Genomic DNA, 45744 nt, shown 5'->3' with positions numbered 1-45744 from the left:
CCCCCCCCGCCCCCCCCCCCGCCCCCCCCCCCCCCCCCCCCCCCCCCCCCCCCCCCCCCCCCCCCCCCCCCCCCCCCCCCCCCCCCTCCCGCCCTCAGTACCCGCGGGTGCGATCGACCAGATGCAGCGGCGCCTCGCCTGCCTCAAACCGGCGGATGTTCTCCGCAATCACCCGCGCGGCCGAGGCCGGGCGGGTCTCGGCCGCGATATGCGGGGTGACGGTGACCTTCGGATGCGCCCAATAGGGATGCTCGGGCGGCAGCGGTTCCACCCGGAACACATCGAGCGTCGCATGGCCGATCTGCCCGGCTTCCAGCGCCGCCAGCAGCGCCGCATCGTCAATCAGCGTGCCGCGGCCGGGGTTCAGGATCGCCGCACCGCGGGGCAGCAGCGCCAGCGTTTCGGCGTTCAGAAGATCGGTCGTCTCGGGCGTGTTCGGCAGCACGGTGACCAGAATCTCGGCGCGTGACAGCGCCGCGCGCAGCCCCTCGGCGCCCGCAAGACAGGTGATCCCGGTCAGGGTCTTCGGCGTCCGGCTCCAGCCGGTCACCTTGAAGCCAAGCGCCGCAAGCGTCGTCGCACAGGCGCCGCCGAGCGCGCCAAGGCCCAGCACCACCACCGAACGATCTTGCGCAAGCGGCGGCACATGGCCCGCCTGCCGCCAGACACCATCTTGATGCGACAGGAAAAAGTCGATGTTCAGATGGGCGCGCAGCACATGGCCCGTCACCCATTCGACCATGCCGCGCTCCAGCCCCTGATCGACCATCCGGCACAAGGGCTGCGTCAGCGTCGGATTGCCCACCACCCGTTCCACCCCGGCCCAAAGGCTCAGCACCGCCTTCGTGCGGGTATAGGCGGTGAAATCCTGCACCGGGCCGCGCGGGCTGTAGACGATGTAATCGACCAAAGCCGGATCGACCGGCGGCAGCACGAGGCGCGCGGCGATGCCCGCCTCGGCCAAGGCCGCGGTCAACGCCACTTCATAGGCGGGCCAGTTTTCGATCCGGTCGGCGAAAAGGACGGTCAGCATGATTTACCTCGGTCGGTGGACATGGGCGCTTTGGACAAGGCCGAAGGCGGCCAGAAGGATCATCATCGCCGTGCCGCCATAGCTGACCATCGGCAGCGGCACCCCCACCACCGGCATCAGCCCCATCACCATCCCCATGTTGATGGCGAAGAAGAAGAAGAACGTCCCCGCCACCCCCAGCGAGACGAGCGAGGCATAGCGGTCCTTGGTCGAGAGCGCGGTATAGGTCGCAAAAGCGATGATGCCGACATAAAGCGCCAAAAGGCCAAAGGCGCCGATGAAGCCGAATTCCTCGGCCAGCGTGGTGAAGATGAAGTCGGTGTGTTTTTCCGGCAGGAAGTTCAGATGGCTTTGCGTGCCCTGCATGTAGCCCCGCCCCGACCAGCCGCCCGAGCCCAGCGCGATTTGCGCCTGCATGATGTTGTAGCCCGCGCCCAAAGGATCGGCGGAAGGGTCCAGGAAAGTGTCGATGCGCTTGAACTGGTAGTCGTGCAACAGCTGCCACGAGGTGCCGCGGCTTTCCAGCACCGCCGCCACCAGCCCCACGACAAGGGCGATGATCGTGCCGAAATACCAAAGGCTGACCCCGGCCGCGAACATCACGAAACCGCCGCCCAAGGTCAGCATCACCGCCGTGCCAAGGTCGGGCTGGGTCAGCACGAGGAATGTCGGCATCAGGATCAGCGCCACCGGCAGCGCCACCCAGATCGGGCTGGAGACCTTTTCGGCGGGCAGCCAGTCGTAATAGGCGGCCAGAAGCATCACCAGACCGATCTTCATGATTTCCGAGGGTTGCAGCCGCAAGGGGCCAAGATCGAGCCAGCGCTGCGCGCCCATCCCGATATCGCCGACGAATTCCACCGCCAGCAGCAGCAACAGCGCGATGGTGTAGATCACCCCCGAGACGTTGCGCCAGAACCAGATCGGCGTCAGCCCGACCGCGATCATCGCCACCAGCCCGACGCCGAAACGCTTCATCTGCGGCTCGGCCCAGGTTTCAAGGTTCCCCCCGGCGACCGAATAGAGCATCAGAAAGCCGGTCCCCGCCACCGCGGTCAAAAGGAAGATCAGCGGCCAGTTCAGGAACAGGATCTTCGTCGGCCCGGAGGGGATCGTCTTGAGGTTGTTTTCAAGGTAACTCATCGCGCCCCCTCAGGCCCGGCCACGGGTCGGCGCGGCGAATTGCGCCGGATCGATCAGATCAAGCCCCTCGAAGCGGGTTTTCACCGTCTCGCGCTGCGCCGCCGGATAGGCGGCCAGCGGCGGCAGCCCGCCCGCCAGCGCAAACAGCAGGATATCGCGCGCGATCGGCGCCGCCGCCGCCGAGCCGCCGCCGCCATGTTCGACGATCAGCGCCACCGCATATTTCGGATCGGCCACCGGGGCGAAACAGACGAACAGCGCATGGTCGCGCTGCTCCCAGGGCACGGCCTTGTTGTTGACCACGGCCGAGCGCACCTGCGAGGTGCCGGTCTTGCCCGCCATCAACCATTCCTGCGTGACGACCTTGGATCCGCCCGCGGTCCCGTGCGGGCCGTTCACCACCGCCCACATGCCGCGCCGCGCCACGGCCAGATGCGCCGGATCGATGTCGAGCTTGGGCGCCTCGGGGGCGGGCACCTCGACCCCGTTGCGCGCCCGCACCAGCCGCGGCACCACCGCCCGGCCCGAGGCGACGCGCGACACCATCACGGCGAGCTGCAGCGGCGAGGCGAGCACATAGCCCTGCCCGATCGAGGCGTTGATCGTGTCGCCGATCAGCCAGTCCTTGCCGTGCCGCTTCAGCTTCCAGTCCTTCGTCGGCGCATTGCCCTCGGCCACCGCCGACATCGGCAGGTCATGCTTGACGCCGATGCCCAGCCGCTTCGCCATCGCCGCGATCGCCTCGATGCCGACGCGCTGCGAGACCTCGTAGTAATAGGTGTCGCAGCTTTGCTCGAGACTGTAGACCGCATTCACCCGGCCATGGCCCGAGTGCTTCCAGCAGCCGAAGCGCCGCCCGCCCACGGTCATGTAGCCCGGGCAATAGACGGTCTCCTCGGGGCTGACGACCCCGGCTTCCAGCGCGGCGAGCAGCGTCACCAGCTTGAAGGTCGAGCCGGGCGGATAGACGCCCTGCACCGTCTTGTCGGCCAGCGGCCGGTGGTCGTTTTCCATCAGCGCGCCATAATCGGCGCCGGAAATGCCGCGCACGAACAGGTTCGGGTCAAAGGACGGCGCCGAGGCGATGGCCATGATGTCGCCGTTCGTCACATCCATCACCACCGCGGCGGCGCTTTCGCCCGCCAGCCGCTGCAGCGCGAAATTCTGCAGCCGCGCATCCAGCGTCAGCTGCAGCGCCACGCCCGGATCGCCCTCGCGGCGGCTGAGTTCGCGCATCTCGCGCCCGGCCGAATTCACCTCGACCCGGCGCTGCCCGGCGGTGCCGCGCAGCTCGTCTTCCAGTTTCGCCTCGATCCCCGACTTGCCCAGCTGGAAGCGCGGAATCCGCAGCAGCGGATCGGGGTTTTCCAGCTTCGACAGGTCGTAATCCGACACCGGCCCGACATAGCCCAGCACATGCGCGAAATCCGGCCCATGCGGGTAATGCCGCGACAGGCCGACCTCGGGCGAGACGCCGGGCAGGGCGGGGGTGTTGATCGAGACCGAGCAGAATTCCTCCCAGCTCAGCCGGTCGGCGATGGTGATCGGCGCATTCGGCGGACGGCGGGCGATTTCCGCCAGCAGCTCGGCGGCTTCCGCATCGCTCATCGGGATCAGCTGGCGCAGCGCCGCCAGCTCGCCCGGCACGTCCTCGGCATCCTCGCGGGTCAGGGTGACGCGGTAATTCTGCTCGTTGCCCGCCACAAGCAGGCCGTTGCGGTCATAGATCAGCCCGCGCGCGGGCGGGATCAGCCGGATCTTGATCGAATTGCCATCCGCCAGCATGCGGAATTCATCGGCGCGTTCCAGCTGCATGTGCCGCATCCGCAGCCCCAGCGCCGCCACCACCGCCGCCTGCGCGCCGCCCAGCAGCAACGCGCGGCGGGTGATCGTGGTGCGGCTGGCCTGGGCATTGGCCTGACTGCGCCGTCTGAGCCCCTTCAGCATCCTGTCGCTCCCCCGTTCACAGCGGCCGCCCAAGGTCGTCGACCTCGCCCGGCGCGGCGCGGCGCAGCCCGAAGGCCAGCGCCGACAGCGCCACGACGAAAGGATAGGCGACAAAGGTCGCCAGCATGCGCAAAAGTTCGCGACCAAGCGGCGGTTGCTCGACCATCACCAGCCCAAGGATGAAGCGGTTCGCCAGCAGCATGCCGATCATCACCGAGCCGATCAGCACCGCTTCCAGCACGAAGGGCAGATCGCGCGAGCTTTCCTCGCGCGCGCGCAGGAATTCGGTGCCGCCCAGCACGATCAGCGCCCAAAGCCCGATCGGGCGCCAATACATGAAATCTTCCAGCAGGAAGGCGGCGACGATCAGCGCCGCGGGCAGGTAATCGGGGCGGCGCATCACCCAGGCCAGCGTCAGCGCCAGCGTCAGGTCCGGGCCCGGAAACCCGTCCGAGACCGGGTTGATCGGCAGCATCCGCAGAAACAGGATGATCAGCACCAGGCCAAGATAAAGCGCCGCATGCGCCAGCCGGCGCGAGGTGACGGGGTCAACCATCCTCGCCCCCGGCGGCGGCGGGGGGCAGGGGCTCGATGGCGGGCGGCGGCACGAGCGGGCCGACGTCCTTGATCCGCTCGGCCGGATGCGAGCGCAGGACGCGCAAGAAATCAAGGCGCTGGTAATCGGCGGCCAGCAGCACGCGCAAGCGGCGGTCCTGCCCCTGCACGACCTGACCCACCAGCAGCCCGGCCGGGAACACCCCGCCGTCGCCCGAGGTCACGACCCGGTCGCCCGGCCGCACCAGATCGGGGTTTTCGAGGAAGTCGAGCGGCGGCAGGGTCGAATTGTCCCCCGCCAGCAGCGCGCGTTGCCCGGCGGGCTGGATCGTCACCGGCACGCGGGACGCGGTGTCGGTCAACAGAACCACCCGGCTTGTCGTTTTGCCGACGCCGGAAATGCGCCCGACAAGCCCCAGCCCGTCCATCGTCGCCCAGCCATCGACGATGCCATCGCGCGAGCCCACGTTGAGCAGCACCGATTGCCGGAACGGGCTGCCGCTGTCGGCCAGCACGACGCCGGAAACCGAGGTCAGCTTCGGATCCAGCCGCACCTGATTTTGCGAAAGCAGCTTGGCGTTTTGCTGCTCCAGCTGCACCGCCGCTTCCTTCCACGCCTTCATCTGCTGAAGTTCGCGGCGAAGTTCCTGGTTCTGTTCATAAATGCGGGCGTAGCTTTGAAAGCCCTCGACCATGCCAAGGGCCTTCGTCACCGGCACCATCGCCCAGTCGAAGGTCGGCACGAAACGGTCGACAAAGGCCGAGCGCAGCCGCTCGACCCGCGGGCCGTCGATGCGCCACAAAAGGAAGGAAAGCGCAAGCCCGATCGCCAGCACCGCAATCAGGATGCGGCGCAGCGGTCCGGCATAGTCCTCGTCGCGGTCTCGTGCCACGCAAGCCTCCGGTCACGACTGAAACTGGGCGGGGCCTCAGCTGTCGTAGTCGATCACATGCCGCAGTTGCTTTTCGTATTCCAGCGCCTTGCCGGTGCCCAGCGCCACGCAATTGAGCGGCTGGTCGGCGATGGAAATCGAGAGCCCGGTCTGTTCGCGAAGCGACAGGTCCAGCTCGCCCAGAAGCGCGCCGCCGCCGGTCAGCATCACGCCACGGTCGACGATGTCGGCGGCCAGATCGGGGGGCGTGGTTTCCAGCGCCTGCATCACCGCATCGCAGATCTGCTGCACGGGTTCCGCCAGCGCCTCGGCGACCTGCGCCTGATTGATTTCCATTTCCTTCGGCACGCCGTTCAGCAGGTCACGGCCCCGCACCAGAAGGCTGGTGCCGCGGCCGTCATCGGGCATGCGCGCGGTGCCGATCGTGGTCTTGATCCGTTCGGCGGTGGATTCGCCGATCAAAAGGTTCAGATTACGGCGCAGATAGGAGATGATCGCCTCGTCCATGCGGTCGCCGCCGACGCGGACCGAGCGCGCGTAAACGATGTCGCCGAGCGAGAGCACCGCGACTTCGGTGGTGCCTCCCCCTATATCGACGACCATGTTCCCCGTGGGATCGGTGATCGGCATGCCCGCGCCGATCGCCGCCGCGATCGGTTCGGCCACCAGACCGGCGCGCCGCGCCCCCGCCGACAGCACCGATTGCCGGATCGCGCGTTTTTCAACGGGCGTCGCGCCATGCGGCACGCAAACGAGGATCTTCGGCTTCGAGAAGGTGGAATGCTTGTGGACCTTGCGGATGAAGGTCTTGATCATTTCCTCGGCACTGTCGAAATCGGCGATCACGCCGTCGCGCATCGGCCGGATCGCCTCGATCGAGCCGGGCGTGCGGCCGAGCATCAGCTTGGCATCCTCGCCCACGGCCAGAACCTGTTTCTTGCCGTCCTTGACGTGATAGGCCACCACCGAGGGCTCGTTCAGCACGATGCCCTTGCCCTTGACATAGACCAGCGTATTCGCCGTCCCAAGGTCGATTGCCATGTCGGAAGAGAAGATTCCGCCCCACCCGCTCATATCGCCGTTCCCATGATGATGCTGCCGCGACTCGGCTCCGAGCCCGGTTTCAGCCCATATAGGCAAAGCCCCCGCGCGGGGAAAGCCGCTATCGCCGAAATCGGCGGATTGACGGCGGCGGCGGGGCCGCTTGCGCCGCGCCCGCTCATCGGGCGGGCTCCGCGCGCAGCGGCGCAAGGCGCAGCACGGCAAAGCCCACCAGCGCCGAAACCAGCGAGCCCGCCAGAACCCCCAGTCGCACCGCGTTCATCTCGGCATCGGTTTCAAAATTCAGCGAGCCGATGAAGAGCGACATGGTGAAGCCGATCCCGGCCAGCGCCGAAATGCCGTAAAGCTGCAGCCAGCTGGTGCCCTCGGGCAGGCGGGCAAAGCCCAGTTTCACCAGCGCGAAGGTGGCGCCAAAGACGCCAAGCTGCTTGCCCAGCACCAGGCCCAGCGCGATGGCAAGCGGCAGCGGCGCGGCCAGATCGGCCAGCGTCAGCCCGCTCAGGCTGACGCCCGCATTGGCCAGCGCGAAGATCGGCACGATCAGGAAGGCGACATAGGGCGCCAGCCCGTGTTCCAGCGCATGCAGCGGCGATTTGCCGAAACGGTCGCGGATCGGCAGGAAAAACGCCGTGATCACCCCCGCCAGCGTCGCATGCACCCCCGATTTCAGCACCAGCACCCACAGCACCGCGCCAAGGATCAGCGTCGGCGCGATCCGATGCGCGCCCAGCCACAGCCGCAGCGCCATCAGCGCGATCGGGATCAGCGCCAGCGCCAGATAGATCGGCTTCAGCGTCGCGGTGTAAAACAGCGCGATCACCAGAATGGCGCCCAGATCGTCGAGGATCGCCAGCGTCAGCAAGAACAGCTTCAGCGCCGGCGGCACCCGCGGCCCCAAAAGCGCCACCACCCCCACCGCAAAGGCGATGTCGGTCGCCGTCGGGATCGCCCAGCCGGTGCGGTAAAGCGGATCGGAGCCGGTGAAGGCCAGATAGATCAGCGCGGGCGCGATCATCCCGCCCAGCGCCGCCACCCCGGGCAGCACCACATTCGACGGCGTCTTCAGCCGCCCCGCGCGCAGCTCGTGTTTCAGCTCCAGCCCGACGAGCAGGAAAAAGACCGCCATCAGCCCGTCGTTGATCCACAGGATCAAGGGCTTCGACAGCCCGGTCTCGCCCAGGGCGATGGTGAATTTCAGGTGCAGAACCTGCGTGTAAAGCGCCGCAAGCTCGGAATTTGCCAGGATCAGCGCCACCGCCGTCGCCAAGATCAGCATGATGCCGCCCGCGGCCTCATGCGCGAAAAGTTTCTCGATCCGTCCCAGCACTGGCGCTCCTGTCCCTGTTGTTTGTTCGAAAATGGGGGTTGAGGCCCCGGGTGCAAGAAAAATCGACCCTTGGCGCGTCGTTTTCGTCTGCTGCGCCGCCGATTGCATCCGCGGCCACCCCGGGCCATGGTGCGCGAAAGGAGATGTCCGATGATCCGCCCCGCCACGCCTGCCGATGTTCCGGCCATTCTCGGGTTCTGGAATCCGCTGATCGAAACCGCCACGGTGGGCTTCTCGCCGACGCCGCACACGGTCGACAGCCTGACCGCGCAGATCGCCGCGCGGCAGGCCGAGGGCCGGGCGTTTTTCGTCGCCGCGCGCGACGGCGCGGTGCTGGGCTTTGCCAGCTACGACCAGTTCCGCAAGGGGCTTGGCTATGCGCGTTCGATGGAACACACGATCATCCTGTCCGAGGCGGCGCGGGGGCAGGGCGTCGGCCGGGCGCTGATGGCGGCGATCGAGGATCACGCCCGCACCCGCGGCGTGCATCTGATGGTGGCGGGGGTTTCGGCGGAAAATCCCGCGGGTCTCGCGTTTCATGCCGCGGTGGGCTATGTCGAGGCCGGGCGGATCGCCCAGGCCGGGCACAAATTCGGCCGTTTTATCGACCTTGTGCTGATGCAAAAGCTGTTGTGACCGTTTAGACTGGCGCCATGGACAAGCCGCTTTCCCTGTGGGCCCGCATTGGCGAGGCGCTTTCGGCTCTCGCCCGGGGCGAGGGGCTTTCGGCGGTCTTCGACCATCTGAAAGCCCCGCCCGAACGCACCGTGGCCTTCACCATCGCGGTGATCGCGCTGGGCGCCAAGATGGCCAAGGCCGATGGTCTGGTGACGCGCGACGAGGTGACGGCGTTCCGGCGCATCTTCCAGATCCCCCCCGACGAGGAACAGAACGCCGCCCGCGTCTTCGACATGGCCCGCACCGATGTGGCGGGCTTTGATGCCTATGCGCGCAAGATCGCGGCGATGTTCGGCCCCGGGGCGCCGGTGCTGCAGGATCTGCTGGAAGGTCTTTTCACCATCGCGATGGCGGATGGCGAATATCACGACAACGAGGATGCTTTCCTGCAGGATGTCGCGGCGATCTTCGGGCTTGATGCGGCCTGTTTCCGCTCGATCCGCGCGACCTATGTGCCCGATGCGGCGCCTGACCCGTGGTCGGTGCTGGAACTGGCGCCGGGCTCCGATCTGGCGGCGGCGCGGGCGCGCTGGAAGGCGATGGTGCGCGAGGCCCATCCCGACCGCGCGATGGCGCGCGGCCTGCCGCCCGAGGCGGTGAAACTGGCCGAGGAGCGGGTGATCGCGCTCAACCGGGCCTGGCACGAAATCTCGGCCGGGGCGAAACAGGCGGCGCTCTGATGCGGATCGCCTGTTACAATGTCGAATGGTTCACCGCGCTGTTCGACCGCCGCGGCCGGATTTTGGAAGATGACGCAGAGTCGGGGCGTTACGGGGTGACGCGGGGCGCGCAGCTGGGCGCCTTGGGGATCGTCTTCACCGCGCTCGATGCCGATTGCATCGTCATCGTCGAGGCCCCCGACAACAACACCCGGCGCAAGACCGTGCTGATGCTGGAAGCCTTTGCGGCGACATGCGGGCTGCGGCAGCGGCGCGCGGTGATCGGTTTTGCAAACGACACGCAGCAGGAGATCGCGGCGCTTTACGACCCCGAGGTGCTGCGCCTTTGGCATGATCCCTGCGAGGGCAGCGCCACCGCGCCGCGGTTTGATCGGTCGCTGAAGATCGATCTCGATGTCGATGACCGGCTGGATACGGTGCGGTTTTCGAAACCGCCGCTGGAGGTGCAGCTGGAGGCGCTGACCGGCCCCGCGGCGGGCAGGCGGCTGCGGCTGATCGGGGTGCATCTGAAATCGAAGGCGCCGCACGGGGCGAATGATCCGGCCTCCGAGGTGCGGCTGGCGATCGAGAACCGGCGCAAGCAGCTCGCCCAATGTCTGTGGCTGCGACGTCGGGTCGACGACGTTCTGGACGCGGGCGAAAGCCTGATCGTGCTGGGCGATTTCAACGACGGGCCGGGGCTGGACGAATACGAGGCGCTGTTCGGCCGCTCCGGTCTTGAAATCGTGCTGGGCACCGGCGGGCCGCCCGCGCGGCAGCTGCACGACCCGCATGCACGGCTGCCGCGCGGCAAGACGACGGCGCTGCCCGCCTCGGCGCGGTTCTTCATCCCCGAGCCGCCGCCGGGGCGGTTCTTGTCGGCGATGCTGGATTATATCGCGCTCTCGCCCGATCTGTGCGCGCATGCACCGAAATGGCGGATCTGGCATCCGTTCGACGATCCGGGCTGTTATCAGGTGGCGGACCTGCGCGAGGCCTTGCTGCAGGCCTCGGATCATTTTCCGGTCTCGGTGGATTTGGCGCTTTAGGGTGCTTATATTGGCGGCATGAAACCGCAACCGCTTCTTTTGGGATCTGCCGCGCTCGCCCTTGCTTTGGGCGGCTGGTTCGTCTGGGCCGAGGAGGCGCCGCAACCCGTGCCGGCCCCGGTGGCGCCCCCGGTGGCGGAAGTGCCCGCGCCCACCCCGCGCGATGACATGGCGGCGGGCAAGTCGCTGGTCGAGCGGGGCGCGGACATGTTCCTGCGCGGGCTGTTGCAGGAAATGGCCCCCGAGATCGACGACATGCAAAAGGGTCTGGGCGAGGCGGCGGACAAGCTTGGGCCGAAGCTGCGCGAGATCCTGGCGCTGATCGACGATGTGCGGAACTATCAGGCGCCCGAGCGGCTGCCGAACGGCGATATCGTGATCCGCCGCCTGCCGGATGCGCCGAAGCCGCCGCCCTTGCCCGCGCCGGACGACCGGGCGAAGCCGCGGATGCCGGGGCCGGTGACGGATCTGTAATTGCACCGCTGATCTGGCGAAGGCCATCGCCTTCGCCCCGGAGCGACGCCGCCTCCGCCCCGCCGGGGGCCCAAAGGCCCTCGGCCAGCGCCCGCCCCGCCCATGGCGGGCGCTTCTCGCCCGCCGGGGCAGGCGCTGGCCTCTGTTGCGCTTGGGGAAACGGTCTTGCACTGGCTGTTGCTCTGACGGGCGGGGAAAGGCGGTGCCTTTCCTGTTCCGCCCGAAACCGCGTCCTCAGCCCGGCAGCACCACCATCGGCACCGCCTTCATCGCCGCGGCGAGCGAGGCGAACCGGGCCTCGGCCACCTCGCCGAACAGGCCCGCGCCGCGTTTCGTCAGCCGCAGCTCGATCGCATTCGTCGTCGCGTTGTAGCCCAGCTCCCCGGCATCGCCCGGATCCTGGATCGAGAACATCGCGCCAAAGCGCATCGCCTTGCCGAGGATCTCGGCCTCGCGCAGCTGTTCGGGCGAGAGCAGCGAGAAGAGCGGCTCGAACCGGCTGCCCGCGCGCGAATTCTTGTAGCGATGCAGCAGCGACACCCCCAGAAACACCCGTTCGGGATGGCTCAGCGCCGCCATGTTGGCGCGGGTGACATTGTCGAAACAGGCCTCGGCGCGGTAATCGGGGTGGGTGCGCCAGGTGGTGTCGTGCAAAAGACACGCCGCCCGCATCAGCCGGTAGCGCTTCGGCGAGACCTCTCCGAACAGCGGCTCGATGAAGGCATGCAGCCGTTTGCCGAACCCCGGCAGCCGCGACATCGTGCGTTCGGCATGCCGACAGGCCTCGACCAACGGGTCGCGCGCGCGCAGCTTGTCGGGCATCTTTTCATACAGCAGCCCCTCGCGGATGCCATAGGAGGAGACGTCGATCTCCTTCGGCTGGAAGGTCTCGATCAGCTCGCGCAGCACCATCGCGGCCAAGGGCACCAGCTCCATCCGCGCTTCCGAGGTGCCGGTCTTCGCCCGCAGCGCCGCCATGTCCTGCTTGGCCACCCAGTCGAGCGTTTTCAACAGGTTCTCCGGGTCCATCCGGTATTCGTGCAGCACCAGCAGCGGATAGTTGCGCCGTTCCATGTCGAGCCGCGCAATCGCCCGCCACGAGCCGCCGACCAGATAAAGCCGCTCATGGCCCAGCCCCACCGCCGTGGCGAGCCGGGCGATATGCTCGCGGATATGCGCGGTCAGCTCCTTGCGGCCGCCTTTGACCTGCTGCAGCCGGAACGGACCCAAGGGCGAGGTCGCCCGCGCGCCGACCTGACCCCCGCCCAGAACCGCAAGTTCCATCGAGTTGCCGCCGATGTCGCAGATGATCCCCTGCGCCTCGGGCCAGCCGACCAGCACGCCCTGCGCCGAAAGCCGCGCCTCCTCGGCGCCGTCGATCACATGCAGCCGCAGGCCGGTTTCCTGCTCGACCTGCTTTTGAAACGCCGGGCCGTCCTTCGCCTCGCGCACCGCGGCGGTGGCGACGCAGGTCAGGGGCCCGATGTCCATGCCCTTCGCCAGCAGCGCAAAGCGCTTCAGCGCCGCCAGCGCCCGGGCGCGGCCCTTGGGAAACAGCATCCCGGTTTCGGCCAGACCCTGACCCAGCCCCGCCATCACCTTTTCGTTGTAGAAATAGGCGGGCGAGCGGGCGGCGCCGTCAAAGACCACCATCCGCACCGAGTTCGAGCCGACATCGACGACGCCGACGCGCGACAGCGCCCGCGCCGAGGGGTCATCGAACAGCTCGCGCCCGAAAGGATCCCAGTCCTCGTTGTCCGAGTGCGGGGCAACGGTCTTTGCGATCATCGGGCAGCCTGCTGAGTCGTTACGGTGTGAGCGATATCACGCTATCGTGTCTAAGGGGGAATGGGCAAGGGCAGGAACGTCCTTCGCCCCCGCAGAGCCGCGGCCAGACAGCGACGGATTTTCCATGAAGTAGCGATGACAGGAAAAAAGCTCTTTTCCTTCAGGCAGATGGCGGGTGTAGTGGCCATCGGGGCCCAACAGCCAGCTTTGCGCCGTATCGGCCATGTTCGCGGTCATGATCTGCCCCACGATCTGCGCCTTCACGGTTTCGTTCTTCGCCTCGACCAGGGTTTCGACCCGCCGCGTCAGGTTGCGGCCCATCCAGTCGGCGGAGGACATGAAGACCCGCGCCTGATCCGAGGGCAGGCCGTGACCATTGCCGAAACAGACGATCCGCGAATGTTCGAGGAAGCGCCCGACGATGGATTTGACCCGGATATTCTCGGACAGGCCCTTGATGCCGGGCCGCACGCCGCAGATGCCGCGGGTGACGATCGAGATCTTCACCCCGGCATTCGAGGCGGCATAGAGCGCGTCGATCACCTCGGGGTCGATCAGGCTGTTCATCTTCGCCCAGATCTCGGCCGGGCGCCCGGCTTTCGCATGCTCGATCTCGGCGCCGATCAGCTCCAAGAGCCGCGGTTTCAGCGTGATCGGCGAGATCGCGAGGTTTTCCAGCCCCGCGGGCTGCACATAGCCCGAGAGATAATTGAAGACCTTGGTCGCGTCACGGCCGAGCTGCGCATCGCAGGTGAAGAAGCTGAGGTCGGTATAGATCCGCGCAGTGATCGGGTGGTAGTTGCCGGTGCCATAATGGGTATAGGTGACGAGCGCGTCCCCCTCCCGCCGCACGACGGTCGAGATTTTCGCGTGCGTTTTCAAGTGCATGAAGCCATAGACCACATGCGCCCCGGCGCGTTCGAGCCGCCGCGACTGACGGATGTTCGCCGCCTCGTCGAAGCGCGCCTTCAGCTCCACCAGCGCGGTGACCGACTTGCCCGCCTCGGCCGCCTCGCACAGGGCATCCACCACGGGGCTGTCCTTCGAGGTGCGGTAAAGCGTCTGCTTGATCGCCAGCACGTTCGGGTCATGCGCCGCCTGATTGAGGAAGCGGATCACCAGATCGAAGGTCTCGTAGGGGTGATGCAGCAAGATATCCTTCTGCCGGATCGCCGCGAACATGTCGCCCGCGTGATCCTCGACCCGTTCGGGCACGCGCGGGGAAAACGGCGGCCAGAGCAGGTCGGTGCGGGTGTTCAGCACCAGCTGCGACAGATCGGCGATGCCCAGAAGGCCCTTGACCTCGACCACCGCATCGGGGGCGACCTGCAATTCGTCCATGATCAGCCGGCGCAGCGCCTCGGGGGCGCCCGCGGTGATCTTGAGCCGGATCACCTGGCCGCGGCGGCGCCGTTTCAGTGCGGTTTCGAATTCGCGCACCAGGTCTTCGGCCTCGTCCTCGACTTCAAGATCGCTGTCGCGCAGCACCCGGAAAGCGCAATGGCCGGTGTCGGCATAGCCGGGAAAGAGCATGCCCAGATGCAGCAAAAGCAGCTCTTCGAGCGGCAGGAAGCGGGCCTCGCCGGGCAGGCGCACGAAGCGGGCGATCTGCTGCGGGATCGGCAACAGCGCCTGCATCCGGCGCTTGTCGACCTCGCGTTCCAGTTCCAGCGCCAGACAGAAGCCGGTGTTCGGAATGAACGGGAAAGGGTGGGCCGGGTCGATCGCCAGGGGCGAGAGCACCGGGAAGACATTGGCCAGAAAATGCTCGGACAGGAAGGCGCGGTCGCGGGCGTTGATCTTCGTGCGGGTGAGCAGCTGGATGCCCTCGGTCTCCATCTCGCGGCGCAGCCGGTTGAAGGTGATCTGCTGGGTTTCCATCAGCTTGCGCGCATCGGCGTTGATCAGCACCAGCTGTTCGGCCGAGGTCAGCCCGTCATCCGAGGGCACGATGTTGCGTTCGCGCACCAGCTCCATCAGCCCGGCCACGCGGACGGTGTAGAATTCGTCCAGGTTGTTGGCCGAGATCGACAGGAAGCGCAGCCGTTCCAGAAGCGGCACGCGCGGATTTTCCGCCTCTTCCAGAACCCGCCAGTTGAAGGCGAGCCAGCTCAGTTCCCGGTTGAAGAACCGCTTCGGTCCGGTGCGTTCTTCGTCCGGAATGGTGACGGGGGCGGGGTAGGGGGCGGAGAGGAAATCGGCGAGTGTCATGGGGCGCTTATGCTTTTCGATTGTGACGGCGCGATGACAGTTTGGCTTCAGCCTTGCAACCTGTCCAGCACTTCGGCGGCCATTGCACGGGTAATTGCGCGTCCTTCGGCCAAAGCCCGTGTGTCAAGCGCCGCCACCACGGCCCGCGCCGTGCCCAGCGCGCGTTCCATCCGCAAGACCAGCCAGTCGATCAGGCTGTGCGGCACCGTCAGCTGCCGGTCGGCGAAAAGCTTGACCAGAACGGCGGCCAGCAGCGCCTCGTCGGGGGGGGCGATGCGGACCGATTGCGTGGCATCCAGACGGCTTTTCAGATCGGGCAGCGCCACGCCCCAGTCGCGCGGCGGGCAGGGGGCGGTGATCAGGCAGCGCCCGCCCTCGGCCGCGGTCAGGTTCAGCAGGTGAAACAGCGCCTGTTCCGCCGCGGCCTTCCCGGCCAGATGCTGCGCATCCTCGATCACCACGGCGCCGGTCGCGGCCAGATCGGCCACCGCCTCGGGCGTCAGCTCGGCGGCGGGGCGGATCGCGGCGCCCCGCTCGGTCGCCCAGATCGCGGCGAGATGGCTTTTGCCCGCGCCCTCGGGGCCCAGAAGCAGCATCCGCCCCTGCGGCCAGGTCTCGGGCGCATCGAGCAGGCTCAGCGCCAGCGCATTGGCGGGGGCGACGAAGAAATCCTCGCGTCCTTCGGCGACGCGCACCGGCAGCGGCAGGGGCAACTGGCGGGTCATGTCAGGCCTTGGTCTCGGTGGCGTCCGACAGCGTCGTCGGCGTGTCGTCCAGCCCGGCAAGGCCGCGGTAAAGCCGTCCCTGCCGGTAGTGTTCGATGGCAAAGCGGATCAGCACGCCGAACATCGCCGAGACCGGCACCGCGACCAGCATGCCGACAAAGCCGAAGAGCGTGCCAAAGGCGGAGAGCGCGAAGATCAGCCACAGGGGATGCAGGCCCACCGAATTGCCGACCAGCCGCGGGGTGATCACGTTGCCTTCCAGAAACTGGCCGATGGCGAAGATCCCGGCGACGATGCCGATCGACATCCAGTCGCCCCAGAACTGGAACAGCGCCAGCCCGATCGCCAGCGCGCCGCCGACCAGCGCGCCGACATAGGGAATGAAGGTCAGCGCCCCGGCGATGGCGCCTGCGAGCAGACCGAAGCTCAACCCGGCCGCCATCAGCGCGGCGGCATAGAACGCGCCCAGAATCAGGCAGACCGAGACCTGCCCGCGCACGAAGCCCGACAGCACCCGGTCGATGTCGTGGCCCAGACGGCGGATCGTCGGCGCATGGTCGAGCGGCAACAGCGCGTCGATCTGCGCCACCATCCGGTCCCAGTCGAGCAGCATGTAAAAGGTGACGACCGGCACGACGACGATGAAGACGACGGCATTCACCAGCGTCATCGCCGAGGACAAGAGCCCCTGTGCCAGTTCCCCGCCGCGCGCCTTGATCGCATTGCCAAGGCTGGTCAGCGATTCATTGATGATCGAGCCATGTTCCATCATCGAGGGGAAGGTGGAGGTCAGAAACCCCTGCAGCCTTGTGGCGATGGCGGGGGCGGTCTCGACCAGACCGACAAGCTGGCGCAGCAGCAGCGGTGCCACGGCCAGCGCCAGAATGACGATGCCCAGCGTGGCGATCAGCGCGATGGAGGTGGTGGCCAGCGCCCGGCTCAGGCCCAGCCGCTCCAGCCGGTCGGCCAGCGGGTCCAGGAAATAGGCGATGGCGCCGCCCACCAGAAAGGGCAAGAGCACGTCGCCCAGTTTCCAAAGCACCAGAACAAGCACCGCGGCACTGATGCCCCAGATGGTGATTTGGTTGCGAACCGGCAGGGCCATGCGCCTCTCCTTGCGAGTACCGGGGCAAAATCGGGGTTTTGCGGCCCGGTTGCAAGGGCCGATGCGGTGAAAACCTTGGCCGGATCCGCGACCGACCTCGGGGGTGCCCCGGCGCTTCAGGCGCCGACGTCGGGGGCAATCGTCATTTCGGCGGTGCCGGGGCCCGGATAGCGAAAGGCCATGCGCAGAAGCGGCGGCGGCGACATCCGTTCCAGCTTGCGGAACTTCACCGCAAAGCCGAGGCTTTCCAGATGCGCCATCATTTCGGCCCCGTGTTCGGGCGTGCCGCCGATCTGGCGCAGCTCGATGATGCGGATGCCGCGCAGGTGGTGGCGCAGCCGGGCGTGGTCGCTTTCGATCAAAAAGGGCACATGGGTCATGGCCGCAGCATGGCAAGGGACGTGCCCGGCGCCAAATGGTTTTTTCGTGACGGGGCAATCCCGCGCGGGCTGTTGCCGATCCGACGCGCGGGCGGGCGGCGGCGCGGGCGGCTAAAGGATCCCGGCATGGCGGATGTCCTCGACGGCGAAATCGATCAGCGCCCGCAGCTTGCGCGGCAGCACCCGGCCTTCCAGATAGACCGCGCTGACCGGGCTGGGCGGGCTGTCGAACCCGGTCAGGACCGGCACCAGCGCGCCGCTTTCCAGCGCACTGCAGACCGCGAACCGCGGCGCATGGGCGATGCCCAGACCCGCCATCGCCAGCTCTGCCGCCGCCCGCGCCGAATTGACGTGAAACCGCCCCTGCACCGTCACGTCCTGCACGGTCACGTCCTGCACCGCGCCACCCTGCACCGCGCCGCCCGGGTGGAACTGCCAGCGCCGCGGCACCTGCCGGTTGGTGTCGACGATGCAATCATGCCGCGCCAGATCCTCGGGGCGCTCGGGCGTGCCATGCGCGGCCAGATAGGCGGGGCTCGCCACCACGACGGTCCGGCTTTCGCCCATCCGCCGCGCCTTCAGCGACAGCATGTCCGACCGGCCGATGCGAAAGGCGACATCGATCCCGTCGCGCGCCAGATCGACGAAGCGGTCGCTCAGCCGCAGATCGAAATGCAGCCCCGGATGCGCCGCGGCGAACCGCGCCAGCATCCCGCCCACATAGATCTCGCCCAACGTCACCGGCGCCGACAGCCGGATCCCCCCGGAAAACCCGCGCGAGCCCTCGGCCACCCCGGCCAGAAGATCATCCAGATCATCGAGCAGCGCCGGCGCCCGCGCCAGCAGATCCGCCCCCGCAGGCGTCAGCCCGACCCGCCGCGTGGTGCGCTGCAACAGCCGCACACCGAGCCGCGCCTCGAGTTCCGCGACATATTTCGAGGTCAGCCGGTTCGACACCCCCAGCTGATCGGCGGCGGCGGTGAAAGAGCCGGTCTGCGCCGTGGCGACAAAGGCCCGCAGTTCTTCGGTGATGTCCATTCCGCCCTCATTCGGAACAAATCAAGGATAGTCATTCCGGATATTCGCTATTTTGTGGAGGGTGCGCAAGGCGTATCCCGGGGTCAGACAGGGCCGCGTCGGGCGGCCCCGACCAGGAGTTTTTCAGATGACCACGACCGCCGCCGTTTCCGATTATGCCGCCACGCTTCTGCGCCTCACCTCGGGGGTGACCTTCCTGGCCCATGGGCTGCTCAAGGTGACGGTGTTCACCATCCCGGGCACCGTGGGCTATTTCGAAAGCCTCGGCCTGCCGGGCGTATTCGCCTATCTGACGATCGCCGCCGAACTGGGCGGCGGGTTGGCGCTGATCCTTGGCGTCGCGACGCGGGCGGTGGCGCTGGCACTGATCCCGGTGCTGCTGGGCGCGGTCTGGGTGCATGCGGGCAATGGCTGGCTGTTCTCGGGCCCGGGCGGCGGCTGGGAATTCCCGCTGTTCTGGGCGATGATCCAGCTGGTGATCGCGCTTCTGGGGGCAGGGGCCTTTGCCCTGCCGCTGCCGGGGCTGAGCCGCCGCCTTGGTCTTTTCGCCTGAGCCAACCGTCACCGCCCGCGGCGCCGACCCGCGGGCGGTCCGCACAAGGAGAAAGCCATGCACTCCGTTTCCTCTCTCTCGGCCCTGCGCGACCGCTTCGCGCCCTCGGACCGGATGCCGCTGGTCTTTCTGGGCCATGGCAGCCCGATGAACGCGATCGAGGACACCGCGAACAGCCGTGCCTGGACCGCGCTGGGCCGCAGCCTGCCGCGGCCGAAAGCGATCCTTGTCGTCTCGGCGCATTGGATGACGCGCGGCACGACGCTGGTCGATGTCTCGGCGCTGCCGCGCACGATCCACGATTTCTACGGCTTCCCGCAGGCGCTGTTCGACCAGCGCTATCCTGCCCCGGGCGCTCCGGCGCTGGCGCGCGAGGTGGTCTCGCTTCTGGCCAGCCACCGGGCCGAGGGCGACGACAGCTGGGGCCTTGATCACGGCGCCTGGACGGTGCTGAAGTTCCTGTATCCCGAGGCCGACGTGCCGGTGTTTCAGGTCTCGATCGACATGAGCCGCGATCTGGCCCATCAGCTGGAGATCGGCCGGACCCTGTCAGAGCTGCGCAACCGCGGCGTGCTGATCCTCGGCTCGGGCAATGTGGTGCACAACCTGCGCGCCGTGACCTGGAGCGATGACGCGAAACCGCTTGATTTCGCACAGGACTTCGACGCGCTTTTCACCGATCGCCTTGCCGGTCGCGATTTCGCGGCACTTGCCGACCGCGCCGGGCTGGGGTCGCTTTTGCAGCAGGCCCATCCGAGCCTCGATCACTACCTGCCGACGCTGACCATCGCGGGCGCCTCGGATGCGGGCGACGATCTGACCTTCCTGACCGAGACGATCGATCTTGGCGCGATCTCGATGCGCTCCTTCGTCTTTCACCCGCGCTAGGGGCTACCACAGCCCCTCGGCGCTCTCCTTCAAGACCGCGGCCGAGCGGTGCAGCGCCGCCCATTCCCCCTCGTCAAGGGAGGGGATCAGCGTCGAGACCACCCCGGCCGCGCCGATCACCCGCGGCAAGGACAGCGCCACATCGGCAATCCCCGCCACCTCGGGCGAGCGGATCGAGACCGACATCACCGCGCGCTGATCGTCGCGGATCGCCTGCACCAGCCGCGCCAGCCCCGCGCCGATGCCATACCAGGTCGCCCCCTTGCCCGCGATGATCCGATAGGCGGCCTGCCGCACGCCCGCATCGATCCTGGCCCGCACCTCCTCGGTGATCGCCACCCCCAGCTGCGACGCGATCCGGTCCAGCGGCTCGGCGCCGACCCGGGCACTGGACCAGGCCAGCACCTCGCTGTCGCCATGCTCGCCCAGCACGAAGCCATGCACCGAATGCGCCGCAACCCCCAGATGCCCGGCCAAAAGCGCGCGAAACCGCGCCGAATCAAGCAGCGTGCCGGTGCCGATCACCCGCTCGGCCGGCAGGCCCGAGGCCCGCTGCGCCACCTCGGTCATGATGTCGACGGGGTTCGAGGCGACGATCAGCAGCGCCCCGGGCGCCTGCGCCCGCACCCGGGCGATGACCTCGGAAAACACCTCGGCATTGCGGGACAGAAGGCTCAACCGGCTCTCGCCCGGCTTTTGCGCCACGCCTGCCGCCAGAATCACGATGCCCGCCCCCGCCAGCACCTCGTAATCGCCCGCGCCCAGCTTCACCGGATGCGCGAAGGGCACGGCATGGCCGATATCCTCGGCCTGGGCCTGCGCCAGCGCCGCGTTGCGATCGACAAACACCACCTCGGACGCGCCACCGCGCATCGCGATGGCAAATCCCGCCGCCGAGCCGACCATCCCCGCGCCCACGATTCCGACTTTCATCGCCCGACTCCCGTTTTGTGATGGCGCTACCATGGCACGCCCGCGCCCCGGTGCAACCCCGTTTCCTGTCGCGGCCAACCCTTTCCGCCCGCCCGGTTTTCCTTGGTGCAAATACGCCCGGGGGTGCGGGGGCGGAGCCCCCGCGGGTCGCCCCGGCCCTGCCGGGGCGAAAGCCTCCCCGCCCCCCGGCCCGGCAAAAGCTCTGGTCAGAAGGGGCGACTTGGGCTAAAGTCGGTGCCAAGACCCGGCAATCGGGCGTTCCTCGGCAGATCAGGCAAACGAGCGGTTTTCGCGATGACGGAAATGGTTTTCGGCACCGTCCCCTTGCGGGCGACGGATCCCGTGCTTCCACGCTGGTGGCGCACGATCGACAAATGGGCGTTGACCGCGGTCTTCGCGCTCTTTGGCGTCGGCATGCTTCTGGGCCTTGCAGCCTCGGTGCCGCTGGCCGAAAAGAACGGGCTTGAACCCTTCTACTACGTCAAGCGTCAGGCGCTGTTCGGCGGCGTCGGCCTTGTCGTGATGGTCGCGCTCTCGATGATGAGCCCGCAGCAGGTCCGCCGCATCGGCGTCGTGGGCTTCTCGCTCGCCTTCCTCACCCTGATGGCGCTGCCGGTGATCGGCACCGATTTCGGCAAGGGCGCGGTGCGCTGGATCTCGCTCGGCTTCGCCTCGTTCCAGCCCTCGGAATTCCTCAAGCCCGGTTTCGTCATCGTCTCGGCCTGGTTCATGGCCGCCGCGCTGGAAGTGGCGGGCCCGCCCGGGCGGCTTTATTCCTTCATCCTCACCGCGCTGATCGTCGTCACGCTGGCGCTGCAGCCCGACTTCGGCCAGGCCTCGCTGATCCTGTTCTCCTGGATGGTGATGTATTTCGTCTCCGGCGCGCCGATCCTGCCGCTGGTGGCGGCGGGCGGGCTTTCGGCGGCGGGCGGCTTTCTGGCCTACAACATGTCCGAACACGTCGCGCGCCGGATCAACGGGTTCCTCTCGGCCGAGGTCGATCCGCGCACCCAGATCGGCTATGCCACGAACGCGATCCAGGAGGGCGGCTTCTTCGGCGTCGGCGTCGGCGAGGGCTCGGTGAAATGGTCGCTGCCCGACGCCCACACAGACTTCATCGTCGCCGTCGCGGCGGAAGAATACGGCCTTGTCCTCGTTCTGGGCATCATCGCGCTTTATGCCGTCGTCGTGCTGCGCTCGCTGATCCGGATGATGGCCGAACGCGACCCCTTCGCGCGGATCGCGGGCACCGGCCTTGCCTTTGCCTTCGGCGTGCAGGCGCTGATCAACATGGGGGTTGCGGTGCGGCTTCTGCCCGCCAAGGGCATGACGCTGCCCTTCGTCAGCTATGGCGGCTCCTCGGTGATCGCCAGCGGCATCGCGCTCGGCTTCCTGCTCGCGCTCACCCGCACCCGGCCGCAAAACGAGATCGCCCGGATTCTCGGCAATCGTCCCGCCGCCTGAGGGAGGGTGACATGGATCACGCGAAACCGCCTCTGCTTCTGATCGCTGCCGGGGGGACCGGGGGGCATATGTTCCCGGCCCAGGCCCTGGCCGAGGCGATGGTCCGCCGCGGCTGGCGGGTGAAGCTTTCGACCGATGCCCGCGGCGCGCGCTATGCCGGGGCCTTTCCGGCGCAGGTGCCGGTGGAACAGGTGGCCTCGGCCACCTTTGCCCGCGGTGGCATGCTGGCGAAACTCGCCGTGCCGTTCCGGCTGGCGGGGGGGATGGTTTCGGCGGTGGCGCGCAATCTGCTGGACCGGCCCGCCGTTGTGGTGGGCTTTGGCGGCTATCCGACGATCCCGGCGCTCGCCTCGGCGCTGCTTCTGGGCGTGCCGCGCGCGATCCATGAACAAAACGGCGTGATGGGCCGGGTCAACCGCGTCTTCGCCCGCCGCGTTCATGCCTTTGCCTGCGGCACCTGGCCCACCGACCTGCCGCCCGGCGTGCAGGGCACCCATACCGGCAACCCGGTCCGCGCCGCCGTCGTCGAACGCGCGGGCGCGCCCTACATTCCGCCGGGCGATTACCCGATGTCGGTCCTGGTGATCGGCGGCTCGCAGGGGGCGCGGATCCTGTCGGACCTTGTTCCCGCCGCCTTTGCCGCGCTGCCCGAGCCCCTGCGTCGGCATCTGCGCATCGCCCATCAGGCCCGCCCCGAAGATGCCGACCGCGTCACCGAAGCCTATGAACGCGCGGGCATCGAGGCCGAGGTCGCGCCCTTCTTCGCCGATGTCCCCCGCCGTCTGGCGGAATGTCAGCTCGTCATCTCGCGCTCGGGCGCCTCGTCGGTCGCCGATATCTCGGTGATCGGGCGGCCTGCGATCCTCATTCCCTATGCCGCCGCGACGGGCGATCACCAGACCGCCAATGCCCGCGGCCTGACCGAAGCGGGCGCCGCGATCCTGATCCCCGAGGCCGCCGCCTCGGTCGCCACGCTCTCCAGCCAGATCGCGCTTGTTCTGGACAATCCCGAAGGCGCGGTGCAAATGGCGCGGGCAGCGCTGGCCGAAGGCATCCCCGATGCCACGGCGCGGCTCGTGACCATCGTCGAAAAGCTTGCAGGACCCCGCCCATGAACGCGACCAAATTGCCCGGAGAGCTGGGCCCCATCCATTTTATCGGTATCGGCGGCATCGGCATGTCGGGCATCGCCGAAGTGCTGATGACGCAGGGCTTTTCGGTGCAGGGCTCGGATGCGAAGGCCAGCAAGATCACCGACCGGCTGGTCGAGCTGGGCGCGACCTTTTTCGAGGGCCAGCGCGCGTCGAACATCGGCGAAGCGGCCGTGGTGGTGATTTCCTCGGCGATCAAGCCGGGCAACCCGGAGCTGGAGGAAGCTCGCCGCCGCCATCTGCCCGTCGTCCGCCGCGCCGAGATGCTGGCCGAACTGATGCGGCTGCGCTCGAACATCGCCGTGGCGGGCACGCATGGCAAGACCACCACGACGACGATGGTGGCGACGCTTCTCGACAAGGGCGGCTTTGATCCGACGGTGATCAACGGCGGCATCATCCACGCTTACGGCTCGAACGCGCGGGCGGGGGCAGGCGAATGGATGGTGGTCGAGGCGGATGAAAGCGACGGTTCCTTCAACCGGCTGCCCGCGACGATCGCCATCGTGACGAACATCGACCCCGAACACATGGAGCACTGGGGCACGATCGAAAACCTGCGCAAAGGCTTTTACGATTTCGTCTCCGGCATCCCGTTCTATGGGCTGGCCGTGTGCTGCACCGATCATCCCGAGGTGCAGGCGCTGGTGGGCAAGATCACCGACCGCCGCGTCGTGACCTTCGGCTTCAACGCGCAGGCCGATGTGCGCGCGACGAACCTGCGCTTCGAGGGCGGGCGCAACTGCTTTGACATCCAGCTGCAGGCCGAGGGCGCGGTGATCGAGGGCTGCACCCTGCCGATGCCGGGCAATCACAACGTCTCGAACGCCTTGGCCGCCGTCGCCGTGGCCCGCCATTTGGGCATGAAGAAAGACGAGATCCGCGAGGCGCTGGCGAATTTCGCCGGCGTGAACCGGCGCTTCACCAAGGTGGGCGAGGTGCTGGGCGGCGTCACCGTGATCGACGATTACGGCCACCATCCCGTCGAAATCGCGGCCGTGCTGAAAGCCGCGCGGCAGGCCGTGTCGGCCACGCCCGGCGCGCGGGTGATCGCGGCGCATCAGCCGCACCGCTACACCCGGCTGAAGAACCTTTTCGACGACTTCTGCACCTGTTTCAACGAGGCCGATGTCGTCGCCATCGCCGATGTCTATGCCGCGGGCGAAGAGCCCATCCCCGGCGCTGCGCGCGATGATCTGGTGTCCGGGCTGATCCGCCACGGCCACCGCCACGCCCGGGCCCTGCTGAACGAGGAAGACCTGGCGCGGCTGGTCAAGGAACAGGCGCGGCCCGGCGATATCGTCGTTTGCCTGGGCGCCGGGACGATCTCGACCTGGGCGAACGGATTGCCCGCCAAACTCGGATAACGCCAGCCCGCATCGGAGGACAGCCATGACGCTTTCGCTTGCCACCGCTTGTCTCTGGGCGGTGATCGCTTCCCTCATCGCGCTGGGGCCGCGCCGGTTTCACTGGCGCGCCGCCTGGGCGCTGATCGCCGCGGGGGTGCCGATCCTCGGCTGGGTCACCTATGAAAACGGCCCGGTCTGGGGGATGGGCGCGCTGGCGGGGGGCTTGAGTGTGCTGCGCTGGCCGGTGCGGCGGCTCTTCGCCGCGATGCATCCGCGCGATTGACGGGCGGGGCAGGGGGGCTCTGCCCCCCTCTTGGCCTTTCGGCCAATTCACCCCCCGGGATATTTGGACCAAGGTGAAAGCAGGCCCCGGGTTCCCTTTCACCTTGGCGCAAATATCCCGGGGGGGGAGGCGAAGCCGAGGGGGGCAGCGCCCCCCCTCTTGCCCCATTGGGTCGCTCTCGCTATGGCAGGGGCATGGAAACCCTGAACTACACCCCGCGCGGCGCGCTGACGCCGAATTACCCCCTGGCCGATCTGACCTGGCTGCGCGTCGGCGGCCCGGCGGATTGGCTGTTTCAGCCCGCCGACGAGGCGGATCTGTGTGCCTTTCTGGCCGCGCTGCCTGCGGATGTCGCGGTGTTTCCGATGGGCGTGGGCTCGAACCTGATCGTGCGCGACGGCGGCCTGCGCGCCGTGGTGATCCGGCTGGGCCGCGGCTTCAACGCGATCTCTGTCGCGGGCGACACCGTGACGGCGGGGGCCGCCGCGCTCGATGCCCATGTCGCGCGCAAGGCGGCCGAGGCCGGGCGCGATCTGACCTTTCTGCGCACCATTCCGGGCGCCATCGGCGGCGCGGTGCGGATGAATGCGGGCTGCTATGGCGCCTATGTCGCCGATCATCTGATCGCCGCGCGGGTCGTGCTGCGTTCGGGCGAAGTTGTTGAAATCAAATCCGAAGATCTGCATCTTTCCTATCGCAGCGCGACCCTGCCCGAGCAGGCGGTGATCGTCTCGGCCAGTTTCCGGGCCGGGCCGGGCGAGCCCGCGGCGCTGGCCGCGCGGATGGACGCGCAGATCGCCAGACGCGACGCCAGCCAGCCGACGAAGGAGCGTTCGGCCGGATCGACCTTCCGCAACCCCTCGGGCGCGTCTTCGACGGGCCGCGCCGATGACAGCCAGGAGCTGAAGGCCTGGAAGGTGATCGATGATGCCGGGATGCGCGGGGCCAGGCTTGGCGGCGCGCAGATCAGCCCGATGCACTCGAATTTCCTGATCAATGCCGGGGGGGCCACCGCCCGTGATCTGGAAACTTTGGGCGAGGAGGTGCGCAAAAAGGTTTTGCAGACGCAGGGAATTTCGCTAGAATGGGAAATCATGCGCGTGGGCGAATATTGAGGTCGTCGCGCATTCCACAACAAGATGCGGCAAGAACAGCCCGGGGGAGAACCCCGGCAGGGGCGAAAGTGGCGGGCATGTCGAGCAGGACGGTCCCCCTCGTGGCGGTACTCATGGGCGGACCCTCGGCCGAGCGCGAGGTGTCACTGTCCTCCGGGCGCGAATGCGCCAAGGCACTGCGGGCGGCGGGATATGATGTAGCGGAAATCGATGCGGGGGCGGACCTTGCGGAGCGTCTTCGGGCGCTGATGCCGGATGTCGTCTTCAACGCGCTGCATGGCCGCTGGGGCGAGGACGGCTGCGTGCAGGGCATTCTGGAATGGCTGCGCCTGCCCTATACGCATTCGGGCGTGCTGGCCTCGGCCCTTGCGATGGACAAGACCCGCGCCAAGGCCGCCTACAAGGCCGCCGGGCTGCCGGTGGTCGAAAGCCGTCTGGCCACGAAGGCCGAGGTGGCGGCGGCGCATGTGCTGCCCGCGCCCTATGTGGTGAAACCCAACAACGAGGGGTCTTCGGTCGGCGTCTATCTGGTGCTGGATGGCGCCAACCGGCCGCCGCAACTGTCCGACGAGATGCCCGAGGTGGTGATGGTGGAAACCTATGCGCCGGGCCGCGAACTCACCTGCACGGTGATGCGCGACCGGGCGCTTTGCGTGACCGAGATCCTGACGACCGGCTGGTATGATTACGCGGCCAAATACACTGCGGGCGGCTCGCGGCATGTCTGCCCGGCCGATCTGCCCGCCGAAATTGCGGAAACGATCCGCGATTACGCCCTGCGCGCGCATCAGGCACTGGGCTGCCGCGGTGTCTCGCGCACCGATTTCCGCTGGGACGAAAGCCGGGGCGCCGCGGGGCTGATCCTGCTTGAAACCAACACCCAGCCCGGCATGACGCCGACCTCGCTTGTCCCCGAACAGGCCGCGGCCGAGGGGATGTCCTTTGCCGATCTGTGCCGCTGGATGGTGGAGGACGCCTCATGCGACCGCTGATCGCCGAGCCGCGCTATCCGCAACAGCCCGGCGCCGAGAAGTTTGGGGCCCAGAAGTTTGGCGCACAAAAAAACGGGGCACAAAAAAACGGGGCACCGAAACCGGCCCCCGCGGCGAAGCCGCAAAAGCCGCCGCGCCGCACCGTTGCGCCGACCCGGCTGTCGTTCCGGCTGGAACGGCTCTGGCTGACGCCGCTGGTGCGCGTCGTCACCCGCGTCGGCCTGCCGGTGTTTTGCGTCACCCTGGGCCTTGGCCTGTGGCTGGGCAATGACGACCGCCGCGCCGATCTGGTGGAATGGTCGCAGGATCTGCGCCTGCAGATCGAGAACCGCCCCGAGTTCCAGCTGTCCACCCTGGCGATCGAGGGCGCCTCGCCCGAGGTCGAAGGTGCGGTCCATGCGCTGTTGCCGGTGCGGCTGCCCGCCTCGCGCTTCGCGCTGGATCTGGATGGCTACCGCGCCGCGCTCTTGCGGCTCGATGCGGTGAAGACGGTGGCTTTGGTGGTGCAACCCGGGGGCACGCTCTCGGTGCGGGTGACCGAGCGCGAGCCGGTGATCCTGTGGCGCACCGCGCTGGGGCTGCAGATGCTGGACGAAAGCGGGCATCGCACCGCCTCGCTGACCCGGCGCGACGCCCGGCCCGACCTGCCGCTGATCGCGGGGGAGGGGGCCGACAGGGCCGTGCCCGAGGCGCTGGCGATCCTGGCCGCGGCGAAGCCGATCCTGCCGCGCGCCCGCGGGCTGATCCGCATCGGCGAGCGGCGCTGGGACATCGTGCTCGACAAGGACCGCCGCATCCTGCTGCCCGAAAAGGACCCGGTGCAGGCGATCGACCGGGCGCTGGCGCTCAATGCCGCCGAAGATCTGCTGAGCCGCGATTTCTCCCGGCTTGACCTGCGCAATGCAACCCGGCCGACGATCCGCCTCAGCGCACCGGCGCTGGTGGCGCTCCAGCAAGCGGCCGCGCAAACCACATCGGGGGCCTCGCCATGACCGAGTTCCACAAGACTCAGCGTGCCATGCGGACGATGCGGACCACCGCGATGGCGCGCGGCGTGATCGCGCTGCTGGATATCGGCACCTCGAAAGTGTCCTGTCTGGTGCTGCGCTTCGAAAATCCCGAAGCGGCGAATGATTATCCGACGCCGCTGTTCCAGCAATCGGCGATGCGGGTGATCGGGGCGAAGACCATCGCGTCGCAAGGCGTCCGCTACGGCGAGATCGACGCGATGGCGGAAACCGAACGCGCGATCCGCACCGCGGTGCAGGCGGCGCAGAAGATGGCGAATACCCGTGTCGATCACGTCATCGCCTGTTTCGCCGGGGGCGAGCCGCGCAGCTACGGGCTGGCGGGCGATGTCGATGTGGCGGGCAGCCATGTCGAGGAACAGGACGTGGCCCGGGTGCTGGCCGCCTGCGACATGCCCGACATCGGCTGGGGTCGCGAGGTGCTGCATGCCCATCCGGTGAACTTCGCGCTCGATCACCGCTCGGGGCTCTCGGATCCGCGCGGCCATGTCGGCGCGAAACTGGCCACCGACATGCATATGCTGACGGTCGATGCCGCCTCGGTGCAGAACATCATCACCTGCATCCGGCGCTGCGATCTGGAACTGGCGGGGATTGCCTCTTCGGCCTATGTGGCGGGGCTTTCGGCGCTGGTCGAGGATGAACAGGAACTGGGCGCGGCCTGCATCGACATGGGCGGCGGCGCCACGGGCGTTTCGATCTTCCTGAAAAAACACATGATTTTTGCCGATACCGTGCGGATGGGCGGCGATACCGTCACCCGCGACATCTCGGCCGGGCTGCAGGTGCCGATGGCGCTGGCCGAGCGGATCAAGACCTTCCACGGCGGCGTGCATGCGACCGGCATGGACGACCGCGAGATGATCGAGCTCTCGGCCAATTCGGGCGACTGGGAAAAGGACCGCCGCCAGATCAGCCGCACCGAGCTGATCGGCATCATGCGCCCGCGCGTCGAGGAAATCCTCGAGGAGGTCCGTGCCAGTCTGGACGTGGCCGGGTTCGATCTGCTGCCGAGCCAGCAGATCGTGCTGACCGGCGGGGCGAGCCAGATCCCCGGGCTCGACATGCTGGCGGCGAAGATCCTGGGCCAGAACGTGCGGCTGGGCCGCCCGATGCGCGTTCAGGGCATGCCCGAGGCGATGCGCGGCCCGGGCTTTGCCGCGATGGTCGGTCTGGCGCTGTTCGCGGCCTGTCCGCAGGATGAATGGTGGGATTTCGAGATCCCGCTGGAACGCATGGGAGGGCGCTCGTTCAAGCGCGCGATCCGCTGGTTCCGCGACAATTGGTAGACCTATCCACAGGGTGAAAGCCGATTCGCTTCCCCAGATGCTGCGTCATGCGCGAAATGCCGCCGAATGCCTCTGGTAACTGTCCACATTTTGTGGATTTGTTGTGTTTTTTGGGTGACGGAACCCTGAAAGCTGGATACACTTGGGGGTAATTTCGGGGACAGTCGGCCGATGAAGGCCGCGGGAACACAGGCGGACTCCAATGACCTTGAATCTGAGCATGTCAGAGCACGAAGACCTCAAGCCGCGGATCACCGTCTTTGGGGTCGGTGGTGCGGGTGGCAACGCGGTCAACAACATGATCGACAAGGCGCTGGAAGGCGTCGAATTCGTCGTGGCGAACACCGATGCGCAGGCGCTGCAGCAATCGCGCTCGCGCGATCGGATCCAGATGGGCGTGAAAGTGACCGAGGGTCTCGGCGCGGGCGCCCGTCCCTCGGTCGGCGCCGCCGCGGCCGAAGAAAGCATCGAGGCGATCGTCGATCATCTGGTCGGCGCGCACATGTGCTTCATCACCGCGGGGATGGGCGGCGGCACCGGCACCGGCGCGGCCCCGATCATCGCGCAGGCCGCCCGCGAACTGGGCGTGCTGACCGTCGGCGTGGTGACGAAACCCTTCCAGTTCGAAGGGCCGAAACGCATGCGTCAGGCCGAGGCGGGCATCGAAGCCCTGCAAAAGGTCGTCGACACGCTGATCATCATTCCGAACCAGAACCTGTTCCGTCTGGCGAATGAAAAGACCACCTTCACCGAAGCCTTCGCGCTGGCCGATGACGTGCTCTATCAGGGCGTCAAGGGCGTGACGGACCTGATGGTCCGTCCGGGCCTGATCAACCTCGACTTCGCCGACGTCCGCGCGGTGATGGACGAGATGGGCAAGGCGATGATGGGCACGGGCGAATCCGCGGGCGATGACCGCGCCGTTCAGGCCGCCGAAAAGGCGATCTCGAACCCGCTGCTCGATGAAATCAGCCTGCGCGGCGCCAAGGGCGTCTTGATCAACATCACCGGCGGCTATGATCTGACGCTGTTCGAACTGGACGAAGCCGCCAACCGCATCCGCGAGGAAGTGGACCCGGATGCGAACATCATCGTCGGCTCGACGCTGGATCCGTCGATGGATGGCATGATGCGGGTGTCGGTCGTGGCGACCGGCATCGATGCCGCCCCGGCGCAGGAAATCCCGGTGCCGCGCCGCTCGATGGCCGAGCCGCTGAAATCCGCACATCCCGCCCCTGCGCCGGTCGAGCCCGCGCGTCCGGCGCTGACCGTGACCTCGGCGCAGCCGGTGGTGATGCAGCAACCCGCGCCGCAACCCGTCGCGCCGCAACCCGCGCCGCAGCCGGTCGCGCAACAGCCGATGCCCGCGCCGCAGCAACCGGCCGCGCAGCCGGTCTATGACCGCAACCTGTTCGAGGCGCCGGTCGCCGCCGCGCCCGCGCCGCAACCGATGCCCGCGCCGCAGCCGCAGCCGCAACAGTTCAGCGACGAACTGCCGCCGCCCGCCTATCAGCCCCGCGCCGCCGCGCGCGAGATGATGCTGCAGGACGACGAGGCCAGCTTCGTCGCGCCGCGTCCGCGCGCGCCCGGCCAACCCTCGCCCGAGGCGCTGGCCCGGCTGCAGGCCGCGGTCAGCAAGGTGCCGCAGGGCAACCCGGCCCCCGCCGCGGGCTATCACCGCCCGATGGCGCAGCCCGCGGGCAGCCTTGCCCGCGCCCCGGCGCCGCAAGCCGCCGAAAAGCCGCGCTTCGGCATCAATTCGCTGATCAACCGGATGACCGGCCATGCCGAGGCCGCCGCGCTGGCCCCGACTCAGCGTCAGATGCCCGCCGCGCCGCAGCACCAGCCCTATGACGATGAACAGGATCCCGATCAGGATCGCATCGAGATCCCGGCTTTCCTGCGTCGCCAGGCGAATTGACGCATCACAACATGTCGCACAAGGGCCGGTGAAAACCGGCCCTTTTCTTTTGTTAATCAAATATTTAAGCCTTGGTCGGCAGGGATTCGCCCAAGCTCCGGCCTTCTGTTTCAGTTTGTTGCAAAAGGTGAATTGTGTGTTTGGTCAACGGTTCTTAACTGAGGCTCGGAACTCCCCGCCACGATCGGTGTGGGGAAAAGAAAGGCAAGCACGACCGTGCAAACCACGCTTGGCGCATCTGTCACCTTCGTCGGGATCGGCCTGCATTCGGGCAAGCCGGTGCGGATGCTTGCGCATCCCGCCCCCGCCGATCACGGCATCGTCTTCCGTCGCACCGATGTGACGGGGGTCGATCCGCGCATCCCGGCGCTGTGGGACCATGTCACGCCCTCGAAGCTGTGCACGCTGATCGTGAACGCCGACGGCGTTTCCGTCTCGACGATCGAACATGTCATGGCGGCGCTGGCCGGTCTGGGCATCGGCAATGCGCTGATCGAGATCGACGGGCCGGAAGTGCCGATTCTCGACGGCTCCTCGGCGCCCTTCGTGAAGGCGATCCGCCGCGTCGGCCTGCGGCGTCTTGACGCCGATCTGCGCGCGATCCGGGTGCTGCATCCGGTCGAAGTGCGCGAGGGCGAGGCCGTCGCGCGGCTGGAACCGGCGGCGACGCTGGAAATCGATTTCGCCATCGACTTCGCCGATGCGGCGATCGGCAAACAGGCGAAAAGCCTGAAGATGGCCAATGGCGCCTTCGTGCGCGAGCTGATGGACAGCCGCACCTTCTGCCGTCAGGCCGATGTCGATTACATGCGCGCCCATGGCCTTGCGCTGGGGGGCACCTATGAAAACGCCGTCGTCGTCGATGGCGCCGCGGTGCTGTCGCCCGGCGGTCTGCGTCACGCCGATGAGGCCGTGCGCCACAAGATGCTGGACGCGATGGGCGATCTGGCGCTGGCCGGGGCGCCCTTGATGGCGCGCTATGTCGGCAATCGCGCCGGCCATGCGCTGACGAACAAGCTTTTGCGCGCGCTTTTCGCCGATCCGGACGCCTGGGTCTGGGAAACCTGCTCGCCCGAGCAGGCGCATCGTCTGCCGGGCGCGGGCGTGCTGCGCGGGGCGATGGCGGCGCGCTGAGCCTTCACGGCCGCGTCAGTCATCCCCCGGCGCGTGAAAGGCGTTTTGCGCCGCCGTTTTTTCTGTGCTAGGACGGGCGAAACAGCGGCCCCCCCCCGGGGGTCAGAGGCGGCAGACCGGACGCAGTTCCGGTGACGAACGGAAGAGGCAGCGATGGCAACGGGCAAAACGGCGGCGCTACGGGTCGGCAGTCTTGCGCTGCTTGCGGCTTTGGCGGCCTGCGGTCCGACGCAAAAGGAGCCGCCGCTGGAAAATTTCACCGCCGAGGAAATCTACAAGCGCGGCGAATATGAACTTGAAGTCGGCAACCCGCGCCGTCCCGCCGATGCGCTGCGCTATTTCTCGGAAGTGGAGCGGCTTTACCCCTATTCCGAATATGCCAAGCGCGCGCTGATCATGGAGGCTTTCGCCAGCCACAAGGCGAAGAAATACGAAGAGGCCCGGTCCTCGGCGCAGCGCTATCTCGACACCTATCCGGGGTCCGAGGATGCCGCCTATGCGAAATATCTGCTGGCGCTGAGCTACTACGACCAGATCGACGAGGTCGGCCGGGATCAGGGCCTGACCTTCCAGGCGCTGCAGGCGCTTCGCGCGGTGATCGAGGAATATCCCGACAGCGATTACGCCCGCTCGGCGGCGTTGAAATTCGACCTCGCCTTCGACCATCTGGCCTCGAAGGAAATGGAGATCGGCCGCTTCTATCTGAAAAAAGGTCATTACACCGCCGCGATCAACCGCTTCCGCGTCGTGGTCGAGCAGTATCAGACCACCACCCACACGCCCGAGGCGCTGATGCGGCTCGTCGAATGCTATCTCTCGCTCGGCCTGACCGACGAGGCGCAGACGGCGGCGGCGATCCTCGGCCACAACTTCCAGTCCTCGCCCTTCTATGACGACGCCTACAAGCGTCTGAAAAAGATCGGTCTTGAACCCGAGGCCAAGGGGAAAAGCTGGCTTTCGGCGATCTATCGGCAGGTCATCAAAGGCGAATGGCTCTGATCCCGCAGGGGACCGGGGCAGGGGGCTGAGATGCTGCGCACGCTTGATATTCGTGACATGCTGCTGATCGACCGGCTTGCCCTTGATTTCGGCGCCGGTCTGAATGTGCTCACCGGCGAGACCGGGGCGGGCAAGTCGATCCTGCTTGATTGTCTGGGCTTCGTGCTGGGCTGGCGCGGCCGGGCGGAACTGGTCCGCAAGGGCGCGTCGCAGGGCGAGGTGGTGGCGGTGTTCGAGCTGCCCGCGGGCCATCCGGCGCGCCGGGTGCTGGAAGAGGCGGGGATCCCGGCCGAAGACGAGCTGATCCTGCGCCGGGTGAATGCGCTGGATGGCCGCAAGACCGCCTTCATCAACGACCGCCGGGCGAGCGGCGAGGTGCTGCGCGCGGTCTCCGAGACCTTGGTCGAACTGCACGGGCAACAGGATGATGGCGGGCTGTTGAACGCCCGCGGCCACCGCGCCGCGCTCGATGCCTTTGCGGGCCATGACGATCTTCTGGCGGCGGTCCGCACGGCCTGGACGGCGCGGGCGGCGGCGGCGAAGCGGCTCTCCGAGGCCGAGGCGGCGCTGGCCGCGGTGAAGGGCGAGGAAGATTTCCTGCGCCATGCCGTGGCGGAACTGGACAAGCTGGCCCCCGTCGCGGGCGAAGAGGCCGATCTTGATACCCGCCGCCGTCTGATGCAGGCGGCCGAACGCATCCGCGCCGATGTGCTGCGCGCGCATCAGATCCTTGGCCCCGAGGGCGCCGAGGGGGCGATGCGCGATGCCGACCGCTGGCTTGCGGGCGCCGCCGACAAGGCCGAAGGCGCGCTTGATGGTGCGATGGCCTCGCTCGAACGGGCGCTGATCGAGCTCGGTGAGGCGGTCTCGGGCATCGAGGCGGCGCTGCAGGCGATGGCCTTCGATCCGCGCGCGCTGGAAGCCTGCGAGGAGCGGCTTTTTGCGCTGCGGGCGGCGGCGCGCAAACATGGCATGGCGCCGGACGATCTGGCCGAGCTGAGCGGCAAGCTCTCGGCGCGGCTGGCGGCGCTTGATGCGGGCGAAGAAGGGATTTCCCGGCTGACGGCCGATGTCGCGGCGGCCGAGGCGGCCTTTGGCGCGGCGGCGACGCGGCTTTCGGCGGCGCGGGCCGAGGCGGCGGGGCGGCTGGATGCGGCGATGGCGGCGGAGCTGGCGCCGCTGAAGCTGGAACGCGCGGTCTTTGCGACGAAACTTTCGCGCGGCGAGCCCGGGCCCGAGGGCTGGGATACGGTCGCCTTCACCGTGGCGACGAACCCGGGCGCCCCGGCGGGGCCGCTCGACAAGATCGCCTCGGGCGGGGAATTGTCGCGCTTTCTTCTGGCGCTGAAGGTGGTGCTGGCGAAAGGCGCCGATGCGCTGGTTCTGATCTTCGACGAGATCGACCGCGGCGTCGGCGGCGCCACCGCCGATGCGGTCGGGCGGCGGCTGGCGCAGCTGTCGGAAACCGCGCAGGTTCTGGTCGTCACCCACAGCCCGCAGGTCGCCGCGCGCGGCTCGCATCATTTCCGCGTCGCGAAATCGGTGACGGACGGCATGACCACCTCGCGCGTCGAGGCGCTGCCGCCGCCCGAACGGGTCGATGAAATCGCCCGGATGATCTCGGGCGCCGAGGTGACCGACGCCGCCCGGGCCGCGGCGCAATCGCTTCTGCACGGCTGAGGCAGGGGGGCTCTGCCCCCCGTCCCTGCGGGACTCCCCCCGGGATATTTGCACCAAGGTGAAAGGGCAGGGGCTTTCCCCGACCCCATTTCACCTTGGTCGAAATATCCCGGGGGGGAATTTGCGCGTCAGCGCAAAGGGGGGGCAGCGCCCCCCGCTTGCCTTACGATTCCACGACGAATTGCGCGGTGACGATCTGCCAATCCTCGGGGCCGAGGCATTCCAGCGTGGCGCACAGCACGGCGCCGATCCGGCCCGCATCCTGCCCGGCCTCGTCCACCAGACCCGAGAGCACGAAGCGTTGCATCAGCACCGTCACCGCGGTGCCGATCGGGCGCAGCCGGGTGCGGCCCGTCACCAGCCGCGCGCGCTGAAAGGCGCCGGCGAATTCGCCCGCCATCAGCTCGGCGATCGCCGTCCGGCCCAGCGCCGCGCCGCCGGTGAGGCTCAAAAGCTCGCCATCCTCGACGAAAAGCTGCGACAGCCCGAGCGCGTCGCGCGCCCCCCAGAGCACGGCAAAGGTTCGCGGCAGCTCTGCCGGTTGGCTCAGGCTCACGGCATCTCTCCGGCTTGCGGCACCAGCTTGCCGGGGTTGAGGATGTTCAAGGGATCGAGCGCCGCCTTGATCGCCCCCATCACCGCCCAGGCCTCTCCGTGTTCTTCGGCCATCATCGCCCGCTTGCCAAGGCCGATCCCGTGTTCCCCGGTGATCGTGCCGCCCATCGCCAGCGCCATCGCGGCGAGATCATGCGCGACCTGTTTCGCCGTCTCCAGCTCGGCCGGGTTGTCCCGGTCCAGAAGCAGGATGGCGTGGAAATTGCCGTCGCCGACATGGCCGAGGATCGGCCCCGTCAGCCCCGCCGCGGCAATCATCGCCCGCGCCCGCGCCACCGCCTCGGCCAGCCGCGAGATCGGCACGCAGACGTCGGTCACCAGCCCCATGCAGCCCGGCCGCGAGGCGATGCAGGCCGAATAGGCGCCGTGCCGCATCTTCCAGAGCCGGTTGCGCTCCTCGGTCGTCGTCGCCCATTGGAAATCGGCGCCGCCCATCTCGGCCACCACCTCGCCGAAGCGTTCCGAGGCCTCGGCCACCCCCGCTTCCGAGCCGTGGAATTCCACCATCAGATGCGGCGTCTCGGGCAGGGCGGTGCCGTTCATCTTGTTGAAGATGCGGGCGATGTCCTCGTCGACGAATTCGATCCGCGCGACCTCGATGCCCAGCTGGATCACATGCTGCACGGTCTCGACCGCCGCCTCGAACCGGTCAAAGGCGCAGACCGCCGAGGACACCGCCTCGGGCTGGCCATGCAGCCGCAGCGTCAGTTCGGTGATCATGCCAAGCGTGCCTTCGGACCCCAGCATCAGCGCCGTCAGATCATAGCCCGACGCCGATTTCACCGCGCCGGAGCCGGTGCGGATCACCCGCCCGTCGGCCAGAACCACCGTCAGCCCCGCCACATTGTCCCGCATCGAGCCATAGCGCACCGTCGTCGTGCCGCTCGCCCGCGTCGCGGCCATCCCGCCAAGCGACGCATTCGCCCCCGGATCGACCGGGAAGAACAGCCCCGTCGCGCGCAGCTCGGCATTCAGCGCCTCGCGGGGGATGCCGGGTTCGACCCGGACCAGCCGGTCTTCGGCGCGAACCTCCAGCACCCGGTTCATGCGGCTGAAATCGACCACGATCCCGCCCGCGACCGCCAGAGCATGGCCTTCAAGCGAAGTTCCCGCGCCCCAGCCGACCAGGGCCACGCGATGGGCCGCGCAAATTTTCGTGAGGGCGGCGACCTCTTCGGTGCTCTCGGGGAAGACCACCGCCTCGGGCGGGGTCAGGGGGAACCAGGTCTCGGATTGGCCATGGCTTTCGCAATCTGTCCTTTTTTTGCTGATCCGATTGCCGAAAATTACCTGCGCCTCTTGCCAGAATGTCGCGTCTGCCATCTGCCCCTCCCGCTGTCGTCCCGTCTTAAGCGGATCGGCGCCGTCCCGAAAGGGGCGAAAAACCGCAGCAAGCGGACGTTGAACAATGTCTCTCGCGGATGCACCAATTCGCTCGGACAGGAGAACGCCGCAGAGTCGCGGTGATGGAAGGAGTCCGCGATGATTTTCGAAAGCCGCATGTATCACGAAATCGAGCCGGGGATGAGCGCAGAGCTGCGCAGGCTCTGCACCGCCGATGATATCTATGCCTTCGTCGCTGCCTCGGGGAACCACAACCCGATGCACCTCGAGCATGTTGACGAAGACGGGCAAAAGGAAAAGCCGCTGGCGCCGGGGCTGTTCGTGGCCGCGCTGATCTCCTCGCTCTTGGGCTCGATCCTGCCCGGGCCGGGCACGCGCTACCGCGATCAGCAGCTGAGCTTCCATGATTATGTCACCGCAGGCGAGGAGCTGGTGGCCAAGGTCACCGTGACGGGCAAGGAGCCCGAGGGCGTGATCGTGCTGGCGACCGAGGTGCGCCGGGTCGAGGGCGGCGCGCTGATCTGTTCGGGCACGGCGCGGGTTCTGGCGCCGAAAACCTACATCCGCTACGAGGAAATCGACGCGCCGGGGCTGATCGTGCAGCGCCACCGCCATTTCGAGGCGCTTTTGGAAAAGGCCGCGGACCTGCCGGAACTGGCGACGGCGGTGGTTTGCCCCGAGGAGCAATCGGCGCTGGAGGGCGCGCTGATCGCGGCCGAGCGCGGGCTGATCAAACCCATTCTGATCGGCAATCCGGCGAAGATCGAGGCGGCGGCGAAGGCGCTGTCGAAATCGCTTTCGGGCTTCGAGATCGTCGAGATGCTGAGCCACCGCGACGCCGCCCGTGCCGCGGTCGAGCTGGTGCGCGCGGGCCGCGCCCAGTCGATCATGAAGGGGCATCTGCACACCGATGACCTGCTGCGGCCGATGCTCGACAAGGAAAAGGGGCTGCGGATCGGGCGGCGTTTCACCCATGTCTTCGTGATGGACGTGCCCGGTGTCAGCCATCCGCTGCTGGTGACCGATGCGGCGATCAACATTGCCCCCGATCTGGCGACCAAGGTCGACATCGTGCAAAACGCCATCGATCTGGCGATTTCGCTCGGCATGGAGACGCCGAAAGTCGGCGTGTTGAGCGCGGTTGAAACGGTGAACCCGGCGATGCCCTCGTCGATCGACGCGGCGCTGCTCTCGAAGATGGCCGAGCGCGGGCAGATCAAGGGCGGGGTGGTCGACGGGCCGCTGGCCATGGACAATGCGGTCGATATCGGCGCCGCGCGCACCAAGGGGCTGCGCGGTCCGGTCGCCGGGCAGGCCGATGTGCTGGTGGTGCCGGGGATCGACGCGGGCAACATGCTGGCCAAGCAGCTGGCCTATATTTCCCATGCCGAAGCGGCGGGTGTCGTGCTGGGCGCGCGGGTGCCGGTGATCCTGAACTCGCGGTCCGACAGCGCGATGGCACGGCTGGCCTCGGCTGCGGTCGCCTCGATCCACTGGAACCGGATCTGCGGGGGGAGCCGCTGATGACGCGCGCGATTCTGACGCTGAACGCGGGCTCGTCCTCGCTGAAACTCGGGCTGTTCGACGAGGCGCTGACGCCGCTCGCCACCGCGCATGTCGACCGTCTGGGCGCGCCCGAGGGCTCGCTGAAACTGAAGGATGCCGATGGCGTCGCGATGCCGGTGCCGCATCTGGGCCCGGATGATTTCGCCACCCACACGCTGGCGCTGCGCTCGGCCTTGGGGGCGTTCCGCACCGACATGCCGGAGCTGGAGATCATCGCGATCGGGCATCGGATCGTGCATGGCGGCACCGATCACGCCGAGCCGGAAAAGGTCACCGACGTGCTGATGGACCACCTCGAGCGGCTGAACCCGTTCGCGCCGCTGCACCAGCCGCACAACCTGGCGGGCGTGCGCGCGGCGATCGAGGCCTTTCCGGGCGTGCCGAACGTCGCCTGTTTCGACACCGCCTTTCATCGCGGCCATCCCTTTGTCGATGACACCTATGCGCTGCCGCGGCACTATTACGAAAAGGGCGTGCGGCGCTACGGTTTCCACGGTCTGAGCTACACCTATATCGACGGCGTGCTGGCGGCCGAGGAACCCGCGCTGCGTGCGGGCCGCGTGGTGATCGCGCACCTGGGCTCGGGCGCCTCGATCTGCGCCGTGCATGATGGCCAGTCGATCGCCTGCACCATGGGCTTCTCGACGCTCTCGGGTCTGCCGATGGGGACGCGGGCGGGCGAGCTGGACGCAGGCGTGGTGGTCTATCTGATGGACCAGGAAAAGATGAACGCCGAGGACATCACCGACCTTCTGTTCCGCCGTTCGGGGCTGATCGGGATGTCGGGGGTGTCGAATGACATGCGCACGCTCGAGGCGTCGAAGAACCCGCATGCCAAGGAGGCGATCGACTATTTCTGCCACCGGGTGAAACGCGAGGTCGCCTCGCTGGCGGCGGCGATGGGCGGGATGGATGCGCTGGTGTTCTGCGGCGGGGTGGGCGAGAATTCCTCGCATGTGCGCGCGGCGGTCTGCGAGGGGCTGGATTGGGCGGGGATCACGCTCGACGAGACGGCGAACCTGGCGCATGCGCGCGAGATTTCCACCGGGCGCGTCGCGGTGCGGGTGATCCCGACGAACGAGGAAGTGGTGATCGCCCAGGCCGCCAAGGGCGCGCTGCATCTCTGAGCCAGGCCGGGGGCTCTGCCCCCGGACCCCCGCAGCGGGGGGCTGCGCGCCCCCCTTGCCTTCGGCAATTCCCCCACGGCGTATTTTGCCAAGGAAAACCGAGAGCTGTTTTCACCTTGGTGCAAATATCCCGGGGGGAGTCCCGCAGGGACGGGGGGCAGAGCCCCCCCTTCTTGCTGTCAAAGCGGCGCGCAGGCTGCCCTCAGCCAGTCGCGGGCCGCGGGGCCCACAAGCGGGCCGATCCGCGCCAGAACGCCCGCGTGATAGGCGTCAAGCCAGTCGCGTTCGCCGCGCGAGAGCATCTCGGTCACGATCAGGCGGCGGTCGATCGGCACCCAGGTCAGGGTTTCGAAGCACAGATGATCGCGGCCCTCGCCGCATTTCGGCGCCTCGGTCACCAGGATCAGGTTTTCGATCCGGATGCCCCAGTGTCCCTCGCGGTAATGGCCCGGCTCGTTCGACAGGATCATGCCCGGCGCAAGGGCCACGTCGGACACGCGCGAGATCCGCGCCGGGCCTTCGTGCACGCACAGCGCCGCGCCGACGCCGTGCCCCGTGCCGTGGTCGTAATCCATCCCCGCCTGCCAGAGCGCCACCCGCGCCAGCGCGTCAAGATCGCGCCCCGCAAGGCCGCGCGGGAAACGGGCGCGGGAAATCGCGATCATCCCCTGCAGCACCCGGGTAAAGGCCTCGGCCGCGCCCTCGGGGACCGGGCCCACGGCGAGGGTGCGGGTGATGTCGGTGGTGCCGTCCGGGTATTGCGCGCCACTGTCGATCAGCAAGAGTTCCCCGGGGCTGACGCGGCGGTTCGTCGCTTCGGTCACCCGGTAATGCACGATCGCGCCGTTCGGCCCGGCGCCGCAGATCGTGTCGAAGCTGATGTCCAGAAGCTGCCCCGTGGCGCGGCGGTGGTGTTCCAGCTGCGTGACCACGTCGATTTCGGTCAGGGCGCCCTTGGGCGCCTCGGTGTCGAGCCAGGCCAGGAACTCGACCACCGCCGCGCCGTCGCGCAGATGGGCGGCCTGCATCCCCGCGACCTCGGCCGGGGTCTTGCGGGCCTTGGGCAGGATGCAGGGATCCTCGGCCCAGATCACCTCTGTGCCGGCCTCCTCCAGCTCGCGGCCGACCTGATGCGGCGCCGAGCCCGGATCGACCAGCACCGGCCCGGTCAGGCTGCGCAGCGCACCGTCGAAGGCCGCGACCGGGCGCAACGTCACCGCGTTGCCCAGATGCGCGCGCAGCGCATCCGAGAGCTTCGCGGCCTCGGCAAAAAGCGTCAGATCGCCGTTCGCCTGCAGCACGGCAAAGGCCTGCATCACCGGGTTGCGGGCAATGTCGGCGCCGCGGATGTTCAAAAGCCATGCGATGCTGTCGGGCAGGGTCAGCACCGCCGCCTGCGCCCCCTGTTTCATCAGCGCCGCGCCCAGACGCTGGCGCTTTTCCGCGCTCGGCTCCCCCGCAAACTCCAGCGGATGCACCCGGGCGGGCGCGCTCGGCGGGGCGGGGCGGTCGGTCCAGATCGCGTCGATCAGGTTCGCCGTCTCGACCAGGTCGATGGCCGAGCCGTCCAGCGCCTTGCGCAGATCCTCCACCTCCTTGCGGCTGTGCAGCCAGGGGTCGAAGCCGATCCGCCCGCCCTCGGGCAGGTGGTCCAGAAGCCAGGGACCGGCCTTGACCTCGGGCCAGGGGACGGGGGTGAAGGCGGTCAGATCGACCTCGGATTTCACCTGCACCCGGTAGCGGCCGTCGATGAAGACCCCGGCGATGTCGGGCAGCACGAGGCAGAACCCGGCCGAGCCGGTGAAGCCGGTCAGCCAGCCCAGCCGCGCGTCACACTCGGCGACATATTCGCCCTGATGCACGTCGGCGCGCGGGATCAGGAAGCCGGTCAGACCCTCCGACGCGATCGCCTTGCGCAACGCGGCAAGCCGGGCCGGGCCGTTCGCGCGGGTCGAGCGGGTGGTGAAATCCTGAAACATGCGCGGCTTACCCCGTCTTTTTCGTGCCCAGAATGCGCGCCCGCGCCCGCGGATCGCTGTCAAACAGCGCGGCGAGCTGTTCGGTCATCGCGCCCGCCAGCTGTTCGACATCGGTGATGGTGACGGCGCGCGAATAATAGCGCGTCACATCATGGCCGATGCCGATGGCGAGCAGTTCGACCGCGCGTTTGCGTTCCACCATGGCGATCACGTCGCGCAGGTGTTTTTCAAGATAAATCGCGGGGTTGACCGAAAGCGTGGAATCATCGACCGGGGCGCCGTCTGAAATCACCATCAGGATTTTCCGCGCCTCGGGCCGCGCCATTGACCGCTTCCACGCCCATTCGAGCGCCTCGCCGTCGATGTTTTCCTTGAGCAGGCCTTCCTTCATCATCAGGCCCAGGTTCGCGCGCACCCGCCGCCACGGCGCATCGGCCGATTTGTAGATGATGTGGCGCAGGTCGTTGAGCCGCCCCGGCCCCTGTTTGCGCCCCTCGGCCAGCCATCTTTCGCGCGATTGCCCGCCCTTCCAGGCCCGGGTGGTGAAGCCGAGGATCTCGACCTTGACCGAGCAGCGTTCGAGCGTGCGCGCCAGCACATCGGCGCAGATCGCGGCGATGGAAATCGGCCGCCCGCGCATCGAGCCGGAATTGTCCAGAAGCAGCGTCACGCAGGTGTCGCGGAACTCGGTGTCCTTTTCGATCTTGAACGACAAGGGCGTCGTCGGGTTCGCCACGACGCGGGCCAGCCGCCCGGCATCGAGCGTGCCTTCCTCGCGGTCGAATTCCCAGCTGCGGTTCTGCTGCGCCTGCAGCCGCCGTTGCAGCTTGTTCGCCAGCCGCGCCACGGCGCCTTTCAGCGGTTCGAGCTGGGTGTCCAGATAGGCGCGCAGCCGTTCCAGTTCCGCCGCCTCGGCCAGATCCTCGGCGCGGATTTCCTCGTCGAACTCGGTGGTGAAGACGGTGTAATTCGGATCGGCGTTCGAATGCGGCGCGGGCGGCGGCGGCTCGGGCGGCGCATCGGCCTGCGGCATGTCGATCTCGTCGCCGCTTTCGTCATCGGCCAGATCGTCCTGGCTGACCGTGGTTTGCCGCTGATCCTGCTGCTGTTCCTGACTTTGCTCGGGGCTGGCCTCGCCCTCGTCGTCCTGCTGCTCTTCCTCCGAGCGGTTGTCCTGATCCGCCTCGGGGTCTTCCTCGCTCTCCTGATCGGCCTCGTCGTTTTGCTGCGCGTCGGGATCCTCGCCCAGCTGATCGCCATAGCCCAGATCGGCAATCACCTTGCGCGCGAGCCGGGCAAAGGCCGCCTGATCGGCCAGCGCCGCCTCGATGCCCTGAAACTCCGCGCCCGCCTGATCTTCAAGGAAGCCGCGCCAGAGGTCGAGCACATGGTTCGCCGCCTGCGGCAGCTTCCGCCCCGTCGCCATTTCGCGCACCATGTAGCCCGCGGCCACCGCCAAGGGCGCCTCGGCCTGGGTGCGGATCTGGCCATAGCCCTTGCGCTCGGCCTCATGGCCGATCTTGAAGTCGATATTGGTCAGCGTGCCCGGCATGTCGCGCGCGCCAAGCGCTTCGCACCGCGCGGTTTCCATCGCCTCGTAAAGCGATTTCGCCATGTCGCCCGCGGGCGCATAGCGCGCGGCCACGGCCGTATCGTGATGGCGTTGCCGCAGCGCCAGCGCATCGCCGGTGCCGCGCGCCATCATGATCTCGTCGCGCGTCATCCGGCGGCTGACCTGCGGCAGGCGCATCTGATCGCCCGCCACGCCCGAGGGATCGACGCTGAAACTGATGCTCAGTTCGGGCGCGTCGGCGAGCGTCCGCGTGGCCTCGGCCAAGGCCTTCTTGAACGGATCGGCGGGGTTGTCGGTGGGCTTCGTCATCGCCCCCCCTTAACGCCCCGCGATGACGGCGGCGCTTTCGGGCAGTTCCTCGTCGAACAGGCGCTGGTAGAACTCGGCCACGGTGGCGCGTTCCAATTCGTCGCATTTGTTCAGGAAGGTCAGCCGGAAGGCATAGCCCACATTGCGGAAGATGTCGGCGTTCTGCGCCCAGGCGATCACCGTGCGGGGGCTCATCACCGTCGAGAGGTTCCCGGCCATGAAGGCGGTCCGGGTGAGGTCCGCCACGGTGACCATCTGGTTGATCACCTTGCGGCCCTTATCGGTGTTGTAATGCGGCACCTTCGACAGCACGATCGCGGCCTCGGCGTCGTGGCTGAGGTAATTCAGCGTCGCAACGAGCGACCAGCGGTCCATCTGGCCCTGGTTGATCTGCTGCGTGCCGTGGTAAAGCCCGGTCGTGTCGCCCAGACCCACGGTGTTCGCGGTGGCAAAGAGCCGGAAATAGGGGTTCGGCGTGATCACCTCGTTCTGATCAAGCAGCGTCAGCTTGCCGTCGGCTTCCAGAACGCGCTGAATGACGAACATCACGTCCGCCCGGCCGGCGTCGTATTCGTCGAAGACGATCGCGGTCGGGTTGCGCAAAGCCCAGGGCAGGATCCCCTCGTGGAAGACCGTGACCTGCTTGCCATCGACCAGCTTGATCGCATCCTTGCCGATCAGGTCGATCCGGCTCACATGGCTGTCCAGGTTGACCCGCACGCAGGGCCAGTTCAGCCGCGCCGCCACCTGCTCGATATGGGTCGATTTGCCGGTGCCGTGATAGCCCTGGATCATCACGCGGCGGTTGTAGGCAAAGCCTGCCAGAATCGCCGTCGTGGTGTCGGGGTCGAACTTGTAGGTCGGATCAAGATCCGGCACGCGGTCGGTGCGTTCGGCAAAGGCTTTCACCTTCATGTCGCTGTCGATCCCGAAGACTTCGCGCAGATCGATCTCTTCGGTGGGCTTGGCGGTCTGGTCGAGCATCTTCGGTCCTCTTCAAGCAATCTTTCGAGTTGTGGCTGAAGGGGCAGGTCTGCGCAAGAGGCGGATTGTGCCCGGGACAAGGGCGGCGGCGCGTCCGTTCACCCCTTCGTTGCTTGACCTGCCGCGCGCAAGGCGTATCTGTCGCGGCCAAAACGAGGTGCGCCATGCAGCTTTACGACTACAAGGTGGTTCCCGCGCCGGTGCGGGGCGAAAAAGATCGCGGTCTGAAGACCGGGGCAGAGCGCTTTGCCCATGCCCTGGGCGAGCTGATGAACGAGCTGGCGCGCGAGGGCTGGGAATATTGGCGCGCCGAGACGCTGCCCGCCGAGGAACGGGCCGGGCTCGCCTCGAAGACGACGGTGATTCACCATCTGCTGGTGTTCCGCCGCGCGCTGGCCACGGCCGAGCCGGAGGAAGGCGAGGCGGAAGACGAGACCGGCCTGACCTTTTCGACCGAGCGGCGCGGCAGGCTGACCGCCTTCGCCCCCGAGGGCCGCGCGCCGCGGCTGGGGCCGGCGGCGGACGAGAGCTTCTGAGCAGGTTCCTTCGTCAATCTGCCGGCTTGCCCTTGGCTTGGCCGGGAAATCCTCTATCCTCTGGCACCCGAGTCGGCGAGCGGACCCAGAAGCCGTGCCGAAACCCTGACCGCGCCCAGCTTGCGGACGTGATTTGCGAGGCCCCATGAGCAAGACCGACCCTTTCGGCTTCAACATCTCTGCCGCGGCCGACAAGAAAAGTCGGACCAAGGGCAAGCGCGGCATGTCCGGCGCCTTCGAGACCTCGACGCGACAATGCGATCACCCCGATTGCAAGGAGCCGGGGCAGTATCGCGCGCCGAAAAGCCCGAAGGTGCTCGATGATTATTTCTGGTTCTGCAAGGACCATGTGCGGGAATACAACCTGCGCTGGAACTATTTCCAGGGCCAGTCGGACGAGGAATTCCAGCAGTTTCTGGACAATGCCAATGTCTGGGAACGGCCGACGAAACCCTTTGGCCGCTCGAAAGAGGAAAAGGGCTGGGCGCGCCACGGCATCACCGACCCGATGGAACTGCTGGGCGCGAATGCGACGCAAAACCCGGGGCGGACGGTCATCGGCCGCAAGCTGCCGCCGACAGAGCGGCGCGCGCTGGAACTTCTGGATGCCCGCGACACGATGACGAAGACCGAGATCCGCGGCTGCTACAAGGCGCTGATCAAGGTGCTGCACCCCGACATGAACGGCGGCGACCGCAGCCAGGAGGAGATGCTGCAGCAGGTGGTCTGGGCCTGGGACCAGATCAAGGACAGCCGCAACTTCAAATGAAGCGGGGGGGGGGGGGGGGCCCCCCCCCCCCCCCCCGTTTTGGTGATATTAAAAAAGAATCCCCGCCGGCGGCGGGGGGTGGATGGGGTGGGAGAT

Annotated in this window: 41 protein-coding genes; 22 read left to right on the top strand and 19 right to left on the bottom strand. The window is 67.6% G+C overall.

The genetic code is table 11. The features are described 5' to 3' along the window. Nucleotides 1–94: 94 nt before the first annotated feature. From FBT96_RS13055 to nhaA, 7 genes are all read right to left on the bottom strand, one after another. Nucleotides 95–1033, bottom strand: coding sequence for a 2-hydroxyacid dehydrogenase (locus FBT96_RS13055; protein WP_136907339.1), 939 nt, complete (start codon nt 1031–1033; stop codon nt 95–97). A gap of 3 nt (nt 1034–1036) precedes the next feature. Then, nucleotides 1037–2176 (bottom strand): rod shape-determining protein RodA, encoded by a 1140-nt coding sequence (gene rodA, locus FBT96_RS13050; protein ID WP_136907337.1) that lies wholly within the window; start codon nt 2174–2176, stop codon nt 1037–1039. A 9-nt stretch (nt 2177–2185) separates the two neighbouring features. After that, nucleotides 2186–4123, bottom strand: a complete 1938-nt coding sequence (gene mrdA / locus FBT96_RS13045) for a penicillin-binding protein 2 (protein ID WP_136907335.1) — start codon at nt 4121–4123, stop codon at nt 2186–2188. A gap of 16 nt (nt 4124–4139) precedes the next feature. Further along, nucleotides 4140–4679 (bottom strand): rod shape-determining protein MreD, encoded by a 540-nt coding sequence (locus tag FBT96_RS13040; protein ID WP_136907333.1) that lies wholly within the window; start codon nt 4677–4679, stop codon nt 4140–4142. Further along, on the bottom strand, nt 4672–5571 hold the full coding sequence (mreC, locus tag FBT96_RS13035) for a rod shape-determining protein MreC (RefSeq protein ID WP_136907331.1): 900 nt from the start codon (nt 5569–5571) through the stop codon (nt 4672–4674). Before mreC ends, FBT96_RS13040 begins: the two co-directional genes overlap by 8 nt. A gap of 36 nt (nt 5572–5607) precedes the next feature. Further along, entirely contained in the window at nt 5608–6645 is a 1038-nt protein-coding gene (locus FBT96_RS13030) for a rod shape-determining protein (RefSeq protein WP_136907329.1), read from the bottom strand. A 145-nt stretch (nt 6646–6790) separates the two neighbouring features. Continuing rightward, nucleotides 6791–7960, bottom strand: a complete 1170-nt coding sequence (gene nhaA, locus FBT96_RS13025; RefSeq protein WP_136907327.1) for a Na+/H+ antiporter NhaA — start codon at nt 7958–7960, stop codon at nt 6791–6793. 150 nt (nt 7961–8110) lie between these two features. On the opposite strand from nhaA, the gene FBT96_RS13020 reads away from it, so the two are divergent. From FBT96_RS13020 to FBT96_RS13005, 4 genes are read left to right on the top strand one after another with little or no spacing between them, the layout of a single operon-like run. Further along, nucleotides 8111–8596, top strand: a complete 486-nt coding sequence (locus FBT96_RS13020; RefSeq protein ID WP_136907325.1) for a GNAT family N-acetyltransferase — start codon at nt 8111–8113, stop codon at nt 8594–8596. A gap of 17 nt (nt 8597–8613) precedes the next feature. Beyond that, the gene (locus FBT96_RS13015; RefSeq protein ID WP_136907323.1) at nt 8614–9318 is read left to right on the top strand and encodes a tellurite resistance TerB family protein; all 705 of its coding nucleotides are present in this window, start codon (nt 8614–8616) and stop codon (nt 9316–9318) included. After that, on the top strand, nt 9318–10346 hold the full coding sequence (locus FBT96_RS13010; protein WP_136907321.1) for an endonuclease/exonuclease/phosphatase family protein: 1029 nt from the start codon (nt 9318–9320) through the stop codon (nt 10344–10346). Before FBT96_RS13015 ends, FBT96_RS13010 begins: the two co-directional genes overlap by 1 nt. A gap of 18 nt (nt 10347–10364) precedes the next feature. Then, nucleotides 10365–10820 carry a hypothetical protein gene (locus FBT96_RS13005; RefSeq protein ID WP_249306490.1) on the top strand — a complete coding sequence of 152 codons (456 nt, stop codon included), beginning with the start codon at nt 10365–10367 and terminating at the stop codon, nt 10818–10820. A gap of 234 nt (nt 10821–11054) precedes the next feature. On the opposite strand, the gene ppx is transcribed toward FBT96_RS13005, so the two are convergent. The 6 genes from ppx to FBT96_RS12975 form a co-directional block, all read right to left on the bottom strand. Beyond that, nucleotides 11055–12608 (bottom strand): exopolyphosphatase, encoded by a 1554-nt coding sequence (gene ppx / locus FBT96_RS13000; RefSeq protein ID WP_136907319.1) that lies wholly within the window; start codon nt 12606–12608, stop codon nt 11055–11057. Nucleotides 12609–12644: 36 nt separating this feature from the next. Then, nucleotides 12645–14819, bottom strand: a complete 2175-nt coding sequence (locus FBT96_RS12995; protein ID WP_136907317.1) for an RNA degradosome polyphosphate kinase — start codon at nt 14817–14819, stop codon at nt 12645–12647. A gap of 47 nt (nt 14820–14866) precedes the next feature. Beyond that, nucleotides 14867–15544, bottom strand: coding sequence for a P-loop NTPase family protein (locus tag FBT96_RS12990; RefSeq protein ID WP_136907315.1), 678 nt, complete (start codon nt 15542–15544; stop codon nt 14867–14869). A 1-nt stretch (nt 15545) separates the two neighbouring features. Further along, on the bottom strand, nt 15546–16649 hold the full coding sequence (locus FBT96_RS12985) for an AI-2E family transporter (RefSeq protein WP_136907313.1): 1104 nt from the start codon (nt 16647–16649) through the stop codon (nt 15546–15548). Nucleotides 16650–16765: 116 nt separating this feature from the next. Further along, nucleotides 16766–17029 carry a hypothetical protein gene (locus FBT96_RS12980; RefSeq protein ID WP_055213525.1) on the bottom strand — a complete coding sequence of 88 codons (264 nt, stop codon included), beginning with the start codon at nt 17027–17029 and terminating at the stop codon, nt 16766–16768. 111 nt (nt 17030–17140) lie between these two features. Then, nucleotides 17141–18067: a LysR family transcriptional regulator gene (locus tag FBT96_RS12975; RefSeq protein ID WP_136907311.1), complete on the bottom strand. Its 927-nt coding sequence runs from the start codon at nt 18065–18067 to the stop codon at nt 17141–17143. A gap of 127 nt (nt 18068–18194) precedes the next feature. On the opposite strand from FBT96_RS12975, the gene FBT96_RS12970 reads away from it, so the two are divergent. Both FBT96_RS12970 and ygiD read left to right on the top strand, forming a co-directional pair. Continuing rightward, nucleotides 18195–18620 carry a DoxX family protein gene (locus FBT96_RS12970; RefSeq protein WP_136907309.1) on the top strand — a complete coding sequence of 142 codons (426 nt, stop codon included), beginning with the start codon at nt 18195–18197 and terminating at the stop codon, nt 18618–18620. A gap of 57 nt (nt 18621–18677) precedes the next feature. Further along, on the top strand, nt 18678–19508 hold the full coding sequence (gene ygiD / locus FBT96_RS12965) for a 4,5-DOPA-extradiol-dioxygenase (RefSeq protein ID WP_136907307.1): 831 nt from the start codon (nt 18678–18680) through the stop codon (nt 19506–19508). A gap of 3 nt (nt 19509–19511) precedes the next feature. Here ygiD and FBT96_RS12960 read toward each other — a convergent pair whose 3' ends face one another. Then, nucleotides 19512–20441: an L-lactate dehydrogenase gene (locus tag FBT96_RS12960; RefSeq protein WP_136907305.1), complete on the bottom strand. Its 930-nt coding sequence runs from the start codon at nt 20439–20441 to the stop codon at nt 19512–19514. 294 nt (nt 20442–20735) lie between these two features. Between FBT96_RS12960 and FBT96_RS12955 the strand changes: the two genes are divergently transcribed. The 12 genes from FBT96_RS12955 (at nt 20736) to recN (ending at nt 34846) form a co-directional block, all read left to right on the top strand. Further along, entirely contained in the window at nt 20736–21905 is a 1170-nt protein-coding gene (locus FBT96_RS12955; protein ID WP_136907303.1) for a peptidoglycan glycosyltransferase FtsW, read from the top strand. Nucleotides 21906–21916: 11 nt separating this feature from the next. Continuing rightward, nucleotides 21917–23020: a UDP-N-acetylglucosamine--N-acetylmuramyl-(pentapeptide) pyrophosphoryl-undecaprenol N-acetylglucosamine transferase gene (locus FBT96_RS12950; protein ID WP_136907301.1), complete on the top strand. Its 1104-nt coding sequence runs from the start codon at nt 21917–21919 to the stop codon at nt 23018–23020. Beyond that, on the top strand, nt 23017–24423 hold the full coding sequence (murC, locus tag FBT96_RS12945; RefSeq protein ID WP_136907298.1) for a UDP-N-acetylmuramate--L-alanine ligase: 1407 nt from the start codon (nt 23017–23019) through the stop codon (nt 24421–24423). The genes FBT96_RS12950 and murC overlap by 4 nt, the downstream gene beginning before the upstream one ends. A gap of 25 nt (nt 24424–24448) precedes the next feature. Continuing rightward, on the top strand, nt 24449–24688 hold the full coding sequence (locus FBT96_RS12940; protein WP_136907296.1) for a DUF2484 family protein: 240 nt from the start codon (nt 24449–24451) through the stop codon (nt 24686–24688). 194 nt (nt 24689–24882) lie between these two features. Further along, nucleotides 24883–25803, top strand: coding sequence for a UDP-N-acetylmuramate dehydrogenase (gene murB, locus FBT96_RS12935; RefSeq protein WP_136907293.1), 921 nt, complete (start codon nt 24883–24885; stop codon nt 25801–25803). Nucleotides 25804–25916: 113 nt separating this feature from the next. After that, nucleotides 25917–26795: a D-alanine--D-alanine ligase gene (locus tag FBT96_RS12930; protein WP_249306488.1), complete on the top strand. Its 879-nt coding sequence runs from the start codon at nt 25917–25919 to the stop codon at nt 26793–26795. Beyond that, nucleotides 26783–27787: a cell division protein FtsQ/DivIB gene (locus tag FBT96_RS12925; protein WP_136907291.1), complete on the top strand. Its 1005-nt coding sequence runs from the start codon at nt 26783–26785 to the stop codon at nt 27785–27787. Before FBT96_RS12930 ends, FBT96_RS12925 begins: the two co-directional genes overlap by 13 nt. Continuing rightward, nucleotides 27784–29112, top strand: coding sequence for a cell division protein FtsA (gene ftsA, locus FBT96_RS12920; RefSeq protein ID WP_136907289.1), 1329 nt, complete (start codon nt 27784–27786; stop codon nt 29110–29112). The genes FBT96_RS12925 and ftsA overlap by 4 nt, the downstream gene beginning before the upstream one ends. Before the next feature lie 202 nt (nt 29113–29314). Then, nucleotides 29315–31033, top strand: a complete 1719-nt coding sequence (gene ftsZ, locus FBT96_RS12915) for a cell division protein FtsZ (protein ID WP_136907287.1) — start codon at nt 29315–29317, stop codon at nt 31031–31033. 216 nt (nt 31034–31249) lie between these two features. Beyond that, nucleotides 31250–32167 (top strand): UDP-3-O-acyl-N-acetylglucosamine deacetylase, encoded by a 918-nt coding sequence (gene lpxC / locus FBT96_RS12910; RefSeq protein WP_136907284.1) that lies wholly within the window; start codon nt 31250–31252, stop codon nt 32165–32167. Between the two features lie 153 nt (nt 32168–32320). After that, the gene (locus FBT96_RS12905; protein WP_136907282.1) at nt 32321–33166 is read left to right on the top strand and encodes an outer membrane protein assembly factor BamD; all 846 of its coding nucleotides are present in this window, start codon (nt 32321–32323) and stop codon (nt 33164–33166) included. Nucleotides 33167–33196: 30 nt separating this feature from the next. Beyond that, complete coding sequence (recN, locus tag FBT96_RS12900) at nt 33197–34846, top strand: DNA repair protein RecN (RefSeq protein ID WP_136907280.1); 1650 nt, start codon at nt 33197–33199, stop codon at nt 34844–34846. Between the two features lie 163 nt (nt 34847–35009). Here the strand turns inward: recN and FBT96_RS12895 are convergent, their stop codons facing one another. Both FBT96_RS12895 and FBT96_RS12890 read right to left on the bottom strand, forming a co-directional pair. Further along, on the bottom strand, nt 35010–35402 hold the full coding sequence (locus tag FBT96_RS12895) for a nuclear transport factor 2 family protein (protein WP_136907278.1): 393 nt from the start codon (nt 35400–35402) through the stop codon (nt 35010–35012). Further along, entirely contained in the window at nt 35399–36784 is a 1386-nt protein-coding gene (locus tag FBT96_RS12890) for an FAD-binding oxidoreductase (RefSeq protein ID WP_136907276.1), read from the bottom strand. Before FBT96_RS12890 ends, FBT96_RS12895 begins: the two co-directional genes overlap by 4 nt. Nucleotides 36785–36943: 159 nt before the next feature. On the opposite strand from FBT96_RS12890, the gene FBT96_RS12885 reads away from it, so the two are divergent. Continuing rightward, on the top strand, nt 36944–38329 hold the full coding sequence (locus FBT96_RS12885; protein WP_136907274.1) for a bifunctional enoyl-CoA hydratase/phosphate acetyltransferase: 1386 nt from the start codon (nt 36944–36946) through the stop codon (nt 38327–38329). Next, the gene (locus tag FBT96_RS12880; protein WP_136907272.1) at nt 38329–39498 is read left to right on the top strand and encodes an acetate/propionate family kinase; all 1170 of its coding nucleotides are present in this window, start codon (nt 38329–38331) and stop codon (nt 39496–39498) included. Before FBT96_RS12885 ends, FBT96_RS12880 begins: the two co-directional genes overlap by 1 nt. 179 nt (nt 39499–39677) lie before the next feature. Here the strand turns inward: FBT96_RS12880 and FBT96_RS12875 are convergent, their stop codons facing one another. Genes FBT96_RS12875 through cobS form a run of 3 tightly spaced genes read right to left on the bottom strand, consistent with a single transcriptional unit; the run spans nt 39678 to nt 44343 of the window. Next, nucleotides 39678–41477, bottom strand: a complete 1800-nt coding sequence (locus tag FBT96_RS12875; RefSeq protein ID WP_136907270.1) for an aminopeptidase P family protein — start codon at nt 41475–41477, stop codon at nt 39678–39680. 7 nt (nt 41478–41484) lie between these two features. Continuing rightward, the gene (gene cobT, locus FBT96_RS12870; protein ID WP_136907268.1) at nt 41485–43359 is read right to left on the bottom strand and encodes a cobaltochelatase subunit CobT; all 1875 of its coding nucleotides are present in this window, start codon (nt 43357–43359) and stop codon (nt 41485–41487) included. Nucleotides 43360–43368: 9 nt separating this feature from the next. Beyond that, the gene (cobS, locus tag FBT96_RS12865) at nt 43369–44343 is read right to left on the bottom strand and encodes a cobaltochelatase subunit CobS (protein ID WP_136907266.1); all 975 of its coding nucleotides are present in this window, start codon (nt 44341–44343) and stop codon (nt 43369–43371) included. A 164-nt stretch (nt 44344–44507) separates the two neighbouring features. Between cobS and FBT96_RS12860 the strand changes: the two genes are divergently transcribed. Both FBT96_RS12860 and FBT96_RS12855 read left to right on the top strand, forming a co-directional pair. After that, nucleotides 44508–44879, top strand: coding sequence for a DUF4177 domain-containing protein (locus FBT96_RS12860; RefSeq protein WP_136907264.1), 372 nt, complete (start codon nt 44508–44510; stop codon nt 44877–44879). Between the two features lie 145 nt (nt 44880–45024). Beyond that, nucleotides 45025–45648 carry a J domain-containing protein gene (locus FBT96_RS12855; protein WP_055213476.1) on the top strand — a complete coding sequence of 208 codons (624 nt, stop codon included), beginning with the start codon at nt 45025–45027 and terminating at the stop codon, nt 45646–45648. The last annotated feature ends 96 nt before the right edge of the window (nt 45649–45744 follow it).

This window comes from Rhodobacter capsulatus (genome assembly GCF_005144475.1).
In the GTDB taxonomy this organism is placed as follows: domain Bacteria; phylum Pseudomonadota; class Alphaproteobacteria; order Rhodobacterales; family Rhodobacteraceae; genus Rhodobacter; species Rhodobacter capsulatus_C.
The sequence above is the reverse complement of the archived record's forward strand: the minus strand, read 5'-3'. Positions and strand labels throughout refer to the sequence as shown.

Coding starts and splice junctions, on each gene's coding strand:
- FBT96_RS13055 (WP_136907339.1), bottom strand. CDS start 1,033: ATGCTGACCGTCCTTTTCGCCGACCGGATCGAAAACTGGCCCGCCTAT.
- rodA (WP_136907337.1), bottom strand. CDS start 2,176: ATGAGTTACCTTGAAAACAACCTCAAGACGATCCCCTCCGGGCCGACG.
- mrdA (WP_136907335.1), bottom strand. CDS start 4,123: ATGCTGAAGGGGCTCAGACGGCGCAGTCAGGCCAATGCCCAGGCCAGC.
- FBT96_RS13040 (WP_136907333.1), bottom strand. CDS start 4,679: ATGGTTGACCCCGTCACCTCGCGCCGGCTGGCGCATGCGGCGCTTTAT.
- FBT96_RS13030 (WP_136907329.1), bottom strand. CDS start 6,645: ATGAGCGGGTGGGGCGGAATCTTCTCTTCCGACATGGCAATCGACCTT.
- FBT96_RS13020 (WP_136907325.1), top strand. CDS start 8,111: ATGATCCGCCCCGCCACGCCTGCCGATGTTCCGGCCATTCTCGGGTTC.
- FBT96_RS13015 (WP_136907323.1), top strand. CDS start 8,614: ATGGACAAGCCGCTTTCCCTGTGGGCCCGCATTGGCGAGGCGCTTTCG.
- FBT96_RS13010 (WP_136907321.1), top strand. CDS start 9,318: ATGCGGATCGCCTGTTACAATGTCGAATGGTTCACCGCGCTGTTCGAC.
- FBT96_RS13005 (WP_249306490.1), top strand. CDS start 10,365: ATGAAACCGCAACCGCTTCTTTTGGGATCTGCCGCGCTCGCCCTTGCT.
- ppx (WP_136907319.1), bottom strand. CDS start 12,608: ATGATCGCAAAGACCGTTGCCCCGCACTCGGACAACGAGGACTGGGAT.
- FBT96_RS12995 (WP_136907317.1), bottom strand. CDS start 14,819: ATGACACTCGCCGATTTCCTCTCCGCCCCCTACCCCGCCCCCGTCACC.
- FBT96_RS12990 (WP_136907315.1), bottom strand. CDS start 15,544: ATGACCCGCCAGTTGCCCCTGCCGCTGCCGGTGCGCGTCGCCGAAGGA.
- FBT96_RS12985 (WP_136907313.1), bottom strand. CDS start 16,649: ATGGCCCTGCCGGTTCGCAACCAAATCACCATCTGGGGCATCAGTGCC.
- FBT96_RS12980 (WP_055213525.1), bottom strand. CDS start 17,029: ATGACCCATGTGCCCTTTTTGATCGAAAGCGACCACGCCCGGCTGCGC.
- FBT96_RS12975 (WP_136907311.1), bottom strand. CDS start 18,067: ATGGACATCACCGAAGAACTGCGGGCCTTTGTCGCCACGGCGCAGACC.
- FBT96_RS12970 (WP_136907309.1), top strand. CDS start 18,195: ATGACCACGACCGCCGCCGTTTCCGATTATGCCGCCACGCTTCTGCGC.
- ygiD (WP_136907307.1), top strand. CDS start 18,678: ATGCACTCCGTTTCCTCTCTCTCGGCCCTGCGCGACCGCTTCGCGCCC.
- FBT96_RS12960 (WP_136907305.1), bottom strand. CDS start 20,441: ATGAAAGTCGGAATCGTGGGCGCGGGGATGGTCGGCTCGGCGGCGGGA.
- FBT96_RS12955 (WP_136907303.1), top strand. CDS start 20,736: ATGACGGAAATGGTTTTCGGCACCGTCCCCTTGCGGGCGACGGATCCC.
- FBT96_RS12950 (WP_136907301.1), top strand. CDS start 21,917: ATGGATCACGCGAAACCGCCTCTGCTTCTGATCGCTGCCGGGGGGACC.
- murC (WP_136907298.1), top strand. CDS start 23,017: ATGAACGCGACCAAATTGCCCGGAGAGCTGGGCCCCATCCATTTTATC.
- FBT96_RS12940 (WP_136907296.1), top strand. CDS start 24,449: ATGACGCTTTCGCTTGCCACCGCTTGTCTCTGGGCGGTGATCGCTTCC.
- murB (WP_136907293.1), top strand. CDS start 24,883: ATGGAAACCCTGAACTACACCCCGCGCGGCGCGCTGACGCCGAATTAC.
- FBT96_RS12930 (WP_249306488.1), top strand. CDS start 25,917: ATGGGCGGACCCTCGGCCGAGCGCGAGGTGTCACTGTCCTCCGGGCGC.
- FBT96_RS12925 (WP_136907291.1), top strand. CDS start 26,783: ATGCGACCGCTGATCGCCGAGCCGCGCTATCCGCAACAGCCCGGCGCC.
- ftsA (WP_136907289.1), top strand. CDS start 27,784: ATGACCGAGTTCCACAAGACTCAGCGTGCCATGCGGACGATGCGGACC.
- ftsZ (WP_136907287.1), top strand. CDS start 29,315: ATGACCTTGAATCTGAGCATGTCAGAGCACGAAGACCTCAAGCCGCGG.
- FBT96_RS12905 (WP_136907282.1), top strand. CDS start 32,321: ATGGCAACGGGCAAAACGGCGGCGCTACGGGTCGGCAGTCTTGCGCTG.
- recN (WP_136907280.1), top strand. CDS start 33,197: ATGCTGCGCACGCTTGATATTCGTGACATGCTGCTGATCGACCGGCTT.
- FBT96_RS12890 (WP_136907276.1), bottom strand. CDS start 36,784: ATGGCAGACGCGACATTCTGGCAAGAGGCGCAGGTAATTTTCGGCAAT.
- FBT96_RS12885 (WP_136907274.1), top strand. CDS start 36,944: ATGATTTTCGAAAGCCGCATGTATCACGAAATCGAGCCGGGGATGAGC.
- FBT96_RS12880 (WP_136907272.1), top strand. CDS start 38,329: ATGACGCGCGCGATTCTGACGCTGAACGCGGGCTCGTCCTCGCTGAAA.
- FBT96_RS12875 (WP_136907270.1), bottom strand. CDS start 41,477: ATGTTTCAGGATTTCACCACCCGCTCGACCCGCGCGAACGGCCCGGCC.
- cobT (WP_136907268.1), bottom strand. CDS start 43,359: ATGACGAAGCCCACCGACAACCCCGCCGATCCGTTCAAGAAGGCCTTG.
- cobS (WP_136907266.1), bottom strand. CDS start 44,343: ATGCTCGACCAGACCGCCAAGCCCACCGAAGAGATCGATCTGCGCGAA.
- FBT96_RS12860 (WP_136907264.1), top strand. CDS start 44,508: ATGCAGCTTTACGACTACAAGGTGGTTCCCGCGCCGGTGCGGGGCGAA.
- FBT96_RS12855 (WP_055213476.1), top strand. CDS start 45,025: ATGAGCAAGACCGACCCTTTCGGCTTCAACATCTCTGCCGCGGCCGAC.